Source organism: Geodermatophilus sp. SYSU D01180, assembly GCF_054050415.1.
In genome coordinates this window covers 226,296-283,966 of the sequence record NZ_JBJGZH010000001.1, presented here as the reverse complement: position 1 = coordinate 283,966, position 57,671 = coordinate 226,296, and the positions used below count along the sequence as shown (strand labels likewise).

The following is a 57,671-nucleotide window of genomic DNA, read 5'->3' as shown; positions in this document are numbered from 1 at the left end:
GCGGCCGCGGCTTCCGACACCCGGCTCAGGAATGAGCCGCGCTCCCGCTCAGATCCTGGACTGGACCGTGTAGTTTCGCGCGGCCGACGACCAACGGGGATGACATGAAGCGCGCAACGGTGGGGATCGTGGCTGCGGCGACCTCCGCGACGCTGGTGGGCTGCGGCGCCTCGGACGCCGATCGCACCGAGGAGCTCCGAGAGGCCATGCGCGTCCACTACGAGTTCGACAGTGCCTACGACGGGCTGGGCACAGTGACCGTTCGCGGCGACGAGGCGATCGTCGACACCGAGGCCTGGGCAGACCCCGCCTACGGCGCCTACCTGTACTGCTCCTGGGTCGAGAACTGGGTGCGCCGAGACCTCGACGATCCGGACATGGACGTCGTGGTCATCATGGACGGCCAGGAAGTCCTCCGGGCCCGCGGCCTGTCAGAGACGTGCCTGGACGCCGAGCCGCAGGTGTGACGTCGCCAGAAGATCGAGGCGCCGCCCGATAGGGCCTACAAGGGTCGGGAACCGCCGACGTCGAGCAGCGTCGGGCGCCGTGACAGCGGCCGCCGGCGGCGACCGGGTGCGAGCCGGGCTGGTCAACGCCGACGCGCATGGGTCGGTGCTTGGGAGGGGCCCGCGCCGCACCCGGCACATCACCTCCCCGTACCGCGACGGAGCCCGTCGCCGCACCGACCTCGACCGGCTGCGGCGCCGCACCTCTGCGATCCGTGGGGGCCGCGAGCGGCCGACACAGGCATCCTTGCGGTGGCACGCCGGCCACGAGCGCCCCTCCGGCCGTGCCTGCGCCCACCACCGGTCACGTCACTCGATCGATCAGCGCGGAGACGATGTCCCTGGCCGTTTCGACCGGCAGGAACTCCACAGCTCGCTGGCGCGCGAGGTCCCGCGCCTTGATGGAGGCTGCGTGACTGATCTGGCCGGTGATGCAGACCGCGACGTCCTTGTCGGCCGCCAGGCCTTTCCAGGCACTCAGGTTCGGCTTCTTGTGGCGCTCGCACGGTAGCCACGAGACCTCGCGCGGGCCGATCGCCGCCTCCAGGTCCGCCACGACGCGCTCATTGACCTGCCCGCCGACGATGTTGACGCGCACGTCCGCATAGTGCTGCCGCACCCGGCTGGTCTGCTCGGCCGCCAGTACCGCGTTGGGCTCCAGACAGATCGGAACGTTGTCCGGGGGTGGCGGGGACACCGACGCGTGCGCGCCCGGCGTCTCCCACACGTCCCCCACCGAGGCGACGCCGAGAACGACGTCGGCACCACATCGGCTCAGGTCCTCGGCAAGGGCCGACGAGGCCGCCGAAGATCCTCGATACCCGACGACCGAACAGCCACCCCCGGTGACGGCATGCTGCACGACCCGCGACAGGACCTGACCGAGCAGGCGGTGGAAATCGCGGCGCAGCGCCTCGGGAGCGAGTGCCGGCGGACGCTCCGGCCAGCCGAACTGGGCGAAGTGCTCGTAGGCGAGCCGTCGCGTCGACTCACCCACCCGGGCACGACCATCCCCGGACCACTCGGCCAACCGCAGCCAGAAGGCCGCCATCGACGCTTCGTCCGCGCCCGCCGTCGGCAGGAGGAGCACCGGATCGAGGAGCAGGGCCCTACTCGACATGGCGGTCTCCGCCGGCGAGCCGGGCCTGCACCGCTCGGATCAGCAGCCGTGAGTCATCGTCCTGTGCGTCGAAGAAGCCCCTCGGCCAGTCGCTGAGATCACCCATGTCGTTGAGCTCGAGGTTCCGGAACCGTGTGACGCCCTCCTCGTCCTGTTCCGCGAACAGGATGTCGACGTCTGCCGGCTGTATCCGGGATTCGGCCACACGGCGCCGGACACGCGTGACGAGGTACTCGCTGTGCGTCTCGATGAGGTACTTCACGTCCGGGCGGGCCATGAGGAAGAAGTCGGCCAGCCGGGACTGCACCGCCGGATGCAGGTGGAGTTCCGGTTGCTCGAGCAGGAGCACCGCGCCCGCGGGTGCACTCAGGCCCGCCGCGACGACCGGGAGGAGCTGGCTGGCTCCCACGCCGATCGTCGTGAGGTCCCGATCGACGCCACGGACCCGGACGCGCAGTCCCCGACCGAGCTTGCCCTGGTCGAGGACGTCCACCGCCTCCCCGACCCCTAGGTAGGCGGTCCAGCGCGAGACCGCATCGGGCAGCGCGGACTCCTGCCGCTCGCCGTTCCAGTCGTAGTACACGACGCGGTCCTTGGCACGGCGGGCGAGGACGTCGGCGGTGTACTCGCCACGTGCCCCCACGGGCAGGCCACGGGCACGACCACCGGACGGGGTCGCGAGTACGTGCGGCTCCTCCCGGAGCGGACCGAGGTACTGAACGGAGCTGCTCAGCCGGCGAAGCGCCTCGGTCACTGCGAGACCGGCCTGCAGAGCCACGGAGAACTGCGCACGCATCGCGGTGGGCGCTGGACTGTAGACGCTGCGCGCGAACGCCGTCGCACCGACATATCCACCGGTACGGCCGGCCAGCGGGAGGACCGCCCACTCCCTCCGGGCCGTGAACTGGGCGAGCTCCTTCAGGACAGCGAGGTACTCATCTGGCCCGAGATCCCGAATGAATCGCGTCGCAGACTCCCGCACCGGCGTCCGTTGCATGAACAAGCGTCGAAGGATGCTCGGGACCTCGCCCTCCACACCCCTGTAGGCCTCGAAGATGTTCCGCAGCTCGAAGAGCAACTGCTGGGCGAGCACGGGGTCTTCTCGCATGTCCTGACGCTTGAACAGGCGCTTGTACGCCGCGAACAGCTGCGCCTCGCTCTGCTTGTAGACCAGCGCCTCCGGCAGCGCCGCGCGAAACGCCAGGTAGGTCCTTGCGGGAGCAGACCGGTCCTCCAGCGTCGCCACTCGCAGGAACGTCGCGGCGGTGGGGATCTGTTCGGCGACGACCTTGAGATCGGCGGCCGGGACGCGTTCCCCCGTCGCCTCCAGGATCGTGCGGCCATCCTCGTCGGTCAGGACGAAGTATGTCGGCTGCACTCCGGAACGATTGGCCCGGAAGGACAGCTCCGCCCGCAGCGGGACCGATGAGGCATCAAGGTCACGTCCTCCGGCCGGCGGCTCGACCTGGACGCCGACCGTGAACGCATCGAGCCCCGAACGGATCACGTCCCGAGGTTCACCGAGCCGCACCAACGGGCCGTTCAGCACCGGTTCGTCTTCACCGAGGCTCTGCCCGAGGAACAGCAGCGCCTGCAGCAGCGACGACTTACCGGAGCTGTTGGCCCCGGCCAGCACCGTCAATCGCCTGGGGTCGACCTCCGCCTTCTCGATCGACTTGAAGTCCGCGATGTGCCAGCTCAGGAGCTTGGGCTGGTCCATCCTCCTCCCGGCAGGCGGAATCGGACGGTCGTGCAGAACAGACATGAGCCTCCAGACCTCGCGGGCGACCCTAGGTCGCGCAGGCTGGCCCGCCCATGCCCCGCACGGGTGTTGTGGCTCCTGAGGCATCTGAGATTCATCGAGTGGAGGGGCTCACCTCAGCCAACGTGGACCGCAGAGACCTGTCGGGCGCAGCAGACTCCTCGCGGACCTCCCCTCCGCCACCGACTCTGGCGACCACTCGGCCAGATGCGGGCGCGTACGGGGGCCGACCCCGCTCATCCAGCAGACGACGCCCATCGCCGCGCACACCGGCGTCGGCGTCAGCGCCCGACCGTCAGCGGTGTCAGAGGCCCTTGGTCAGGTTCACCTTCTGCGGGACCGGCATGGCCATGAGGAGGTCGGCCTTCACGTTCACCGGCCGCTTCGGGGCGCGGACGACGCGGCTGCGGGCGGCCAAGTCGTGGACCGCACGCCCCCGGGGACGGTCCACCAGCGCCGCGACGAGGTTGATCACCCACGCGAGCAGAGCGATCGGCGAGTAGTTGGGCACCAGCAGGACGAGCATCCGGATCGCCGCCTGCCCCATCGTCAGGTTCTCCTGCGTGATGTCCGAGACGACGCGCAGCCCCAGCAGCCCCTTGCCCAGCGTCTGCCCCTGCCGCCGGACGAGCAGGACCCACTCGACCATCACGAACGCCAGCAGCAGCGATATGCCGCCCCCGATCGCACCCCAGACCTCGCGGTGGCCGGTCGAGTTGAGCAGCAGCGCCAGCGGCAGCAGCACGATGCTCACCGGGATCACGAAGACGAACGCGAGCACGATCGAGACGGCCAGATCGATGAGCCGGGCCGCGAGCCGCTGCCCGACGCCCGCGGGCTGCACGCCGTCCAGGTCCGACTGGTGGCTGGTCACAATGTGCTGCGGTGAAGTCACCGGGCGATATTGCCAGCCGCCTACGGCAACATCAACAGCGCAGATGCGCTGGTCAGCCGTGCTTCCCCGCCGAGCACCCCGCACGCTGCTGGTCGCCGGGAGCCCGCTCCGTGACTCCGGTAGGGGCCGTCCAGCCACCGGCCGCCGGTGTTTGTCTTACCGGGTCAAGACGACCGCGTAACGAGCCAAGCGCGGCAGACGTCGCAGGGCCGGAACCAGGCGTGTTGCGGTCGCAGACGGGTTCATGTCGTGGCGTCGGCTACGCGTTGGGCTCCGAGAGGCGTCTTCGTTGGGTTCCTCACGTCTGCGGTCCTCGCGCAGCACCTGCATGACGTCGACCTTGGCTGACGCGAGGCAGCGTCAGCCGCTGACCTGCCAGAGTTCATAGGCGTCGCAGGCCACCATGTCAGGCAGGCAGCGCACTACCACTCCGCGGCGGGGCATCCGGCGGCCTGCAGCGCTAACCGCGGCGCGACCCGTTGACCACTTCTCTGTACCGGCCCGTGTCCGCCAACTGCGACCCTCCGAAGACCTTGCTGCGCGCCCCGCCGTGCCGAGCGTCGTCCCTGTAACAACTCCCCCACCTCCGCGTCGGCGCACCCGTGCCGACCTGAAGCGATCAGAATCGCGAGCCGACACAGACCCGTGAATGGGTGAGCTGCAGGCGCGCGTCAGCGCGGGGCGGGCGAAGGCTGCCCCGGAGGGGTTCTGCAGTTGGTCAGGCGACCGGATCGAGGACCACGGTGTGCCCGAGTTTCTCCAGTTGGGCGACCAGCCTACGGGTGTGGGCCTCGTCGTTGCGTCTGGCCAGCCAGTCCGGGCCCAGATCCCGATAGGGCTCGTCGCGCCGGAGCATGAAGTAGGCCGAGACCAGGATCGAGTGCGCGACCGCCACCTGGGCCCGGGCCCGGCCGCGGCGGCTGGTCAGCCGGGCGTGCTGGGCGGCCAGATAATCGCGCCCTTCATCCGCCCGACCGAGCCGGCCGCCTCGACCAGCATCGCGGTCAGCCACTTGTTGCCCGGCCGGGTGCCCACCGGCGTGCGCTTGCCGGCCGACTCGTGCACTCCCGGCGCCAACCCGGCCCAGGCGGCCAGATGCGCCGCGGAGGGAAACCGGGACATGTCCCCGCCGGTCTCGGCCAGGATCACCTGGGCCACCTTCGGCCCGACTCCGGGAATGGTCTGCAGCAGCGCCAACTGGTGCGCTCACGGCCGGCAGGCATCCGCGATGACCGCGTCGAGCTCGGCCAGCGCCGCCTCGATCAGCTCCAGCCGGTGCAGCATGGAGCGGGCCAGCTGCGCGTGGCCGGCGTCGAAGTGCCCGGTCAACGCCTCGGTCAGGGCCGGGATCTTCTGCCGCATCCGGGTCCGGGCCAGCTCGGCGAGCACCGCGGGGTCCCGCTCCCCGGCGATCAGCGCGCCCAGCATCGCCCGTGCCGACACGGTGGTCACGCTGGAGGCCACCGCCGAGAGCTTGATGCTGGCGTCCTCCAGCATCAGCTCCAGCCGGGTCGCCTCCCGGGTGCGGTCCCCCATCAGCTGCACCCGATACCGGGTCAGCATCCGCAACCGACGAATGTCGGCCGGCGGCACGAACAAGGGCCGGAGCAGGCCGTGCTCGAGCAGCTGGGCGATCCACTCCGCATCCCGCACGTCGGTCTTCCGCCCGGGGACGGCCTTGATGTGCGCGGCGTTGAGCAGCCAGACCTCCAGCACCTCCTCCAGGCAGTAAAACGGCGCCTTCCAGTAGGTCGAGGTCGACTCCATCGCCGCGATCGTCACGCCCTGCGCCAGCAACCAGTCGCGCATCACCTCCAGCGACCGGGTGGTGGTGGCGAACGTCCGGGTCTCCGCCCGCCGCCCGCGCGGCCCGGGCGTGCGCACACAGACCGTCAGGCTCGCCTTGCCGATGTCCAGCCCGGCGACCCGCTCGAAGAGCACTTCCACCGTCGATCCCTCCTCCGGTCGACGACCGACAGGCGTCGTCCGGAGGGCCCTCTGCCAGGAAACAGACCCACGCGCTCTACGGCAGCAATCACGGGCGCCCGAGGACCCCGCGCCATACACCTCAGCGGGCTCTCCCGCGCCACTGTGTCACGGCGTCGCCGGGCGACCAGAGCATTCTCATCCGCACGAGCAGCGATCAAGATCGCAATCGGTCACACCTCATGCATTCTCGGTTCAGCAGCCCTGAGGTGAGGCAGGCCAGCGCCGTCGACGCCGTCGGACGGGGGGCTGCCTATCGAAGTGAAGGAGGGGGCGGCTCGGCGGTGAGCCGGGCAGCTCCGACTCCGCGCCGCCGGACCCCGTGCCGGTCGAGGATCTTGCGCACCGCGGAGAACGATCGGTCGGTGAGCTCGGCCAACTCGCGGAGGGAGCGACCCGCGGCGTACTGGTCGACGACGTACCGCTCCACCTGTGCCTGGACGGCGGGATCCGGGCGTGGAGAGGCTGTGCCCGCGAAGGCGGTCACCGCTCGGTGCTCCTTGCGGGGCGGGTAGGGCACGGCGGGACGGTAAGGGTTGGCGGCCGAACGCGTCGTCACTCGACCGGGGTGAGGGCACCCATCGGAGGCCCGACTGCGGCGCTGCGTCAGTGGTCGGTGACGGGTCGGGCGTGGTGGCGCACCGCCGCGGGGTCGGCTGGAGGACTCCGGATCCACGACCGGAGGTCGCGTTCCTAGCGTCCGCGGCCGTGATGTCCCTGCACAAGCTGACAGCGGGTGACGGGTACACCTACCTCACGCGGCAGGTGGCGGCGCTGGACGCCACCGAGCGGGGGCACGCGGGCCTGGGCGACTACTACTCCCAGCGCGGCGAGTCGCCCGGCACGTGGGCCGGGCGCGGCCTGGCCGGGCTGACCGGGGTACTCGCCGGGCAGCCGGTCGGCGAGGAGCAGATGCGAGCCCTGTTCGGCCAGGGACGCCATCCGGACGCTGAGCGCCTGGAGTCGGAGGCGCGGGCGGCGGGACGGTCACCGCCGGAGGCGCGGGCCGCGGGCGCCCTCGGCCAGCCTTTCCGGCTGTACAGCACCGCTCCGGCCGGCTTCCGGGCGCGCTGCTCGCAGCAGTTCGCCGCCGTGAACGCCGCGCGCGGCCGGCCCCGCGACGCACCGCTGCCGGCGGAGGAGCGGGCCCGGATCCGCACCGAGGTGGCGCGGACCCAGTTCGCCGCCGCGCACGGCCGCCCGCCGGGAGACGCCCGCGAGCTGTCCGGGTTCATCGCCCGGGCGTCCCGGCCGGCGACCCGGGCCGTGGCCGGCTGGGACCTGACGTTCTCCCCGGTGAAGTCGGTGTCGGCACTGTGGGCACTGGCCCCGCCGAAGGTCGCCGCACAAGTTGAGGCCGCGCACGCCGCGGCGGTCGCCGACACCCTCGCCTGGCTGGAGGAGCACGCCGCCTTCACGCGGCTGGGCGCCGACGGCGTGCGCCAGGTGGAGACCACCGGCCTGGTCGCCGCGGTGTTCACGCACCGCGACTCCCGTGCCGGCGATCCGGACCTGCACACCCACGTGGCGGTGAGCAACAAGGTGCAGACCCGCGACGGACGGTGGCGGGCGCTGGACGGGCGGGTGCTGCACAAGGCCAACGTTGCGGCCTCCGAGCGGTACAACACCCGGCTGGAGGCCCATCTGGTCGACCGGCTCGGCGTGCGCTTCGCCGAGCGGCCCGGCGGGGAGGCCGACAAGCGGCCGGTGCGGGAGGTCGTCGGCACCGACGCGCGGCTGCTGTCGGCGTGGTCGTCTCGGCGGCGGGCGATCGAGGCCCGGCGGGCAGCGCTGGCCGCGGACTTCCACCTCGAGCAGGGCCGGCCGCCGACGGCGGCCGAGGCCATCGCGCTGGCCCAGCGGGCGACCCTGGAGACGCGGGAGGCCAAGCACGAGCCGCGCTCGCTGGCCGAACAGCGGGCGACCTGGCGGCGCCAGGCGCTCGACGTGCTCGGCGGCCCGGCCGCGGTCGCACGCATGCTCGACGACGTCCTGCGCCCGCGCCCCGCCGCGGCTCCCCGCCTCACCGCGGCCTGGGTGCGCTCGGCGGCCGTTCGGGTGCTCGACACGGTCGCTGGGCAGCGGGCGACCTGGCAGGCCTGGCACGTGCGCGCCGAGGCCGAGCGGGTCGTGCGCACCGCCGGCCTAGCGCCGGCCGACGTGGACACCGCCGTCACCCGGATCACCGAGCACGCCCTCTCCCCCGCCCTCTCGGTCGCGCTGGGCAAGCCGGATCCGGTGGTCGAGCCGGCCGAGCTGCGCCGCGCCGACGGGACCAGCGTCTATACCGTCGCCGGTGCCCGGCTGCACACCTCCCCCGCGGTGCTGCACGTCGAGGCCGCGCTGCTCGCCGCGGCCGGCCGGACCGACGGCCGCCGCACCGACCCGGCTGTCGTCGAGCTCGCGCTGCTGGAGACCGCGGCCAACGGCACCGACCTCAATCCCGGCCAGGCCCAGCTGGTCCGGGAGCTGGCCGACAGCCGCGCGCGGGTGCAGCTGGCCCTCGCCCCGGCCGGCGCGGGCAAGACCACCGCGCTCGCCGCCCTGGCCCGCGCCTGGACCGCCGGCGGCGGCGACGTGCTGGGCCTGGCCCCCTCGGCGGTGGCCACCGCCGGGTTGCGCGAGGCGATCGGTGCCCCGTGCGACACCCTCGCCAAGCTGCTCTGGTCCCTCGATTCCGGGGACCCGCCCGGCTGGGTCGCCGGCATCGGCCCGGGCACGCTGGTGCTCGTCGACGAGGCGGGCATGGCCGGCACGCTCGACCTGGCCCGCGCCGTCGCTCACGTGCTGGGCCGCGGCGGATCGGTGCGGCTGATTGGCGACGACCGACAGCTGTCCTCCGTCGCCGCCGGCGGCGTGCTGGCCGAGATCGCCGCCACCCACGGCGCGGTGACACTCACCCAGCTGGTGCGCTTCACCGACCCGGCCGAGGCCGCGGCCACCGTCGCCCTGCGCGACGGCGATCCCACGGCGCTGGGCTTCTACCTCGACACCGGCCGGGTGCACGTCGGCGACGGAGCCACCTGCGCCGCGCAGGCCCACGCCGCGTGGGCCGCCGACCGCGCCCGCGGCGCCGACGCGCTGCTGCTGGCCGCCACCCGCGCGGCCGTGCAGCAGCTCAACGAGCGGGCCCGCGCCGACCGCCTCGCCGCGCTCGGACACCCGCCTGGGCCGGAGGTGGCGCTGGCCGACGGCACCCGGGCGAGCGCCGGGGACCCGGTGATCACCCGCGCCAACGACCGGCGGCTGCCGATCGGCGCCGCCGACTGGGTGAAGAACGGCGACCGGTGGACCGTCACCGCCGTCGGTGAGGACGGTTCCCTCGCCGTGGCACATTCCGGCACCGGGCGGCGGCTCACCCTGCCGGCGGCCTACGTGCGCGCGCACGTGCAGCTGGGCTACGCGTGCACGGTGCACGGCGCGCAGGGCGTCACCGCCGACACCTGCCACACCGTGCTCACCGGCGCCGAGTCCCGGCAGCTGCTCTACGTGGCGCTCACCCGCGGGCGGACGGCCAACCACCTGTACCTGGCCACCGTCGGCGACGGGGACCCGCACAGCATCGTCATCCCCGCCGCGGTGTGCCCGCCGACCGCCACCGACCTGCTGGTCGGAATGCTCGGCCGCGACGGCGCCCAGACCTCCGCCACCGGCGCCCGCCGGGCGCTGGCCGATCCAGCGGAGAACCTGCACGCCGCGGCCTCCCGGTACGCCGACGCGCTGCGCGTCGCCGCCGAGCACCGCCTCGGCGCCGCAGCCGGAGCAGAACTGGAAGCCACCGCCGCGCAGCTGCATCCCGGACTGACCGCCGCGGCGGCGTGGCCGACGCTGCACGGGCACCTGGCGCTGCTCGCCCTCGGCGGCGCCGACCCGATCGCCGCCCTGCGCACCGCGGCCGCGGCCCGGGAGCTGGACAGCGCCCACGATCCCGCCGCGGTGCTGGACTGGCGGCTGCCCGCGCCCGATGCGACCGGACCGCTGCCGTGGTTGCCCGCCGTGCCCGCGGCGCTGGCCGGCGATCCGCACTGGGGGCCCTACCTCGCCGCCCGCACCGCCCACCTCATCGCCTGTGCGGCCCGGGTCGCCGCCACCGCCACCGCTATGACACCGGCGACCGCCCCCGGCTGGGCCCGACCGCTGCTGGACCCCGACGCCGCCGCGCTGCGCGCCGACCTCGCCGTCTGGCGGGCCGCCTCCGCGGTGCCCGACGCCGACCGGCGCCCCACCGGCCCACCGCGTCCCGCCGTCGCCGACCGCCGCCACCAACGCCGCCTCCAGGCTGCCCTGGCCGCCACCACTCCGGGCCGGGGCGGCGCGGTGTGGGCGGCGCTGGCCGACGGCATCGATCCCCGGCTGCGCCGCGATCCGCACTGGCCGGCGCTCGCCGACCGGCTGGCCGCCGCCGACCGCGCCGGCCTCGACGCCGCTGGCCTGCTCGCCGCGGTGGCCGCGCGGCGGCCGCTGCCCGACGAGCTGCCCGCCGCCGCGCTGGCGTGGCGGCTGGTCCCGCACCTCGCTCCGGCCACCGTCGCCGCCGCGCCGGGCGCCGAGGTACTCCGCCCGGACTGGTGCGCCGCGCTGCTGGCGCTGCTGCCCGACGGCCACGGGCCGTGGGTGCCGGCCGATCCCGCGTGGCCGGCCCTGGTCGCCGCGGTCGCCACCGGGATCCGCGGCGGCTGGTCTCCCGCCGACCTGCTCGCCGCCGCGGTCGCCGGCCTGCCCGCCGCGGACGGCGACCGGGGCGGCAGCGGACTGGTCGAGGCGCTGGTCTTCCGCGTCGCCGCGCTCACCGACCCCGCACCCGTCGAGGTCCCCGAGCCGCTGCCGGCCGACCTGCAGCCGCCCGACGACGCCGACCAGCTCCTCCTCCGCGACGACCGGGCCGCCGCCGTTCCCGCCGGTCCGGCGGACCCGCCCCCGGGTGACCGGGATGCGCCGGTCGATCCCGACGAGGACACCCCGCCGCCGGTCGCGCCGCGGTACGCCACCCCGGACCCGTTCACCGGGCCCGGGCGGCCCGAGGCCGACGAGGCGGACTACCTGCTCGAGCAGCACTTCTGGGCCACCGCCGCCGTCGGCCGCGACCGGCTGATCGAGCTCAACACCCAAGCCGCCGCCTTCTTCACCGACGCCTATCCCGGCTCCTGGGCGCCCGACTATCTGCGCCGGCGGCTGGGCACCGACCTCACCGGCGACCCGCGCTTCGACCCCGGCCACGCGCCGGGCGGCTGGACCGCGCTGGTCCACCACCTGCGCCGCCGGGGCGCCACCGACGACGAGTTGCTCGCCGCCGGCCTCGCTCAGCGGGCCCGGACCGGGACGCTGATCGACCGGTTCCGCGACCGGCTCACCTTCCCCATCCGCGACGCCGACGGCGTCATCCGCGGCTTCGTCGCCCGCCGCCACCCCACCGCGCCCGACGACGGCCGCGCCGGACCCAAGTACCTCAACACCCCCGGCACCGACCTCTACCGCAAGGGCGAACACCTGCTCGGCCTCCACGAGAACCGGGCCGCGCTCGCCGCCGGCGCCACCCCCGCCCTGGTCGAGGGACCGCTGGACGCCGCCGCCCTCACCCTGGCCGGCGACGGGCAGATCGTCGGCGTCGCCGTCCTCGGCACCGCGCTCACCGACCGGCAGGCCGACCTGCTGCGCCGCCACCTCCGCGGCGACGGCGCCGGCGTCCTCGTGGCCACCGACGCCGACGACGCCGGCCGGCGGGCCGCCGAGCGGATGTACTGGCAGCTCACCGCCCGCGGCGACGACCCCCGCCGCCTGGTCCTGGCCGGCGGCCTCGACCCCGCCGACCTCCTGCAGCGGAAGGGCGACGCGGCGCTGCGGACGGCGGCCGAGTCCGCCGGTCACCTCGCCGACCTGCTCCTCGCCGCCCGCCTCACAGCGACCGCCCACGACCCGAGCCCCGCGGCCGCGCAGGACGCGGTCCGCGACGCGGCGGCCATCATCGCCGCCTCGCCGCCGGCCCGGTGGCTGGACCGCATCGACCGGGTGACCGCGGCCCTGCACCTGCCGCCGGGCACCGTCCACCGGGCCGTACTCGACGCCGGGCCGGTGCCCGGGCTCCCGTCGAGCAACGGCGACCCCCGGCGTACGCGACCTGCGAGCGCGCCGACGTCCGCACCGATACCGACACCGTCGCAGCGTTTGGCGTCCGTCCTGCCGATCGCGGCGAGCGCACCCAGCGGCTCAGGGCCACCGGGGCCGTAGACGAGCGCGTCTGCAGCCTTGCTGCCCCAGAGATGCCGATTGACACCGAGGGTCCGTCCGTGCGTGCGCGGAGCGCCCAACGGATCAAGCCCCCCGCCACTCATGTCCCTGAGGGCGGCCTCAGGGACATCTGCTTCCCGAACGTCGCCATGGGACGCGGTGACGGAACGGTGACGGCCCGGTGACGCAGGTGCTGCAACTCTGGCCTTCGAGGGATTTCAACGGCCTTGAGCAGGCCGGGCATGAAGGAGCGCACCAGCGACAACTCGTCGCGTCACCGTGAATCAGGCATTAGACGCTGGATCTGCGTAGCAGACAGTAGGCGACCTTCCAGCTTTCCGTGACGTAAGCAAGGGGGAGCCATGAAGAGCCAGCCCGTGGATCTGACGCTTCAGACGTCTCGTCCCCCGTTGCCTCAGCTGACAGAGTCCCTACCGGCGTTTCAGCAGGCCGGCCCTGACTGCGTCACCATCCTGCCCACATACCAGTGCAATGCGGCATGCGCGGAGTGCTGCTTCGAGTCCAGTCCACGCATCCGACACCGGATGACGCCAGAGGACCTCTTGCAAGCAATCCAACGTGTGGCTGATGAACTGCCCTCGGTCCGCTACATCGTTTTCTCCGGCGGGGAGGTCACCCTGCTCCGTCATGGCCTCTTGGACGCCATCCGGTTGGCCACCCGCCTAGGCCTAGCGACCAGGATCGTCTCCAACGGACACTGGGGGCGATCGGATGAGTCCGCGGCCCGTTGGGCACGTGACCTGCGCGAGGCGGGATTGCAGGAAATGAACTTTAGCACCGGTGATGAGCATCAAATGTTTGTCCCCTTCGACAGTGTAGCCCGCGCTGCCCTGCACTCCGTTCGCAACGGCCTCATTACTTTGATTACCGTAGAAGGAAAGGACGGCGCAAGGTTCACGGATCGCGAACTCAGAGAACATCCCGCGATTGCAACTATACGCGCCGACCCGGAGCTATGCGGAAGATTTCTCATGATGACGAACGTCTGGATGCCCTTTCATGCTGACGCCGATGTGACGAATGACAGTGTCGATGGTTGCACAACGGGGTGCGACAATGTCCTTGAGAATTTCGTAATCAACCCATATGGCGCACTTATGTCTTGCTGTGGACTAACGATGGAATATATTCCCGAGATGAAGGTGGGACACCTGGACTCGGGCGAGTCGCTCCGCGAGACCTATGTCGACCAGTACCGGGATCTCCTGAAGCTTTGGATCTGGCTCGATGGGACCGAGAAGATCTTCAGTGAGGCCGTTGATCGCGGCTCACTGGATAGGTCAAAAATATCGCCTCACATGTGCGCTACATGTGCTCAGATTTACCGGGATCCTGAAGTACGCACGATCGTCGACTCGCTCGTCCGCGAAAACCGGGAGGCGATTCTATTCAGAGCCGTTCTGAAGGCGCGCATGACAGGGCGAATTCCCAGAGAGCTAACGAAAGCAGCTGCAGAGGCAGCGGGGATGTCGTCCGCGGAGCGGAAGGTGGACGGTCACTCATGACTAGTGGGCCAAGCTCAAGGGATCCGAACCGCGCTCAAGCTAGATTGTTCGGAGCGCCAGATCCAATCACCTTTCGCGATACGCCTGTAGGACGTGCACTCGCAGCCTCGGCCGAAATCCACTTCGACACACGCGAGGAGCAGGATCGGCTCATCGCGATTGAGAAGCTGGCCCTCGACATCTTCGAAGATCCAGTTGCCGCGCGCGCATTCGTCGTAAACCCGAGTGAGTACCTACGTCGGTCAGGCTTCGAGAATGTAGAGCTCGATGTGGCAAGTCCAGAGGTCCGTGTTGCCATGGCCCTGGGTGATCCCGAGGTGAAGCGCGCAGCGTTGAATAATGACGTAGACGGCTTTCTGGATGCCTTGCGGGAGCAAGGCATCGTTACCGAACCGGGCCGGCAGATATTTGCGGTGTTCCCGGTAGAGATTGCCGCTGTTCTCTCTGCTGTCGCGTGGACCTGGGCTGCCGCTCTGCATAGCGTGGCCGCGGCAATGATGGTGGAGACCTTTGCTGCCTTGCATTCTAGTATTGCAATAAAGACTACAGTGAAAGGCCCACTCCCTGTAGTGGAGCCCATGTCTCGGGATGAGCATCTCCGGATGATCCAGGGTGTTGCCGCGGCAGCAGGGGACGAGGAGTTCGTGCGGGCCGTCGGCGACCGCATCGTTCGTGAGCTCTACGAACGCTACGCCGACTTGCACGCCTCCGTGGTGGACGTTTTGGAGCCAGTGCTAGACACTGAGGAGGTTGAGGCACTGCGCGAGAGAGGACAGCTGCCCCCTCGTCGGCGTCGTTCGATCGATTAGGCCACGTCGAAGGGGCGAAATTACCATGCCTCCGAAGACGCATCGCCGTACGAGCAGTCAATACGTTCGCCGCGTTGGGTCCTTGCTCTTACTGCTGGCGCCTCCGTTCTATCCGCATCCCTAGCGCTGCTGACCTTGTTGAGAGCAGGGCGGGCCAGTAGGCGACTCGTCGTCATGATTACGGGTATCGAAGTCGCATCCGTGACGCTTATTTCACCGTTCACTCGACCATGGGCCACGGTGGATGTGGAGTCGCTTACGCTTCGCCTGGGACCCGTGCACCGCACCCTCCCGCTGTCAGACGTTGATTCTTGCGAGCCGGTGCGATACCACTGGCAGCAATGGGGTGGATATGGCATTCGGAGGTTGGGTAAGACCGTTCTGTACAGCGTTCCGGGCGACTGCGGGTCTGCTGTGCTTTTCAGACTGCGCAGCGGGGACCGCATCTTGTTCTCGTCGCCGGACCCGCGGGCGATGTGCGCGGCGGTTGCCGAGCGACTTCATTAGCCCTCGGCCTGCCCCTTATAGGTTGCTGCCGCACGCCTTCCCGTCGTGATCGGTAGCTACCTGAGCGACTTCGCCGTCCTTACGGACGACCAGCGCTGGTAGCCGGATGCGACCGAGGTGTCCCATAGTGGGCCGCTTTGGGACATCGTGATGGTCCGCGCTGAGCGTCACGGCGGATGTTGTTCACCTCCTGTCGTGCCGGTCTGACGCTCACCGCGGTCGTGGCGGTTCGCGGTGATTGCTGCTGTTGTGGAGTTGTTGAGGTGCGTGTGGTCGGGCCGGTTGCTGTCGGGCGTCCGAGCCCGCCAGTGGTCAGGGTCCCAGACCGCCGCGGCGTGTCAGGCGGCCCGGCGGGATCCTGCCGGCTAGTGCTCAAGGTCGTCGCTGCGCCGGCCGTTGCGGTCAGTGCGGTGATGAACCGCCGCTCCGCAAGGGGCCGGGTCCGCCAGGACGCCGGGGCCCTGGGCTCGTCCTCAAGACAGCCCAGGGCCCTCCTCTACGTGACCGTCTGTGGCTTGGCCGTCAGCGTGCGCAGTCAGGGCAGCCGTGCTGCGTCGGCACTTCGATCGCCGCCCCGGCAGGACTACGGCTTGGGCTCATCTACCGGGCAGGGCTTGGTGTGCCACAGCGTGTCTCCCCACCGATGAACACTGTCGCCCGGCTGGATGGGCTGACGGCAATGCGGGCACACGGGCAGTTCCCCGGAGCCGTTCCACGGATCGCTGTACTCCCAGCTACTGGGCGTCATCATCCACTCCTCGGTCTGTGGCCAGTGTGGCCAGGACATCACGCCTGCTACCGGTGAGGAGCAGTTCTGTCGGACCGTTCCGGCCGGTCGGGAGGCCTTGGCTCTCCTGGCGGCTCATCGCATGCCGGCGTTTCTCAGGGCCCGGGCGAAGCGAAGGATTCGGATAAGGCCGCCGCTGACGCTCCAGATGAACACGGCTTGGCGCGGTGTGTTGTTCCCAGGGAGAAAGATGCCCACCCGGAGCCGCTCGGCCAGCTCGTACACCGCCGCAATCTGCTCGTTCGTGAGCGGTCCTCGCTGCTGCAGCATCACGTTGACGAGCCTCATGCGCGACCCCTCCTCAAGCGTTTGGCCCCGCGCTGACGATCTTCAACATGGTGTGCCCAGGTCAGGCGGCCAGGCTACTGCCCGCCTCACCGCCCCACCTGAATGCGTTGTCGCCCCGCTGCGCTCGGCGCCCTCCGTCGACGCGGAGGCGCTGGACAGATGCGGGCGACGGGGTGGCCGGCCGTCGCGTACGGGGCAACGCCGACGCCCCTCTGGATGACGGACAGGTCCGATGACCAATCACGGTGATGATGTGCGCCCGGACCTCATTCACCGTCAGGGCGCTACGCCTGCCGCTCGAGCCCGGTACCCGGCCGATCACCACACCGACAACGCCCTGATCGCGAAGACCTCGACGTCGGGGGCAGATGTCCTCAGTGGGCCGCTCTCTATGAAGGCGGGGACTGCTGTCTAGGAGCTCGAGGTTGCTTTTGCGCGGCAGTTGGTCTGTGCCGTCGGGTCCCGCTGCGGGTCCAGGAGGAGCGCCAGCAGCCGCGGAGCGGCGAGGACGAACGACCTGGACGTGCGAGGGCTCGGCGGCAGGATGGCCGGCCGCGAGAGAGCAGCGGATCGTAGAGTCAGCGCGCCGGTGGGGATCGGTGGGCGGCCGGGGACCCGGGCTCATCTCTCTATCGCCTCCTCATCGGGAGGATCAGGTCACGTCGGAGGGGACTTCGCTCCGGTGGCGCATCTCAGGGAAGGGCCGTCTATCCGGCCAGAGCGGTAGTTGTGGCGCCTGCCGGAGCGAAGGGCTGGTTGGTGGTGAGCATGTGCCAGATGGCCTCGGTGAGCTTGCGGGCGATGTCGACGCGGGCGACCGAGGGCCCGCGCTGGCGGCCCAGCCGGGTCCTGGTGCGCTGGTAGCGGGCGGCGTAGACCGGATGCCGTGCGGCGTGGACGGCACTTTCGACCATCGCCCAGCGCAGGTACTTGGGGCCGTTCTTTGCCAGCGAGCCGCGCCAGTCATGACCTCCGGATTGATCCACCGAAGGACAGAGTCCGGTGTAGCCGACCAGCTTCTTCGCCGTCGGGAACCGGGTGATGTCGCCGATCTCGGCGGCGATCGTGTAGCCCAGCACCCAGCCGATGCCCGGTGCGGTCATCAACGTCGGCACGTACCGATGGTCGGCACCGGCTGTGCGCAGCGCCGCCTCGCAGACGTTGATCTCCCCGTCCAGGATCGCGATCAGCCGCAGCGCGGCGGTCACGTCGCCGGCCCACGGCTCAGGCAACTCGAGCCGGTCCAGTTGCCGCCGTCCCTCCGCGCCGAACAGATCCGACACCGGGCACGGATGGCCGAAGGCCATCAGCGTGGCGTGGATTCTGTTCTTCAGCGCGGTGCGGTGGCGCACCAGGTGCAGCCGCCAGCGGGCTCGCTCCCGGTCCCCGCGCACTCCAGGGGTCGGCAGCCAGATGGCCGGCAGCAGATCCCGCCGGGACAGCTCGGCCAGCACCCACGCGTCGATCTTGTCGGTCTTGCAGGCCAGCGGTCCGAAGCCCTTCACCTTGACCGCGTCGGCGATCTCCACCGTCCAACCGTGCAGCTCCAACTGATCGTGCACGAACCGGGCGCCGTTCATCGACTCGATCACCGCCATCACCGGCTGACCGAACTCCCCGAGCCGGTGCACGAGCGAGGCCAGCCCGCCGGCATCCGGCGCCGCGCGGGTCAACAGCACCGATGTTCCCGCCTCGTCCATGGCATGCACATCCAGACGAGCCCTGCTCAGATCCAACCCGACATGCAACATGAGGACCGGGCCTCCTTCCGTCACCCTTGCCGGCTCTCACCGCAAGCGTGATCCGGGGGGAGGCCCCCGCCTTCATGCCATTCAGGGACACGGCCGGGCCCGACCCGCAGGGCAGCTCTAGGGACATCGCCGGATGACTACATAGGACGAGCAACGCCGGTCCGTCTTTCCTTGAGGCAAAACCCGTAACAGGTCTGCCGATGGCCGGGGCACCACATAACCCCTCGGGCACCACGTGTGACCCTTCTCGCCGGAGCCGCCGCTTCTCGAGTCGGATCAGATGTCGTCGACGATCCACGCCTGAATCGAGCGCTGCTCCTCGTCGGTGAGAAGCATCTGCGCATTGGCACACAGGGAACAGACATTCTGGGCCCACGCCTCTGCCAAGGATCTCGCGCCCACTGCCGCAGTCATGGTCTGGCCCGCGTAGACCAGCCCCTTGATCACGAACGCGATGGCATTGCGCGGGACCGGGTCACCCAGCAAGTCCGTCCGGTCCCGAACCCGCTTGGATGTGAGCGTCAGGTGGAACGGATGAGCAGCAAGGTCCGCCGCGAGAGCCGTGAAGAGAGTCCGGTAGGCCTTGGCGGAGAGCGCCGGAGCGCCGGAGACGGTGCACACCTGCTAGAGGAACTGACCGAGATCAACCCTGTCGGGGCGCTGGATGTCGGCCGCCGAATGACGAGCCGGATCAAAGACGTAACCGGGTGGCGCCGCCTCATAGCTCAGGTCATCCAGGTACAGCGCAAGGAAAGCGCGAAACGATCCTGCCCCGTACCAGTCCGAGTCCTTGATGGCCGGGTCGACCTTGAGTGCCGCCTGTGCCGCGGCGGCCGACGTGAGCGGCTTCTCCGCCAGTCGCACCGCGTCTCGGATGGCCTCCTTCACCGCCGCGATGTCGTACGCCGGCTCTGCCTCCGCACGCTCAGTCGCCGTCTCTCGCGCCTGGGACGATGGAGCCACCGCGATCGCAGGTGCGCTCTCGAGCGAGGGATCGTCCGGGTCCACTGCGTCACCCAGAGCCGCGGCGACGAGTTGTTCAGCCGTCACGAATGTGTCACAGGTCGCGCGGTATGCCGCTGCCGTGAGGCCGGCGGTCACAACGGTTGTTCGACGGTCCTGCGACCGGAGGCGATGGAGGACCGGCGTGAAATCTGCGTCCGCAGAGAGTATGACGAACTCGTCATACCGGGTGTCGTTGCTGAGCGCGTCCATGATGTCGAGCACCATGTAGATGTCCGCGCTGTTCTTTCCCTGCCCGGTCAGCGGCGGACAGTCGACGGCGCGGAATCCGCTCCGGGTGAAGACCGCCCGGAAATTGCCGAAGGCGACCGGGTTGAGATAGACGGTCCGCACCAGGAACCGTCGCCTGGGTGAGGCGGGTCGGCCACCGCCGCCTGCCTCCAGCCACTCGATCCACTGGGCAGGACGGCTCGCGAACGCCTCCGCGGCCGCTGGGTCCAGTGTTCGCAGGCCCAAGTAGATGTTGTCGAAGTCCACGTACAGCGCAGTCCGGTGTTCCGGCACGTCCTCGCGCAGAGTTGACACCTCACCCCGGTGATCGCGACTCGCTGGATCCTCAGCCTACGGGCCCGCGCCGACATGATCACCGCACCGCCAGATGCTCACGTGCCACGCGTGGCCGCCCAGCGGTTTACGCGCTTCGGGTCAGCATTCGGGGGCGCCCCGCCTCGCAGGAGTGCGCATACGGGTAGCCCTGAGCCCTGGCGCAGGGTGTCTCATGGTGGGCCGCTGGGACAGCATCAAGGCTTGCCGTGAGGTCGGCGTACGGAACATCGGCGGAGACTGCGCTCATCCCGCGTTGACGAGGTCGTCCCACGGCAGAGCAACGTCCAGGCCCCGAGGGAGATCGACGTCAGCCCGCGCTGTCTCGAGTTCACCGCGACCGGCCACGACGTGGTCGAACAGGTCAGCGGGAGCGGGCAAGTCGACGAACGGCGCTTGGAGCCTGCCCCGTGGTGTCGTGCTGGCATCGGCCGTGGTGGCAGTGGCCAGGACGGAAGGGTCTCGTTTCTAGCGCCGACGCGTGTCACCATCCTCGTGACGCTGTCGTCCACGAGGGGACCGACGCGTTCACGGGGGTTCCATCCGATGCGTTCGCGTCTGTGCGTTCTTGCTGTACTCACCGTCGGGCTGCTGGCCGGCTGCGGTCCCGACTCCGAGGCCACCGCCCCGGCGGCCGCCTCCTCACCGGCGGCCTCGGCATCGGCGGCCGTCGGCTGGGTCGGCCCATCGGGGTTGGAGGTCGAGTCCGAGGACGCAGCCCGTGCCGCACTGGAGGCTGAACGCGTCGAGGCCGAGCGTGTCGCCGCCGAGGCGGCGCAGGAGGCCGCGGCGGCGGCTCAGCAGGCGGCCGCAGCGGCCGCCGCCCAGGAGGCGGCGGACGAGGCGGCCGCAGCACAGCGGGCCGCGGCGGAAGCCGCGGAGCAGCAGGCGGTCATCGAGGCCGAGGGTGGCTGTCCGCCCGGCTGGTACTTCGACGACTACCTGGGTTGCACCCAGGACACCGCGGGCGGCGACTCCTCCGTCGGCGGAGACGACGGGTACGTCTCCTCCGACCTCGAGGTCCGCTGCTCCGACGGCACCGCCACCGTCGAGGAGTGCTTCGGACCGGGTTCCGACCTCAACGGCAACGGCATCGCCGACGTCAACGAGTAGGCGGGGCCCCACGCCGCGCCGGCCGGCGCTGACCCCGGCGCACCCGTAGCTCTCACGCCAGAAGCCAAGCAACGCACGGGCCGGCATCACCGCAGCGGTCGTGCGCCGCTGGCCGTGGCGCAGGCCCGCGCGAGCAACTGCCGGCCGAGCGGGAGCAGGCACGGGCGGCGGCGCCTGTGGTCTGCGGCCGACCGCACACGAACCGACCGCCGGACTGGCGTACGGCAGCCGAGGGCCCGACATGGCCCCCTGTGGCTGCCTCACCTCTGCCGGGGCCCCAGGCCCAGGGGCGCGGTGGCCCTCCGACCTCCTGCAGCCAGTGGGTCCCCCGGTACGGGTGGCTTGCCGGCTCAGGAGGCGCGACCGTCCTGCCGGATCTCGGCCTCGGGGAGTTCGTCCAGGCTGACCGGTGCGGATGCAGCCGGCCCAAAGACCTTCACGGCCGCGGTGATGGTGCCCCGGAGGACGCGCTGCACGTAGTTCGCGGCGGCCATGGGCCCCACGCCGAACGGCAGGAGCCCGGCCAGAAGGGGCGGCCCCACCGTTAGCGCCCAGGCCCGGAGGATCTCCGGCTGCGAGGCGGCGATCTCCTGCCGCTGCTCCGGCGGCAGGTCCACCAGACGGCCATACGCAGCGGCCTGACCCAGCAGGTCCGCACGGGGCCCCAGGACGGCGTCCGGACGGATCCTCCTGGTCTTGTCGAGCTCGACCGCCTGGTCCGTGAGGATCAGCAGCACGGCGATGCGGGTGAGTTCGGGATCGGTCAGGTCCCGCTCGTAGAGCAGTCCGACCTTCACCGCCGCACTCACCGCCTCCTTGAGGACCTCGCGCAGCGCGACGGGCAGCGCGGCGGCCGAGATCGCGGTGCCGTAGCCGGGAACGATGGACGGCAGCGAGTAGGAGACCGCTCGCGCCGCCCGGATCCGGTTGCCGCGCGTCGCCGGGCCGACCAGGTCTGCCGGCGCGACCAGCGGCTTGGCCTCGCGGACCTTGGTGACGGCCTTCTGGGCCTCCTCCAGGGACGGCTCGAGCGTTCGGTTGATTACCGCCATCGCCCGCTCGACCGTCGCCTCGAGGTCGAACTCCGGCTTCGGGAGGTTGAAGACGCTGGTCATGACGCTCTCCTCCGGATCACCTGGGCCGTGGACGCCCCTGGAGGATGCCAGCCGGATGCGGCCGGATCGACGGGTCGGCACGTCGATTCCACGCTCGTCCTGCGGTCACCGGCTCGATACGAACAGTGGGTCGCCGGACGTCGCCGCGATCCCGTCGCCCCTTCCGTCACCTCGATCCGGGAGGCGGATGGAAGCCGCCGACGGGGTCGACTCAGCCGTGCGGCGCGGGGTCGTCGAGTGCCGTGGCGGCGGCCGCCCGCCGCGGCGGGGACTCGAGCGCGTCCAGTGCCGGGTCGGTGAGATCGTGGCCGCCGGCGACCTCGACGCTGGCCCACCACTCGAACCAGACCTGTCCCCGGTGGCGCCCGGGATGAGTGGTCGGACCCGTCACCGCGAACGTCGCCCAGTCCGGTGTCGCGCCCGCCGCGACCGCCTTGAGCCGGAGCTGCCCGCGGAGGCCTGCCGCTGCTCGCTCACGGTTGTCGTAGGGCAGCGCGGCGGCGGCCGTGTACTCCACGGGACAAGCGTCGCCTGAACTGTCGTCGCGGCGCAGCAGTCAACGCAGGCTGTCACCCGTGGGTGTCTGTCGGCTGCCGCGGGGGGCAGGCGCACCCGCTCCGGGCGCACCGACGTCAGATGCCATCGGACGACGCTGGGGTGCATCACCCGCTTCGTTTCCCTTCATCAGCGGCCGCACCCCGCGGGCCGCAGAGATCCACCTCTGCGCCAGCCCCCATCCCGGCAGGATGCTTAGGCTTCGCGGGGTGCAAGTTCGGCAGCAGCAGGTGAACACCAAGTACGGGTTGTTGACCATCCACCTGATCGAGGTGGACCAGGGCTGGGTGGCGAAGGTCGACTCGCGCCACGAGGCCGTGCCGGTGCACCAGGTGACCGACGGTCCCATCGCCGGCAGCGCCGACCAGGCCCTCAACCGGCTCCTGCTGGCGGTCGAGCGGAGTTAGGACGGCACGGTCGCATCACGCGTCGTCGCCAGGGGCGCGTCGCAGCGCGTGCGGCGCGACGACGGCGGCTACATCGAACCTGTGTTCGTTCCACCTCGCCTCATCCACGAGCAGTTGTTCGACCCGCCCCGCGAGGTCCTGGTCCTCAACGACGGCCAGCGGTGGCCCGGGGAGCAGAGCGCGTGGCGGCTGTGCGATGACGGATTCGGCTGGCGTGCCGCGGTCACCTGGCGGCAGTTGCACGACTACGGCTGGGGCCGGCACCTGACCTCGGTGCGACCCGAGCAGGTGCGCCTGCCCTGACCGCCTCGGGTGCGCCCCGAGTCGGCGACGGGCGACCATCGGCGTCCCCTCTTCGGCGCCGCACTCACCGACTGGCATACCGACCTGCTGCGCCCCCGCCTCTGCGGCGACGACTGGCGCCCTCGTGGCCACCGACGCCGACGACGCCGGCCGCGAGCTACCCGCGGTGCCGTTGCCCATGATCTCGACTTCGCAGCTACCCCGCGTGGGCGATTGCTCCAGCAACAGACGGCAGGCAAGGTCCACGTTCCGCGCGCCCGCACACCCATCAACTCTCCTGGGCGCCCAGTCGCCTTGGTCGCGGGCGTCGCCCTGCCATCCAGAACGGACACCATGTTCTACCGCCGCGCCATCGCCACCTTGGCACTAGCCGCCACCGTCACGCTCGCCGCCTGCAGCGAGCAGGACGCCCAGTCCGCCGACCCATCTGGCACGTCGGCGGCACCGACCAGCGCCACCGAGGACGTCGCCAGCGACGACTCGTCAGCCGCTCTGACCGAGTTCTGCGAGCTTGCTGACCAGCTTCGCTCCTCACAGGACTTCCATGCCACGACTGCCATCATCGAGTCGATGGTGGAAGCTGCACCCGCGGACTTTCGTGAGCAGATGGCGGCCTACCTCTCTGCCTGGCAGACCGGCGACAACATGACGCTCGCAGCGGCCGGCGAGCCGGTCGACGCCTACCTGACGGCGAACTGCGGCTGGGAAAGCACGCAGCCCGAGCCGGGATCCGAGCCGCAGCCCGGAGAGCAGGAGGACTCCGCGGCCATCGCGGCGTTCTGCACGGAGTACCGAGCGTTCCTGAACCTGCAGACGCGCTCCGAACGGGTCTACGGAGAGGAGCTGCAGCGGCTTGCTGGACTCGCGCCAGCAGGCATCGCGCCGCAGATGTCCGAGTTGGCCCGCATTTGGGCCGACAAGGGCTACCGCAACAGCGATACCGGCGGCGCTGCGTATGACGCGGTGGAGAGCCAGGTCAACAGTTGGGTCGCCTACAACTGCGTCGGCGACTGACCGAACGCCGACGGCGCGTCGACTCAACCATGCCGATCTGAGCAATCCCGGCGGAGGTGTAGCCAGCGATCGAGGCGTACGGGTACGTCACCACTGGCAGCCACGGCGCAGGGATGTCTACAACCGCGCCCACAATGCGTCGTCCCTACCCCGAGCGGGAGAACACCGACGACGCGATGGACGTTGGTGCGCTGACCCGCGGCTAGGGCGGTCAGTACCCGAGCGTTCTCGTCGCCATCGAGCCCTCGCTAAGGACAACCGGGCCTGACTGGAAGCACCGGGCGGCCTCCTGGCGCGCGGACCACCACCTACTACCCCCTGCCATTGGAGGTTTCGCGTGCGACCGGCTCTCCGCCGCCTCATCCGCGCCGCAGCGCTCGGCGCGGTGCTCGTCGTACTCGCCGGATCGGTGACGCCGACCGCGGCCTGGGCGCACGAAGACCCAGTGCCGCACACCCACAAGGACGGCCTCGGAGTCGACGAGCCGTGCACCGACGTGGAGGCGGTGTGGGCCCGTGGGTCCGGCGAAGACCTCGGCGACGGGCGGCTGGTGTCCTTCGCCGAGGACGCCGCTGACGGCACGATCGAGGATGCCGACGACGATCCCGCCTTCGACGTCTTTACCGACATCCTGAGCAGCCGCCTGGACGCGGCGCCCGAGGGGTTCACCTACCGCACCCTCGAGATCGGTCGGGGTTCTGGCTACGGCGGCTACGACTATCCGGCGGAGAACGTCTCGAACGTCTTCAACGGCAACGCCTTCGGCGCCTGGGTGGAGGAGCACTCGCTGCCTGCCATGTTCGACGCGGCGCCCGTTTTCGACTATCGCGACAGCGTGCGGCAGGGGCGGCTGGAGCTGAGCAGCTACCTGGTCGACCGTGCGGACAACTGTCCGAGGACCAGGTTCGTGCTTGCAGGGTTCTCCCAGGGAGCGCAGGTCGTCGGCGAGGTATACACCCTCGAGGACCTGCCTAACACTGTCCGGGAGCGACTGATTTTCACCGCCTTGTTCGGTGACCCGAAGTTGTTCCTGCCCGAGGGCCTCGGGGACTTTCCGCCGGCGTGCCTCGGCATAGGCCTTTCTCAATACCGGCGGACCATCGGTAACTGCGCCATCAACAACGGCTCGCTGGGGGGTCGCTTCCCGTACGTGCCTGCTCAGTGGGACGACGCGGTCGGGTTGTGGTGCAACGACTGGGATTTCGTCTGCGGCGGCTCCATGAGGCCTTGGTCGACGTCAACCCACGCCTACGCCTGCTGCGGCAATGCGATGGACGAGGCTGCGCGGGAGATCGTCGCCCGGCTCACCGGCGCCTACACAGGTGCCGGCACGGGGACCCAGCGGCACACCTTCGCCCCGGCCGGCACCGCGCCCGGCCAGGACATGGCGTTCGTGATCGACACGACCACGTCGATGGCCGACAACCTTGTCGCCACCCAGGCCAACGCTACCCACCTGGCTCAGACCGTCATCGACGACGGTGGCCGCGTGGCTTTGGTGGAGTACCGGGATAAGGAGAGCGACTTCGTCGCCCGCGCGCTGACGCCGCTGACAAGCGACCCGGCGGCGTTTCGTCGCGCGCTGGACGCGCTCACCACGACCGAGGGCGCCGGTGGTCACAACACCGATGCGCCGGAGGACATGCTGTCCGGTCTGATGCAGGCTTTCGACGCCCTGGAGTGGCAGCCGGGCTTGCCAAAGGCCGCGGTGGTGCTCACCGACGCCGGCTACCACGACCCGGACCGGGCCAGTGGCCACACCTACGACGATGTCAAGCGCCGCGCGCTGGAGATCGACCCGGTGAACGTCTACCCGGTCCTCGTCGCTACCCCGGTCGGCTACGCCTCCGATCCTGGCGCCGCTGCCCAGTTGACAGCGCTGGCGCAGGCGACCGGTGGACAGCTCGTCGACGCCACCGCCGTCGGCGCTGCCAAGGGCCTTGAGCAGGTCACGCAGCTGCTGACAGCCCGCCCGGTGGTCAAGCTGCCGTTGGCAGCCTATTGGGGTCAGCCCGGGGAGGAGTTCAGATTCGACGCGTCGACCTCCTATGCGGTCGGTGCGCCCATCAGCCGGTTTGAGTGGGACTTCGATGCCGACGGCACCATCGACGAGCAGACCACCGACCCTGTCACCTCACACCGCTACCAGGAGGCTTTCGACGGGATGGTGGAAGTCCGGGCAATCGCCGCCGACGGAAACGTCGGCACTGCCTCGGCCACCGTGCTTGTCACCACCGAGTCGCCCCGCGAACGTCTGCCCCACGCCCCCACCGACCTGACCGCAACCGTGCTCGACACCGCCACCGACGGCACCTACACCATCGAGCTGACCTGGACCCGGACGGATGAGCGGGCCGAGGCCTGGGACGTCGCCGTGGACGGGGTACCCGTCGGGCAGGCGCCAGCGACCACGACGTCCGTGACTGTCGCTGACGTCCGCGGCGATGCAGCTGTCGACTTTTCCGTCGCTGGCCGCACCGCTGACGGCGTCGGGGACGCTACCGGAGTGGCCCTGGAGAGCCGTCCGATGGCCGCGTCCACCTCGGGCACCCAAGAGACCTCGGGGACACGGGGTCTGCCGCTGGTCGGCATCGTCGGATCCGTCATCGCCACGGCGTTGCTCATTGGCCTTGGGGCCTTTTGGCTGCATCGCCGTAGGCGCTGAGCGCCACCCGGGCCGGGGGCCGGCGGGCACGCTAGCGCCGGACCTGCTGATGCGTCTTCGGCACCCGCCCATGCCTGACCGGGCGATGGGACCTTGCTGTCACACGCGAACAGGTCAGGTCCTTGGCGGTGTCCCGGATCAACGGGGGCGGGAGGTTGCGGTGCGGTACCGTGCCCCGCACTTTTCAAGATCCGCCGCGACTGCGGCTGCTGCACAAATCGGGGTAAGGGTGACCAGCAACAACGACTACCTGCGTCGCATCGAGCGGCAGAACCGCGAAGCGGCCTCGCAGGCGGCTCAGCGGGCCGAGAGCGCTCGGCGGGCCGATGCTGATGCGGCTCGGCAGGCCGACAGGCACTCCGCCAACATGCAGTACGCGGTTGAAGACGCGGCCGCTGCGCAGATCAAAGCCGCGCAGCGCATCGCCGCCGACGCCGAGGCGGCCGCAACCGCACGGGAGCAGAACCGGCGGGCGCACGAGGAGAACCTGCGGCGGCGCGAGGGGCAGCGGCGGCAGCGGCATCTCGCCTACCACTCGGCCTACGTGGCCGCCCACCCCGGCCAACCAGTCGACGCACTGCAGATTGAGCACATGTGGCGGCAGGCGGAGGCGCATGAGGAGCAGCGGGCGCGGGCGGCCTACGGCCTCTACCTGCAAGCGCAGCGCAACGCACCTCGTCCTGGTGTGCCCACCGTTGTATTGGTGGGACTGGCGCCGCTGACCGTGTTGGCGCTGCTGATGAGTGGCCCGTACGGCGTGGTTCCGGCCGTGCTATGGGTGGGTCTGGCCGTACTACGAATGCGCAAGTCGGGCGACCGCCTGCCACAGGCCGTCCTTCGGCCCGTCGCCCTCGTAGCGCCGGTGGCGGCCATTACGGCTCTGCGGGACAGCGGCACCACCTTCACGCCCGTCCTGACGGCGGTGCTGATGGGGCTGATCTACGTCACCTGGCTTCGTGTCGCTGATGGGGGGCGCGAAGAGCCCCTACCGTTCGAGGCCTTCTTGGAGAACTTCATCGCCGACCGGCAACGACAGGGCGCGTTGTACAGCTGAACCCAGGTCTTCCCTTAGAAGACGTTGCAGAAGTAGGTCCTCGGGCTCTGCCCGTCGATGCGGCGTCGGCGCAGGTTGTGCGTCATGTCGTCGCCGGCGTCTTCCCCGCCGCCGCGGTTGATCAGTGACGAGCTGTGGGCGCTGGTCGAGCCGCTGATCCCACCGCGCAAGCCGGCCGTGCACGGCCGCACCGGCCGGCCGCGGACCTCCGACCGGGACGTGCTCGAGGGCATCGCCTTTGTGCTGTCCACCGGGATCGGCTGGGCCAGGCTGCCCGGTGAGCTCGGTTACGGCTCGGGCTGGACCTGTTGGCGGCGGCTGCACGAGTGGGCCGAGGCCGGCGTGTTCGACCGGCTGCACGTCGCCGTGCTCAACCAGCTGGGCGAACGCGGCGAGCTGGACTGGACGCGGGCGTCCCTGGATTCGGTCAGCGTCCGGGCGAAAAGGGGGGTGAGCTGACCGGTCCGAACCCGACCGACCGGGGCAAGAGCGGCAGCACGTACCACCTGCTCGTCGACGCGCGCGGACTACCGCTCAACGTCGCCGTCTCCGGCGCCAACCGCAACGACAGCATGCTGGTCGAGCCGATCCTGGACGCGATGCCGGCGATCCGCCGGGGCGGCCGCGGGCATCCCCGTCGCCGGCCGCTCAAGCTGCATGCCGACAAGGGCTACGACGTTCCCCGAGTCCGCCGCTACCTGCGCCGCCGCGGGATCACCGCCCGGATCGCCCGCATCGGGCGCGACTCCAGCGCCCGGCTGGGCCGGCATCGTTGGGTCGTCGAACGCACGCTGGGCTGGCTGCTGTCCTACAAACGCCTGGCCCTGCGCTACGACCGCACTGCCACGACCATCACCGCGCTGGCCCGACTCGCCGTCACGCTGATCTGTGCTCGCCGGCTTCCGCGCGACTAATGCAACGTCTTCTTAGAAGTCGTTGCATTAGTGGCTAGGTAGCCGACGGGCGCAGATGAGGGTGAGGGCCAGGCGAGCCAGCGCGGTAGTTGTCACCGGAGTGGAGGCGGCTCTTTGCGCTTGGGCAAGGAGGCGCTCTGATGAGCCAGGGGACTGCGCATGTCGAGGGCTCCTACCGGCCGAGCTCCGCCGGCGTGAGGCGGCTTGGGGACAGCGGAAGCCAGTGCGGTGGTCAGTCCGGTCGACAGGTCCGCGGCCCGGCCGACGACCAGGCGGAGGCGGTCGAAGTCGCCGCCGCGGGCCCGCACTGCGCGTCCGGCGATCACCGCCGTCACCCGGTCCCCCGGCATGTCCTCCATGGCCGGTAGGTCCTGCGGGTGGGCGTACAGCCGGCCAGTGTGGGACCAGCTGTCGACGGCCGCGACGAGCCGGTCGGCGAGGACCGGCAGCTGGCCGACCGCGTGCCCAACCGCCGCGGCTCCGTCCGCCGGCTCGTCCCGGTTGCGCCGCCCGGCGAGGTCGGCGTGCGCGTCGACCTGGTCGCGCAGCGCGCCGACGAGGTCCTGCGCGCACTGCACCACGCCCCGGTCCGCCGGCCGCCCGTCGTGGAAGACCGTGCTGGCGCGGCCGGCCAGCTGCCAGGCAAGGCCGGTGACCACCAGCGGTCCGGCGTCCTCCCCGGCCCGACCAGCGATGACGGATGCGTAGCGGCTGGTGATCTCCGCGGCGGCGACGGCGGCGCGGAAGTCGCGCAACGTCAGGTCGCCGGCCCGCCGGGCCCGGTCGAGTGCCGCGACGAGCGCCGCGGCGGCGTCCAGCGCGGTCCCCTGGGGTCCCCCGGGCGGCGGGAGGGGCAGCGGGATCAGGCGGTCGAGCACCGCGCTGCCGTCGCCGGTCGGCGGATGGGTCTGCGCGTCGCGTTCGACGTCGGCGGCCGACTGGCGGACGAAGGCCAGCTCCGGAGCCGCCGCCCGGGGCAGCATCCGGCGACCGAGCCGGGCGCAGTGGTCGGCCGCCGCGGCCAGCTCCACGGTGACCGCCCACCGGTGCGCGCGACCCATGACGGCCCGGTCCCGGCCGACGAGGTCGGCGGCGGCGCCGGCGAGGTCGGTGAGCGGGCCGCCGGTGCGCGGCCACAACCGGCCTGCTGTGGCACATGCTTGAGCGAGGTCGGTGGCGGTGCGCTGCCGCCGACTCGCCGCCGAGGTGAGCCCGTCGTCGGTCAGCCCGGTCAGCGCCCGGCCGAGATGGGCCAGCGCTCCGGTGACGTCCTCGATCGTCGCCATCGGCGACGGGGCGCTGCTGCGTGCGGTCAGGTCGTCGAGCAGCTGCTGCACCGAGACGGCCACCGCTCACCCCAGGCGTCGCAGGGCGCGGCGGGCGGCGCGGGCGGCGTCGAGGACCGGCGGATGGGCGAAGGTGTCCTCGTCGAGATCGGTGAGGGCGGCCATGGCCACGCGCAGGGTGATGCGGACGTCGCCGTCGATCAGCTCCGCCGGCGTCGGGCGGGCGCCGGCGGCCTCGAGCAGCTCGGCGGCATACAGGCAGTCCAGGGCGACCTCGGCGGGCACCTGCGCGCGGTCGGCGCCGACGGCGTCGAGCAGCTCGGCGGCGTGGCCGAGCGGATCGGCGCTCGGGGGCAGGGTCACGGCGGATCTCCTCCTCGGGTGGGGCGGGCACGGGTCGACGCTGCGCCGGCGGCTCCGGCCGGTGGGGCGTCGCGGCGAAGATGTGGGGAGCCGGTCGGGCTGTGGACGTCCGCCCGGTGGACTGCGGCGGCCCGGGCGCCGGCCACGCCGAGCACCGGCAGGGCGGCCGGGCAGTCGTCGAGCAGCCGCCAGTGCAGCTCGCGTGCCGGATGGCGGTGCGGCAGCGGCGCCGCGGCGGCGAGGACGGGCAGCCGGGCGGCGACGTCGTAGCCGGCGGCCGCGGCGCGGTCGAGCGCGGCGACCAGCGGCGGCCAGTCCGGGCCGGACACCAGGCGCGGGTCGATCCGCCCGGCGAGGACCGCCCAGGACCGGCCGGCCGGCTTCCGGTCACCGTCGTCGTCGGGCTCGCTCTCCCGGTCGCCGGCGATCTGCAGGATGCGGACCGCGACCGCGCGCCGCTCGGCCGGAGTGGTGGCGTCGCACCAGGCGGTCAGCAGACCGGGGGTGTGCCGGGTCATCCAGGCCCGGCTGACCCGGACGCCGGCGATCAGCGTCACCCAGTCCCCGCGACCCGGCCGGCGCCGGTCCCCGCCGCTCACGGGGTCACTCCTCGCAGGGGCCGGGCCGACGGGCTGGCCGGCTGACCGGCCGCCGGCGACCGGTGTCGCCGGCGAACAGGTCCCGGCGCGCCGCGGTGGCCTCCGCGCTGTCGTATGCGGCGGCCCACGAGCGGGCCGGCCAGTCCAGGTGCCGGCCGGGTGGGCAGCCGATGCCCAGCCGGTCGGCCATCCGGGCGTGGAAGGCGGGCAGGGCGTAGCGGTGCCACTCCTCCAGCGCGTGCGGGGTGGGAGCCTCGGCGGCGGTGACCCGCAGGCAGGCCAGCACCGCGAGCTCGGCGACCAGGTGCGGATGGGCCGGCCAGCACGGCGGGACGGCGGAGGTGGTCTGCCAGGCGTAGGTGGCGTTGAGCCAGCCGGCGACGGCGTCGAGCCACGGCCACAGCTGCGCGCGCAGGGACGGTGTGCAGCCGGCCGGGTCCCAGGGGCGGTCCAGCAGCGGCAGGCCGGCCGGCTCGAGGCCGGTGTCCTCGGCCTGGCGGAGATGCTCCAGGGCGGTGCGCACCGCCCGCGGCGGCGCCGGGAACGGGACGACCAGCTCGGTCACGCCGCCTCCTCCCCGCGAGGCGCGAGGTCGACGCGGGCGGCCGCCGCGGGCGCGTGCGGGAGGCGCTCCCCCGTCCCGGACGCGGCGGCGCGGGCGGCGGCGACCCGGGCGCGCGCGGCGGCCTGCACGGCCAGCAGCGCCCGCCCGCCGCGGCCGGTGAGGCAGCGGTCGAGGGCGGCGATCAGCGGCGGGGCGTGCTCGGCGACCACCAGCGCCTCACCGGGCGGCAGCCTGCGGATCTCCTCGGGCCGCAGCACCGGCACGTCCTCGCCGGAGGTGGAGCGGCCCCGTCCGCCGCGGCCGGACGTGTAGGCGGTGCGCCGCACCCGGGTGGTGCCGGTGAGGTCGGACAGCTCCCGGTTGAAGCCGCCGTCCTTGCCGCCGCCGAAGGCGACCACGACGTTGGTCAGCCCGAACAGCGCGCGGGCCTCGTCCTCGCCGTAGACGACCACCAGCTGCCGCCAGGTCTGCGCGGCATACAGGAAGCCGACGCCGAGGGCCCGGTCGTTGGCCATCCGGGTGCGCAGGGTGGGCAGCGGCGCGGTGGAGGGCAGCTCGTCCAGGCAGGCCAGCAGCGGCGGGCACAGCCGCCCGGCGGGCGCGGCGTCGGCCAGCGTCAGGGCGGTGTCGAGGACGTGCTCGGCGAGCGCGGTCAGCAGCGGCGCCGCCGAGGCGTAGGGGTCGTCGCGGCCGAGCAGGTAGACGGTGCCGCCGGCGGCGAGCAGCGCGGCGAGGTCGGTGGCCGGCCGCCCGGGCCCGGGGGTGCAGCGGCGGCGGAGGTCGGCCTGGAAGAACAGGCCCAGCGCCTGCTGCACGGTGGTGGCGGTGTTGCCGGCGGTGCGGTCGTCGCCGTGCAGGGCGCCGTGCAGCAGCCCGTCCCACAGCGGCGCGGCGTCCGGATGGCCACGCAGGATGTCGGCCGGCTGCGGACTGGCCTGCGGATGCGCGGCCCACACCAGGACGTCCTCGACGGTGCCGCCGCTGAGCGCGGCGGCGTGGAACCACGCCTGCAGCACCTTGGCCGCCTCGAAGGCGTAGAAGCGGGCCGCGCTGTCGGCGCGGCCGCCGCCGACCGCGCCGGTCACGGTGCCGCCGGCGAAGGCCTTGGCGCGGCGCTCGGCGACCAGCGGGTCGGCGCAGCCGGCCACCGGGTCCCACACCAGCTCCGGCAGGCCGGGCACGGCACCGAACGGATCGAGCACGGCCACCGGGCGGCCGCCGGCGGCGCGGGCATCGACGGTGAGCAACAGGTCCTCGGCCTTGGTCAGCGTGACCAGGGCCGCGCCGGGGGCGCCGAGCAGCGCGGGGGCGAGCAGGTCGAGGGTCTTGCCGGAACCCTGCGGGCCGTACACGCCGGTGGTCCGGTCGAAGGGCACCCACAGCTCCCCCGCCGCCGGCACCGCGCCGCGGCCCAGCCGCCACCCCACCGCCCGCGGCCCGGGCGCCCGCCGCCGCCCGGCCCGGCCGCGGGAGGCCGGGAACAGGTCGGGCCGGATCACCGCCGCGGCCCGCCGCAACCGGGCGCGGCCGAGCACCTCCGCGGCCTCGGCGCGACTCGCCAGACCCGTGGGGACACCCAGGACGCGTCGGCCCACCTGCACCGCTCCTCCGGAGGCGGCCAGGAACGCCACGGCCGCCGCGGCCACGGCGGCGTGGACGGCGCCGGGCGCGGGTACGGCCGCGGCCTGCGCGGCGGTCAGGCCGGCGGTGGCATCGCCGGTGAGCAGCCCGCCGACCGCGGCGGCCAGGGCGCGCGCCCCGGCCGGCCACACCCAGCCGCCGCCGGCCACCGCGGCGGCCACCCCGCGCGCGGCCGGCAGCAGCAGGGCGCCGGTAGTCAGCCAGGTCAGCGCGGCGGCGGCCGGGATCTCCCAGCCGGCCAGGCCGACGTCGGCGCGCGACCGCAGTCCGGCCGGGGCGGATCGGGATCCGGGGATGCGCACCGTGTCCTCCTCGAGGTGCCGGCGGTGGGTGGGGTGCAGGTCAGCCGGCGGTGGTCGCGGACAGGTCGACGCCGCGCGCGGCCAGCCAGGGCACCGGATCGACCGGGGCCCCGTCGACGCGCACCTCCAGGTGCAGGTGCACGCCGGTGCTGTTGCCGGTGGAGCCCTGGTAGCCGAGCAGCGTCCCGGCGCGCACCGGCTGCCCGGCGCGGACGGTGAAGGCCGACAGGTGGCCGTAGCGGGTGGTCACGCCGTCGCCGTGGTCGACCTCGACGAGGTTGCCGTAGCCGGCCACGTCCAGGCCGCCGTCGCGGTCGCAGTAGGCGCTGGTGCACGCCGCGGTGAGAACGGTGCCGTCGGCGGCGGCGTAGACCGGGGTGCCGCGGGGCGCGGCGAGGTCGACGCCGGCGTGCAGCGCGCCCCAGCGCATGCCGAAGCCGGAGGTGAGCGTCCCGGCGGTGGGCCGGATCCACGACCCCGCGGCCACCGCGAGGCCCGGGCAGATCCCGGCCACCGCGCCCGCGGGATCGGCGGCTCTGGCCTGCGCGGCCGGCCACAGCGCGCCGGTCAGCGCGCGGGCCAACGGCTCCCACCGGGCGTAGGCGCCGCCATAGGCCGACACCTGCACGGCCTGCGCGGCGCGGGTCAGCGGGATCGCCTGCCAGTCGGGCACCGCGACCAGCCGGCGGAAGAAGGCCCCGGCGGCGTAGACCGGGTCCATCAGCTGGGCGACGGTGCCCCAGCCGGCGGTCCAGCGCTGCTGAAAGGGATTGACGCTGTCGTGGTCGGAGCCGACCCCGTCGTGCGCGAAGGCCAGGCTGGTCGCGGTCACCGCCGCCTGCTCGGCGGTCAGCGCCGGGCTGCTGCCGTCGTTGGCCAGCATCCGCAGCCGCGACTCCTGCCAGGCGGTGGCCAGCGCCACGGTCACCGCGTGCGCCGGCAGCCCGCGGGCGGCAGCGACGTCGGCGATGGTCTGCGCGTGCGCCATCTGGACCGCGTCCAAGGCGATCCCGGCCACGGTGGTGCCGGTGCCGCCGATCGAGCAGGCCGCCGACGTCGATGCCTCCGGAGCAGCGATGACCGCTAGGGGGATCAGCAACAGGGTGAGCCCCGCGAGCACCGGGAAGGCAACGGGCGCAGCGGCCTTCCACAGCCAGGCCCGCGCCGCGCGCCGCGCCGCGCCGGTCACGCCGGGCCGCCGGTGAGCGCCTCGTTGGTGTAGGTCAGCCGCAGCTCGGGCGCGGTGAGCACGGTCTGCACCTGGAACGCCCGGTCGCCCACCAGCCACAGCGCCCGGCCCTTGCCGGCCACCGCCCAGCCGGTGACCACCCGCTGCGCGGTCGGGGTCAGCCCGAGCAGGGCGCCGAGCTCGTCGCCGACGGCCCGGTCCTGGCCGTGCAGCACCTTGATGTCGCACAGGTGCAGCAGGTCGCGGGCGATGGCGACCGCCTGCGAGCCGGCGTCGCCGGCGGTGAGCATGTCCGAGGGCTTGTGCGCCAGCAGGACCTGCACGTCGGCGTCGCGGCGGGACAGCCGCAGGTTGGCGTCCAGGCTCTTCATCGCCTCGACACCGAGGCGCATCTGCCGCCAGGTCTCGTCGCGGACGACGATCCGCAGGTCGCCGGGGTCGGCGATCTCCCGCATCGCCTGCCCCCAGGAGTTCAGGCAGGTCAGCGCGATGCCGACGGCGGCGTCGCCGAGTGGCTCGAGCCGGGACAGCGACAGCGACTGGATCGGGGCGCGCCAGTCGACGGCGACGGTGGTGTGGTCGTCGAATAACCCGGCCAGCGAGCCCTTGACCAGGGCGCCGAGCGCGTCGCGCAGCAGCCGGGTGGCGTCGAGGAAGTGCCGCCGGTCGGCGTACCGGCAGGCCTCGACCAGCTCGGGCGCGGGCTCGTCCAGCGCCCGCCACAGCCGCGGGATCGTCGGCTCCGTGAGCCGGGTGGCGGCGGTGCTGTGGCCGGTGAGCAGCCGCAGCGCCTCCCCGACCGCGGTCTCCTCCACCGGGCCGAACGGCACCGCCTGCGAACCCACCAGGCCGCGGAGCAGCACCAGCCAGCGGGCGAACACGACCGCCTCCCGGCGGCGGGCCTCGGCGGCGCCCAGGTGCTCCCAGCCGTGGCCGAGCGGGCCGAAGGCCAGCGGGTTGACCCGGGCCGGCAGGCCGGGCCCGATGGCGAACGGCTCAACGCCCAGCGCCCGGCACAGCGGCTCGTACTCGTCCTTGGTGTCGCCCAGGACCAGCGTGCGGTAGCCGTAGCCGAGCATCCGCAGCGCGAACGCCTTGACCGTGGCCGACTTGCCGCGGCCGGGCTTGCCGAACACGACGACGTTGGGATTGGTCACCGGGATCGCCTCGTCGGTGACCCAGCCGACCGGATCGCAGTAGAACGTCCCGCCCGAGAGCAGGTCGATGCCCATCTGCGCACCGGTCGGCGGCAGCCCGGGCGCGGCGATCAGCGGCCACACCACCGGCGTCTGCTCCGAGGTCATCCGCCACACCGCCAGCGGCGCCGGCGTCGCCGCCCGGCCCCGGCCGCGGCCCCGCGGGCCCCGCCGCGGCACGAGTTCGGCGAACGGCGCGCGGTCGCGCGCCGCCCGCGGCGCGGCGGGGACGGTGGGCAGGCGGTGGCCGAAGTCGTCGAGCAGCACCGCCACGCCCCGGCCCGCCCGGGCCGGACGGCGGATCACCGCCGCCCCCGGCGGTCGGGCAGCCCGATCCCCAGTGGGATCGCCGCGGCGGCGAAGCCGGCGTCCTGCGCCAGGTCCAGCCGCAGCGGCACGTACCCGGCGGCCCGGATGGACGCGTCCAGCCGCCGGCCGTGCTCGGCCACCGGCCAGGTCGCCGGCACGGTGACGCAGGCGGCCAGCGCCGGGCGCACCAGCGCCCGCCCGGCGGCCAGCTTCTCGTCGGCGACGCCGATCCGCGCGGTGTCCCGCCGCTGCCGGGCCCGGGTCCGGAACCCCATCCGGGCGCGCAACTCGTTGCCGGTGGTCGCGCTCATCGCCTCCCGCCCGACCAGCCGGGTGGCCCGCTGCAGCGGCAACGGCGCGAGGAACACCGTCAGGCAGCGCCGCTCCCCCGCCGTCGTGGGCACCAGCACCGGCGCCAGCGCGCCGAGCACCGCCCCGGAGTCGGGCAGCAGGACCGTGTCGGTGACCGACGCCCACGCGTCGTGCACGTAGTGCCGCACCTCCGCCCGCGCGCCGGTCGGGCCGGCCGCGGCCATCGGCACCCCGGTCGCCACCGGCCGGCCGGCGGCGGCGGCCAGGTCGGCGGCGATCAGCGGGCCGCGGTCACCGGGGGCGAAGCCGGTGCGCACCGCCGCGGCCAGCGCGGCGGAGTCCAGCCAGGTCACCGCGGTGCAGCCGACCGGCCCGCGCAGCGCGGCCTCCACCTCGGCCATCACCCCGTGCAGCACCCGGGCGCGGCCGTCGACCCCGCCGCCGGCCTCCCGCGCCGCCCGGCCGATCCGCGCCTCGCCGACGACGACGGTCACGAACGCCTCGGTCCGCACCGCGGCCGGGGTCAGCGCCGCGCCCAGCAGCGCGTTCACCCGCGCGGCCAGCGCCGGCGCGTCGGGGTGGGCGTGCGCGCGTTCCCAGGCGGCCCGCTCGGCGCCGTCGTCGGGCACGGTGCGCACCTGCAGGGCGAGGGTGTCGACCAGCTCGGTGCGGGCGGCCAGCTCGACCAGCTCGGCCAGCCCGGCGCCCATCCGGTCCCGCTGGTCCGGCTCGGCCAGCCCGAGGCCGGGATGGTCGATGCGGGCCACCGCCGCCCAGGTGCGCGCCGCCCGGTCCTGCACGAGTACCGGCCGGTCGACGCCGGGTCCGTACGGCGGCCCGTCGTGGGTGCGGACGGCGGCGAGCACCCCGGGCAGGTCTGCCGCCCCCGGGTCGTCGGCGGTGCCGGCGGCGGCCGTCGAGCCGAACACCGTCCAGCCCAGCGCCCCGCCGACCGCGTGCAGCGCCAGGTCGGTGAGCCAGCGGCCGGCCGCCCGGCCGCGGACGGGCACCAGCAGCACCGCGGCCAGCAGCGCCCACACCGGCAGCCACGCCAGGAACAGCCCCCAGGCCCGCGCGTTCAGCGCCAGCAGCGCCGGGATCCCGGCGCCGGTGACCAGCGCCAGCTGGGCGCCGGTCATGCCGAGGAACCAGCCGGAGACGTCGCGGGCGTAGTCGCCGTAGCGGACGGCGCTCACCGCGGACCGTCCTCATCGAAGCCGTCCTCGCCGGAGCCGTCGACGCCATCGAACCCGTCGACCCGGTCGGGTGCGGTGGAGTCGAGGGACTGAGCGGGCCAGGCGGCGGGCGAGGTCCCGGTCGGGCTCCCCGGCTCCGCCGGTGGCGGCCCGCCGTCGTCGGTACTGCGCCCGCGGCTGCGTGTACCGCCGGTCGTCCCGACGCGGCGGCCGTCGCCTCGCAGCGGTGCGCGGCCGGCCGGCGGCTGCCCGTACCAGGGCGCGGAGTGCCCCACGCCGGCGGCGGACAGCACGTCGGCGGCCGACGCCGCGACGCCGGCCGCCACCCGGCCCGCCTGGGCGCTGCCGGCGGTCAGTGCGCGCAGCGCGCCGGCGAACCGGCCGCTCGTGGCCGCGTTCGCGGTCGACTCGCCCTGCGCCCGGTCCCCGGCCGTGCGGGCCGCCGCCCCCGAGGCGGCCGCCCCACCGGCGGAGCCGGCGGCCGCGGCTGCCGCGGCCCCGCCGCCGACCTTCTGCAGCGCGCCCAGCAACCCGCCGGAGGCGGCCAGCGAGGAGCGCAGCGCCGCGCCGCTGGAGGTGCCGGGGTCGACGAAGGCCAGCAGCCGGAACAGCGCCAGCGGGCAGACCGCGCCGAGCAGGACCAGCAGGCAGCCGACCACCGCCGTGCCGGCCGCGGACGCGGTGCTCGTCTCCTCGGCGCCGGTCACCACGCCCTCGGTGATGGTGACCCCGACGCCGAGGACCAGCACGGCGACCGGGGAGACCAGCAGCGCGGCCAGGAACCAGCGCAGGCTGCGCCAGAACCAGGCACTCGAGGCCTGCGCCAGCAGGCCGCCGGCCGCGATCGCCGACGTCGCCGCCAGCACGAGCAGCGCCGCCTCGCGGACCAGCATCAGCAGCAGGTAGCCCACGCTCGCGGGCACCAGCAGGAATACCGAGCTGATCCCGAGGACGGTGGCGACGGTGCCGTCGACCGCGTCCCGGCCCACGTCGATCGACGGGTCGAACGCGGCCAGGGCGTCGATGTCCAGCAGGCTGCGCAGCAGGCCGGTGGTGAGCCCGGAGACGCCGGTGACCAGCAGCGCCGCCACCCCGACGTAGCCGGTCCAGACCAGGCCGAACTGCACCAGCCCGACCAGCAGCCGACCGAGGGTCTGCCCGTCCCGGCGCAGCGCGGCCGCGCCCAGCTGCACCAGACCGGTTCCCGCGGCGACGGCGGCGCCGATGCCGAAGGTCACCGGATAGATGCCGACCAGCGGGCCGTCCGCGGACAGGTCCGGCGTGGCCAGCGCGTCCACCACGGAGAAGGCCAGGCCCAGCAGCCACAGCCCGGCGTCCCACAGCGCCAACATCGCGGCGGTCCACACGTCGCCGACTACCGCGCCGGCCGCCTGCCCGGCCGCGCAGAACACGTCGGTCGGCAGGCACGGGAGGACCTCCTCCCCCGTGGCCGGGTCCGCGGGGAACGCCAGCGGCGGCGCGGCCGACGCCTGACCGGCGGTCGCCGCCGCGCCGGTCAGCGCGAGCAGCAGGCAGACGAGCACCCGGCGGGCGGGCACGGGGCGCCGTCGCGGCGCCGGCCTAGCCATGGCGCAGCTCCCGGTAACCGGCGGCGATCGCCGCCGCGGTGCCCGGCCAGATCGACGGCGCCGGCGCCGGCTCCGCCCCGGGGCCGATCACCCACCGCCCGCCGGCCCACACCATCCGCTGGCAGTCGGCGATCGCGACGCGCGCGGTCCGCGCCACGGTGACGGTGACCTCCAGGTCCACGCAGACCACCGCGAAGTCCGGGCCCACCGTGCCCTTGACCAGTCCCATCACCGGGCGGACCACGACGGCCAGCTCCGGCGATCCGGCGCCGGACAGGCCCGCCGCCGACAGCAGCCGGGCCATGCCGCGCGCGCCGCTCCACGTCTCCGCCGTGGGGCCGCCCGGCGCCGCCCACGCGGTGATGACGCGCCGCACGCCGTCCATCGAGCCGCTGCCCATGGCGGTCACGTCGAGGGCCGCCAGCTGCGCCAGCGCACCCTCCGGCGTGCGGGGGAAGCCGGTGGGCACGTCGGCCGCGCCGACGCCGGTGGCGCGCGGCAGCTCGAGGACGGCGGCGGCCCGCGTCGACACCGGGCCGGGCAGCGCGTCGTCCGGGTCGGCGCGCGGCATCGGCGCGGCCGCCAGCGCGTCCCGCCGGGACAGCGTCGAGAGAGGCGGGGCCGCTCCCCCGGCCGTCGGCGGGGTGGACGCCTCGTCGGTCAGGGCGGCGACGACTGCGAGGACGACCCCGGCCAGCACCGCCAGCGCGACCAGCGCGCTGAGCACGGCGACCGCCAGCAGCCGGGCCGGGCTCCACTCCGGAGAACGCTCCGGCCCCTGTTCCGGTCGGCGGCGCATCAGGTGCACCCGCTGCCGGTGATCGAGTCGAGGATCACCAGGATGACCGTGTAGGTGATGGCCACCAGCACGACCACCGCGACCCCCATGGCCCCGTACCGGGAGGCGTGCGGGTGGGAGAAGATACGCCCAGCGAGGATCGCGCCCAGCGACACCACCGCGCTGATGACGATCAGCGCCAGCACCCCCCACTTCACCCACGCCGTCACGTCGTCGGCGAACGCCTGCATGCCGGGAGGCGCCTGGGGGCAGACGGTGGCGGGCTCCTCCCCCGGCTCCTCGACGAGCGCCCACCACGCCAGCTCGGCCGTCCCGGGCATCCCGAGCACCACGGCCGAGACCACCCGGACGAGGACGGGCGCGGTGCCCCCGACGCGTGCGACCGCGGACCTCACAGCTGCTCCCCTCGAGGGGCGCCCCGCCGCCGATGCCGGGGAGCCGCGGGCGCGCGAAGCGCGAGCAGCGCCGCCAGCGCCCGCCCCGCGGACGCCACCGGCTTAGGCAGCCGGTCCCCGGTGGGGCCGGTGACCTCCAGCCGCCGGTCGAGCGGGACGCGTACGACCCGACCCCGGGACCGCAGGTCGGTCAGGCGCGGCCCGCAGCCGACCTCAACGATCCGCGGCCACCGGGCCGGCCCCACCGCGGCCACCACGGCCTCGCCGCCGAGCGCGGACACCGCGTGCTCGGCCTGCCGCACCGCCGGCACCGTCACCCGGGTGACGACCACGCACGCGGTGCGCGGCCCGGGCGTCCCGTCGGCGGTCTCGAGCAGCGCGGCGGCGAGGGGCCACCCCACGTCGACCACCGACACCCGCTCGGTGTCGTCCGCCGAGGGGAGCCGCGGCAGCTCCTCCCCGCCGGGGCGCCGAGCCAGACGGAAGACGTCGAGATGACCGCGCCGGCCCCGCCGCCACCCGGCACCGTCAACGCCCAGCTCGATGCTCGACGCCACCGCCAGCCCCGACCGCGTCGGCTCGGCGTACTCGACCACCTGCGCGGGCCGGTCGAGGGCCAGGCCTTCCGCGACCGCCAGCGCGACCGTCGACGCGCCGGCACCGGCATGGGTCGCGAGGACCAGCACAACGGGACCGCCGCTGTCGGCGTTGGCCCAGGGCAGGGGCACGCCATCCGAGCGAGACGTCCGAGGTTCACGCGGGGCACGCAGCGCGCCGTCATCGACGGAGGCGTCAGCTCTGCTCCGGCCGTCGAACGCGCCGGCGCGGATTGCGAGGACGGCCGCCTTCATCGCCTCGACCGTCAGGGGCCGTGGCTCCTGACGGCCGCGGGCACCGGCGGTCGCTGTCGCCGGGGACAGCGGAGAACCTGACGGGCCCGGGGTGGTCGCGTGGCCGAACGACGCTGCGTGGAAGTGCATGCCGCCGACCGTGTCGATGCGGCTCCGGTCATCCTCCAGTCATCTGGGGCCGGCCGATCTGCAGACCCTCGGCCCCTCCGGCGAACCTCGTGCGTCCCTGCCGGGCACGGCACTGACAGGCACCGGTCGATGCCGCTGAAGAACTACCGGAGGATGAGCGCTCCGGCCTCCGGATGGTGATTTAGATGTGCATCGCGGTGGCGTGTTGCAGGTCCAGCGGCGCGCCGGTCGCCAAATCGAGGACGGTGATGCTGGCCGCCACGTATCGCTGCCAGCCGATCGCCGAAGTCTGGGCGGTGAGCCGCTCGTGCTCGCTCCGCGTCACCACGCAGGCCTCCGCGCCCGCCAGGATGCGCGCGACGTCCGCGCCCGGCTCGAGCAGCCGTGCGACCAGGTACTTGCGTGGCTGGACGTGCTCGTGGGCTAGCTGCTTGGCCGCCGCCGCGGCCGGCAGAGTGCGCTGGATGGCCAGCGCCGCCGGCGTGCGATAGCGCAACCGGTACTTGCGGCTGACGCTGCCCCGCTCGGTGACGAACCAGATCGCCTCGTTGAGGAGGCGCTTGCGGTGCTCCGGATGGACGTCGGAACTGGTCAGGGCGAAGGTCGCCAGCGCTACAGCACTGCGGAGCCGAGCCGCCTCCTGTCCGTCGCTGAAGTCCTCTATCCCCTCCGTCGCCATGCGCCCGCCTCCGCTCGTCCAACAAGGAACGGCAGTCCGCCCCGTCACCGGATAGAACGGCACGGGCTCGAATCGGTCATGGGCGGGCACTAGCCTGCAGGCCGCCACGGGCCGCGCAGTGCCGTGGACCGCATCCACCCGCAGGAGGCCGACCATGCCCGACGACGTCACGGCGCGCGCCGTCATCCGCGGTTGGCTGGAGCGCCAGGGCCTGCTCGGCAGTGACCTGGCCGAGGCGGCCGCCGCCAGCCTGGAGCACGAGCTGCGCCTCTGGCTGCGCACCACGCCCTACGTTCCGCTGGCCGAGCGCTGGGCGATGGACGAGGGCCCCTTCGAGGTCGTGCGGCGCGCCGACCGTCGGGACATGACTACGCCGCCAGACGCAGAGGACGACCGCTGAATGGCCGCCGATCGCAGCGGACGCCTGCCGCTCAACATCAGCGACGCAGTGCCGCCGGCGCACTTGGAGCTGCCCGACGCCGACGAACGGGAGCTGTCCGCCATCCGCCTGGCCCAGGCGGTGATGGCCGCCCCCGACGTGCTGCCGGCACAGCGCGACGCCCTGCTGGCGCACGCCGTCGACCTGTTCCTCGCCAGCCGCTCGGGGCCTCTGGGGGTGCGCTTCCGGACGCCGGCGGTGATGGACCGCGCGACGCCGGTCCCCGTCCGGCTGCACCGCGTGCGGCCGCCGGAGGAGGTCATCGCCGAACTCCTCTCCGGCGGTCCCGCGCTCGCTCCCCTCCTCCTGCCGCAGGCCACGGCCTGCCTGGTCACCGACGCTGAGTACCGCCGCCTTGAGGCGGTCAGCCCACCGCCTACGCCCTGGCGGCGGGGCTGGGACCGCTACTCCGCGGCCGACCTGACGGTCGTCGACCTGCAGGACGGCGAGGAGTTCGACCCGGCCCTGCCGCCGGCCGACGGCGGCTGGGAGCGGGAGCAGCTACAGCACCTGGTGCGCGGCGGACCGACGCGCATCTGCCTGCTGCTGGCCTGCCGGCTGACCACCCCCAACACGACGGTCAGCTGGGCCGTGGAGGCGGCCGGCCGCGACGCCGAGGCGCCCACGGGCCGGTGGCTGGAGGCGCGGGCGGCAGCTCCCGAGCACTGGGCCGAGTCCGCGCGCGTCCGGCGGGCCGTGTCGGCGCTGACCTTCGCCGGCCGGGTTTTCCAGAGTCCGGCGCTGCAACGGGCGGGCGCACTGCTGGCAGCGCTGCCAGCGCCGAATCCGTCATCGGCGGAACGGGCCCGGGTGGCTGCCGACCTCGTGCGCTGCGGCGATCTCGAGGACCCCGGCCCGGGGGCCCGCGGTTGCCGGCCGCTGGCCGTCGAGCTGCTGCGGGGCATCGCCGCCGGCGATCCCCAGCAGCACCCCTGGGAGGGGATGCTGGAGCAGGCAGGAGAGGGCCGCTACGCCGCGGTGCTGCACGCCAGTCCGGGAGACATGCGGTCCAGCATGCGCACGGTCGCCCGCCTGTTCGACGACCCCGTCCTGGACGTGACGCTGACGCTGTTCGAAAAGCGCTACCGCCAGGCGCTGCCGGAGCCGCCGCCGGCTGCCGTCCTGCAGTGGCTGCGCGACCGCTGGTGATGAAGGCGGCAGGCGCATCCAGCTCGGCTCCCCGGGCGCCGGCGCCTCGCGGCGGGAGCCGTTGTTCCCACGGCCGTCAATTCGCTGCGTCATGGCTGCGGCGACGCTCGGGAGCATGGCCTCCGTCTGTCGCCATGGTGTCGGCGACGACGCATGATCATGCTCGCGAGCAGGACGAGCACGCGGGCTAGCGTGTTGGAGGGACCATGGTGGAGGCGACCCGGTCGGTGGCGCTGCGCGCCGAGCGCGACGGCGAGGACTCCCGGTACCTGACGGCCTATCTGGATACCAACGGCGACCTGCACATCTACGGGCAGGATTTCGGCCCGAAGACCGCGCCGGTCAGCAACGACGGTGAGTACGAGTGGGACAAGACCGTGGCCTGGGAGCACATCCCGGACCTGTTGGTCCTGCTGGGCGCGCCCGCCAACGCGGACATCCTCGACGAACTGGCCGCCCACTGGACGGCAACCGCGTCCTACGACTTCGAGCGCAAGCTGCGTGGAAGCGAAATCCCCGTCCGCTTCTGGAGCTGGCCCTAAGCGGGCGCCACGACCGGCAGCCGGTCCTCGTCCGATACAGCCGCCGCGGCGCCGGGGCCGCACAGGCGTCGACGTCGACGTCGACGAGCTAACCCATCTGCACTACGTGGCGAACCTCGTCCGGAGGACGGCTGCCCAGGACAGGAGCACGGGCGATTCGCCTCCGCCTGAGCGGGTGCCTGCAACGACCGAACCCGTTGGATCGCTGACGATGACCTCACCCCGGCCGGCCCCCACCGCACCGGGGCGACCTCGGTCCGGTGCCCACGCGCTCCCACAGCCAGCAGCTCGGGCGCCGAGCACTACGCCTCGTCGGGCATATCGGGGCGGCGCGGCCAGAAGACCTTAAGCACGCGGTGCTGGTCGGCGGAGAAGACGATGCGGACGTCGCCGCGGGTGAACTCCACCGTGTCGTCGATACGGACGGCTCCCAGGTTGTCGGGTCCCAGATTCGCGATGAACTGCCGCAGAGCGGCGTCCAACTCCGCTTCCGACAAGTGCCCCAGGTTCATCCTGATGGCGAAGCTCTTGAGGTCCCGGCGGTGGATCATGACCGACGCCGGATGACATGCGAGGGCCTGGTACTCGGCAGGCTCCTTGAGCTGGCGCCCACGACCGCCACTGGAGTTTTGGCGTCCACGTCCGCCACTGGAAGTTCCGCCGGGAAAGCGCGAGGGCACGCCGGCCTGGTGCTGCGCCCACGTCCGCTCACGGTGCACCGTGGCGTAGCCGGTGAGGACGTCCCCGTCGGCATCGAAGATGAGCCTGTAGCCGTTCCTGGCAAGGCCGATGTACTGCCCGAAGGACCGTACCTTCGCCGTTTCCGCGAAGTCCGCAATCATGGCCCGCAGCTCACGCTCGGCGGAGTCGATTTGTCCGCCATGGTGGTAGCGGTAGCTGTCGATGGCAGCCGTGGTGATACGCACCGCCACCGCGTCGAGAGGCATCGGCGCCGCGTCGCCAGCGTTCTGGGGCGGACGGTTCTGTCCGCTGGTGGGCCTGACCAGCGGCGGTGGGGGTGCCGCCGACGTACTCGCCCGGCGGAATCCGTCGCAGCCCGGCTGGCGGCACCAGCGGTCGGCATGGCGCGTGCGATTGGCACAGCGGCGGCCGGCGCGGCTGAAGCGCTCGCACGGCTGCGGCGCATGGACGTGGGCCGCGCTGCCCTCCGCTAGCACCACTTCGCCTCCTTCACCCGCGCCGTCGACCACCGAAAGCGCCCCGTCTGAAGCAGTCGGCACGCCGGCGGCAAAGTTGAGGAGAGCGCCGCATGTCGGCCCCCGCGGGCACGATCGCTGACGTGGGCACTGCTGGCCACACACCCGCACCGCGGGTCGTGAGCCGGAAGCCGGCGGTCCGAGCGCTGCGGCCTGCAGCCGCCGATCGGCGGACGCTGGGTGAACTCCACTCAAGCCGGACAGTGTGGTCGCCGATACGCCAGGCGGTTCGTTTCGCTCGGGGACGACCTCTGCACTTGGGCGGCTGCGTTGATCTGGTGGATCCTGGGAGTCTTGATCGTCTGGCTGGTCCTGCGCGCGGCCATGCGGGGAAGTCGCTCCACGCCGCCCCTGACGTCCTCGCTCGGTCCGTACGACGGCGCCGCTGAGCACCCCGGGCTGACCCTGCCGTCGGACACCTTGACGCTCGCCGTGATGGCGCGGCATCCCGGCGAGCGGATCCTGGCCCGGTATCCGGCGCGGATCGTGGCGCAGGATGGACGGCCGGTTCAGCTCGGCGAGCTCGGGCTGGGATCGAATCGAGTGCACTAGACGGCCTATGACTCATCCGGCTGTGGCATCGCAGGCGGATTCGCCTTCGCCCTGCCGGACACCGTGGCGATCCGCCTGAACGGTCGCTTGATCGACTTCTATGTGAACCAGAACCTCTGGGGAGAAGACGACCTCGGCACTCGCTTCAGCTTCACATTCGAAGCAGGCGCGACCGCGCCGGCGGCGTTCCTGGGGCTGTTCAGCCGCCAGTATCAGGCCACGACTCGGCGGACGTTTGTCAATCCCGACGACTCTGAATTCGCAACCCTGCCCGTCCTTGATTGGTCCGAGCAGATCAGCTTCGAGCGGTAGCTGAACCAGCCGCTCCGGCGCATCACTCGTCGCGCGCCTGTTGGTCAGGTCTCCTTGGCCGACAGGTGAGGGCAGCGCCTCACTCCCCACGTCGGGCAAGCCGTCGACGGCTGGCGGGGCCTCCAAGGCATTCGTGGTAAGGGTTCCGGCGGTCCGGACGCATGGTCGACCGCCGGCTTCCGTGGGCGGCCCATCGGCAGCTGTCACGCCGGTGCTGCGCCCGATCAGCCCGGCAGGCGCACCTGGCCAGGCTGTACCGACGTAACGTGCCGGCCGCAGCCCTCGGGGCGAGTGACACACAACCGAGCGGAGACCCCCCAGGCACCGCGAGCGAGTCGGTCACCCGATCGTGTCCATCGGCGCCCCGCGGGAGGAAGACCCTGGCCCTCCTCCCCCCATGCGCTTACTCTCCGTATCCGCCGACGCGGACCAGGCCCTCCATGAGCGCCCGGTCCGACCGTCGGCATGACACCGAGTCACCGCCACTGCTCGGTCACGGGGGAACGCGGGAACCGCGCGGCTGCCCCGTGGACGGGGGAACGCGCAGAGGAGCGCCTTGACCGAGATCGTGCTCGCCGACCACAACCGGGCCGTCCATCCCGACGACCGACCCGTCGTGCTGCCCTTCTACCTGCTCTGCGACGTCTCCTACTCCATGGAGCCGGACATCGCCGCACTCAACAGTGCGCTGTTCCGCATCCGCGACGCCCTGGTCATGGAGCCGGTGCTGTCGGACAAGGTCCGCTTCGGGGTCATCGACTTCTCCGACGACGCACGCGTCGTCGTCCCGCTGTCGGACTTCGCCGAGGTCAACCTGCCGACGGTTCCGCTGCAAGTCCGGGGCGGCACCAGCTACGGCGAGGCCTTCCGGGTCCTCAAGCAGACCATCGACGCCGACATCGCCGGCGCCGACTCCCGCTTCCGCTTCTTCCGGCCGGCGGTGTTCTTCCTGACCGACGGCTACCCGACCGACCCCGGCGTGTGGGAGCAGGCGTTCACCGAGCTCACCGCCTTCGACCCGGCCACCGGCCACGGCAACCAGCGGTACCCGCTGTTCGTCCCGTTCGGGTTCGGGCAGGCCGACCCCGCCGTGCTGTCGCGCCTGGTGCACCCGCAGAACCGCAGCACCATGTTCCTCGCCGGCGCCGGGGTGTCCCCCGAGGCGGCGATCGAACGGATGACCCGCGGCATGCTCACCTCGATGCTGCAGTCCGGCCGGTCGGCCACCCGGGCCAAGCCCACCCACGTCCTGCCGACCGCCGCCGACCTCGGCCCCGGCATCGACGTCTACCCGGGCGGGGACTACCTCACGTGACCGGCGCCCTCCGGTACACCATCGGTGACCCCGGACGGGCAGCGGAGCGGATCGGTGACGGCAAGCCCTCGCCGTACCCGGAGTGGCCGGACCAGCACACGACCGCGGTCGACGCGGGCGGCCTGACGGTGCGCGCCGCCAGCGTCCGCGGCCTCGCGCACCGCGCCTACGGCCAGCCCCGACAGGACGCCTGCACCGTCCACGCCCCCGCCGACGCCCCCGGTGGGCCGGTGGTGGCGGTCGTCTGCGACGGGGTCGGCTCTCTGGAGCACTCGCACGCGGCGGCCCACCTGGTCGTCGAGGAGCTGCCGGCGCTGCTCGTGACCGCGCTCACCGACCGCAGCGAGCTCGCGGCCGCCGACCCGCCGGACTGGTCGGCGGTGTTCGCCACCGTGTCCGCGCGCCTGGACGACCTCGCCGCGGGCGGGGCCGCCGACCGCGCCCCACGGCCGATGGCGACCACCGTCCTGGCCGCTGTGCTCACCCGCACCGACGACGGCGCCCACCGCGCCGAGCTGGGCTGGGTCGGCGACTCCACCGCCTACTTGCTCCGCGACCGCACCTGGCAACCGCTCACCGCCGACAACGGCGCCGACGGCGAACTGATCACCGGTGCCACCGCCGCCCTGCCCGCGCCCGCACCGGGCGCGCACACCGCCGCCGTCGACCTGCAGCCCGGGGACGCGCTGTTCCTGCTCACCGACGGGGTCGCCACCCCGCTGGGCAGCGGCCACGGCGAGGTCGGCGTCGCGCTGGCCGAGTGGTGGGTCACGCCCCCGGAGCCGGAGGAGTTCGCCGCCCAGGTCGCCTTCGCCCGCCGCAGCTTCGACGACGACCGCACCGCGATCGGCATCTGGAACCCCGCGCCGCCCGGTGGCGACCCGGCGGCGTGCCCGGCCGGAACCGTTACGCCGGCGATGGCACCCGACCCGGCCGACGGTCCGGAGCCGGGACGGTGAGCGCGCCCCTGTCCGTCGACGACCTCGGCCCGCGCACCGAGCTCGGCGACGGCGCCTACGGCGTCGTCTACCAGCTTCACCGCCGCATCCCCGGGCAGGGCCGCGTCGCGTACAAGCAGTTCAAAAGCCCGCCCCCACCGGACCGGATCGCCAACCTCGCCGCGCTCGTAGACGCCCGGGCCGCCATGACCGCCCGCGACCGCGGCCTGCTGGACGCGGCCACGACCTGGCCGGTGCAGCTGGTCACCGACGGCCACAGCATCTGCGGGTTCCTCATGCCGCTGCTGGGCAGGGCCTACATGGCCACCGTCGCGCTCCGCCCCGGCGTGAGCTTGGCGCGGCCGCGCAGCGCGCAGTGGCTCGTCGTCGACGACGCCAAGACCACCGCCGCCGGCGTCGACGCCCCGCCCACTGGCGACCTCCCCACCCGGCTGCTGCTGTGTGCCCGCATCGCGCACACCCTGGGTGTGCTGCACCGGCACGGGCTGACCTTCGGCGACCTGTCCTACAACAACGTGGTCTACGCCCTCAAGTCCGGTCGGCCGCGCACCGTGCTCGTGGACTGCGACGGCGTCCGCGCGCCCGGCGCGGCGATCGAACAGGAGCACAGCCCCGACTGGTGGCCGCCGGAGAACAGCGACGGCACGCTGCCGCCAAACACCCAGGACGCCGCCACCGACCGGTACAAGCTCGCGCTGCTCATCCTGCGGGTGCTCACCGCCGGGGAACTGGCCTCCGTGGCCACCGACCCCGCGCGCGCCGCCGGAATCCTCGACGCCACCGGCCAGGCGATGCTCGCCGCCGGCTTGGGCGCCGACCGTGACGCCCGCCCGACGGCCAAGCAGTGGTTCACCCACCTGGTCGACCACGCGGCCGCGCTGACCAGCCCGCCGCCGCTCACCGACCTGCGCATGGACCGGAACGCGGTTTTCGCTGGCGGTGAGGTCCGCCTCACCTGGCAGACCCGGGCCGCCGACCGTGTCGACGTCCACACCCCCGACGGCCGCACCCACACCGCCGCCGGGCACGCCGCCGGCGTCACGGTGCCGGTGTTCGTGCCCGGCCCGGTCGACATCACCGCCAGCAACCGCCACGGCGGCACGACCGCCCGCGCCGGGCACGTGTTCGTCCTCGAGCCGCCGGCGGTCGTCCACGTCCGGTTGCCCGAACCGCCGCTGCCCACCGTCGAGGCGGCCACCGGCGCGCTGGCCCGCCGACTGTCCGCCGCCCTGGCCATGGCCCGGTTCGACCCGCCGGCGCCGCTGCCGCAGGTCGCCGTCCCGATGCCCGACGTGCCGCTGGTCGCCGACACCGGCTGGGACGCGCTGACCGGCGCCGACGTCGCGCAGTGGCTGCGCACCTCGGCGCCCACCGCCGCCGACGTGCTCGCCGCCCTCACCCCCCACCTGCCCGGCGATCTGGGCGCCACGACCAACACCGGAAAGGTGGTCACACCGTGAAGGCCCGCAGCCGCGCCGTCGGCGACTTCTTCGCCGCCCTCGGCGGCACCCGTCTTGATCTACTCGCCCGCGATCCGGGCTCCCGAACTCGGCAGGTCACGATGGGCGGCGTCGTCGCCTCCACCGGCCTCCTGGCCGCGATCTCCATGGCGTTCGCGCTGAACTTCGCCGTGCACGCGCCCTGGCCGGTTGCCGTGCCGCTCGGCGTGCTGTGGGGCCTGATCATCGTCAACCTCGACCGGCTGCTCATCGCGGGCATGCGCCACGGCACATCCGGGCCGCGCACCCTCCTGCTCGCGGTGCCCCGCGTCCTGCTCGCCGTCATCCTCGGCCTTGTCATCGCGACCCCGCTGACGCTGCAGATCTTCCGCTCCGAGGTCGACACCGAGATTACCGAGATCCACTTGGAGCAGGCTGCCGCCACCCGCGAGCAGCTCGACAACGACCCCCGGTTCGCCGAACTCGACGACCTCGAGCAGCGCATCGAGGCCAACGAGCAGATCGTCGCCACCGCCGGTCGTGCCGACCCCGCCCTCGCACCGGTGTACGCCGACGTGCAGGCCAAGCAGGCGGCGTACGACCGCGAAGAGGAGCTCTACCGCCAGCTGCAGGCCGAGGCGATCGCCGAGGGCGACGGCCGTGGCGGCACCCGCACCCCCGGCCACGGTGAGCAGTGGGAGGAGAAGGTCGCTGCAGCCGCGGAGCAGCGGCAGAAGGCCGATCAGGCGCTGGCCGCCCTGACGGCCGCGCAGCAGGCCGCCGCCGACGCCGAGGCCGCGGCGGTCATCCAGGCGCAGAGCGCCATCGCCCGCGACCGGCCACTGTTCGACCAGCTCACCGCCGACCGGAACGCCCTGCAGGCACTGCACGACGCGGAGAACTCCGACAACACCGGACTGCTCATCCGCCTGGAGGCGCTGTCGCGCATCACCGCGGACAACTCCACCCTCGGCCTGGCCCGGCTCGCGCTGGACCTGCTGTTCATCGCCATCGAGCTGCTCCCCGTGCTGAACAAGGTGCTGCTCAACCTCGGCAAGCCGTCGGCCTACGACGAACTCCTCGAGCTGGAGAACCAGGCGGCGATCGACAAGGCCACCTTCGACCGGCAGACCACGCGGACGCTGGCCAGGGAAGAGGCCGACTCCGCCCTCGCCATCGGTCGCGACCGCATCGCCCGGCAGCAGAAGACCGCACTGAAGGTCAACGCCGACGTGGTTCGCCAGCAGCAGCGCATCGTCACCCAGGCGCTTGCCGTGTGGGGCGAGCACACCGAGCAGGTCGCCGGCGACCAGCTCGCCGCCTACCAGGCCGACCTGCAGGCCCGCCGCGCTGTCGAGGACCCGGCACCGTTCGTGGCCGGCACCCCCGACTGGACGATGAGCGGCGCCCCCTCGCGGCCCAGGGAGCCGGTGGCGCCGTGGTCGAACCCCCCGGGTCCGCGCACCCCGGACGCCGCACCCGACATCGACGCCGAGCCCACCACCGCCAACTTCACCGTCGACCCGGCGACCGGCACGTACCGGCCCGTCACCCCTCTGGGCAGCCGGCAGAGCGGGCGTCCCAACGGCAGCCCGTTCATCGCCACCGCGGACCTGCCCAGCGCTGACGACCTCTGATGGGCCTCGGCTGGTCGGCCGTATCGCACTCGGCCTGCGCGTCCACGACTCTCTACGCAGGCTGCGTGCGAGCGTCGGCCCCGGCGCCGCCCGCCTACACGCCGGCGCCGGTCGACCCAGGGTTCCACGGGGGAAGCCGCCGATGTCTACGAGGTGCTCGTCGCCATCGCCCGCACCCTCGATGCTGGGCATGTCGACCATCGCGGCCACCGCCGACGCCAAGCGGGCCGAGCGCGGTGGGTTCGAGCGTCACCTGTAGCTGGAGGCTTGACCCTAGCCAGCGGCATATGCCCGGGCCGGTGACGACGGCCGCCAGCGATGACCGGCCGTGCGCAAGCCGTAGGGAAATTCGTGCCACCTAATGTCCTGGGAGTGAGCGCCGACATCCTCGATGACGTCACTCGATTCCTCGCGCCTGAGCGGGTGTGGCGTCGCGAGGAGGTACTCGCCAGACCATCCCCCGTTGCCGCCGCTCCCGGCGTCTATGGGTGGTGGTTAGACCGCCTGCCGGCCCCAATGAACGTGACCGGATGCCGCAGCTGGCGTGGCCTCACGCTGCTTTACACCGGGATCAGCCCTAAGCAGCCGCCGCGGAACGGACGGCCACCGAGCAAGAGCCACCTCCGTGAGCGCATCGAGACCCACTACGCCGGCAACGCCGAGGGCTCGACGCTGCGCAAGACCCTGGGATGCCTTCTGGCCGAGGAACTCGGCATTCAGCTGCGCAGGGTCGGATCAGGCCGAAGGCGCACCTTCATTGAAGGCGAGCAGGCACTGTCTACATGGATGGCCGATCACGCGAGCGTCAGTTTCGTCGAGCACGAGCGCCCGTGGGAGCTGGAGGACCAGCTGATCACCACACTGGATCTGCCACTCAACCTCGACGGCAACAGCCGAAATGCGTTCCATGTCGAACTCACGCGCGTCCGGAAGCAGTGCGTCGCCGCAGCCGACGCCCTGCCCGTCCTACCAAACCCTGGAGTCGGTGGACGCTAGGCCAGGCAGTAGCTGAGCCACATCTGGTTACTGCGACATGGGTTGGCGTGGTCCCTTCGGTGGGGAGATCGGGACGTGACCCGGAGGGTCGCGCACAGCCCCGAGCAGGATGTTCAGCATCGGGCCCAGTCGGGGTGATTCGAAGCCCCCTACCGGACTGGCTATGAACTCGTTAGTGTCACGGTCCCATTCCGCTCCACCACGTTCAGTAGGGCCTCCTATGTCGATCTCTACGGCGAATCATCGTCTCGCGCTGATCCAGGCCGCAGCCGTCCTCTGTCTCGGCGCCTTCTCTTCCACCGCGGCAGCTGCCCCCACCCGCGACGTCTCGCCGTGCAAGAACAACGGTTTCTCTCAGTACCTCGATCCGACGACCGGCCACCGCTTCGCGGACCAGGGCACGTGCGTCTCGTTCGTGAGAAACGGCGGCGCGCTGAAGCCGTACGTGGAGCGTGTTCCGTTGGAGTATCAGGGCTTACAGCCGTACAGCGTCGGCCCCGACACCTGCGGTGCCTACCTGTACGTGAAGGGAACTCCGAACGTGGCCTACCCGTACGAGATTACGGTGGGTGGTGAGGTTGTACAGTCGGGCGAGGTTGTCCTCGGTGACGGGACGCCCTACGGCTACCCGGCGGGTACGGGCTACGGCTACGTGCAGGTGAACTCCGTTCCCGACGACTCGGTGGTGACGCTCTCGAGCGACGGCACCGTCGTGACGACGGTCACACCTGACTGCGAGGCCGAGGCTCCGCCTGCCACCATCGAGTCGTCCTTCTTCCCGTACAGCGGCGGCCAGTGCACGTGGAACGTCCGCCTCAGCGGCTACCCGGCCAACAGCGAGGTTACGGTCGACCTCCGGTACACCAACGCCTCGGGGTTCCCGACGACCCAGCAGCGCGTGACGACCACGGACGCCAACGGCGGCTCGTACTTCACCGCTGAGTTCCCGCTCTACGGCGGCACGGCGACCGCCAGCACCACCAGTCCAGCGGCGAGCGACGACGACACCGTTCGATGCTGACGAACGCCTGGGTCCCCGCGAAGCTGACAACCTCGGCTGTGTCGGCGTCACAGAGGCTGATTCGGCGGCGTTCCGCGAACAGCCGTTAGTGGCCGGCTGCCGGTGCGGCCACGGCTACGCACAGCCTGATCCACCGGTTGGCGCCGTCTAAGGGTTTGGACGCCCCCCGGGTCGACGAGGCCAGTCAGACTGACAGCAACATCTGTGCGGATAGACATGGGTGAACCGCGGTCACCTCTGGCCGTCGCCATCCGGCCGTCGCAACCAGCCGCCTCAGATTTTCGACACAACTTGAAATGGCAGGGCGTTGACCCGACGATCGACGCTGAGGCGACTGCGTGCAACTGGCGCGAGCGGGGCTGACCATCCGACGTCTACCGGGTGCACCACTTGCCTAGCGGCTAGAATCGCGCGATGCCGCTTAACCGCCTCGTCGACAGCATCCGCGACTCCTTCGAGGAAGTCGTCTTAGAAAGAGTTACGCGGCCGAAGTACGAGGACGCGGAGCGTATCGCTCTGAATGTTCTGGATAAGCGCATCGACACACTGGAGGCTAAGCCGAAGGCAACACAGAAGGACATCGAGCAGATGAACCTACTCAAGGGAATCAAAGCGGAGATTCAACGGGACCTGGACGAGCGCTGGCAGAATCGAGAGGTCGGAGCTTGGGCCAATCGACGGAAGTAGGCGTCTCTTAGGGTGCAGGAGGCGTCTCAGAGGGGAGTGCGCCTCTTAGGGGCAGGCAGCGACACGCCCTGGGTGCTAGGTATTCTGACCACCGAGATTGGTCATGCGGGTGACAGATGACCATTCAGCGGTTAACAGGTCGTGCGTAGCAAGGTGAAGACAAAATGATCGGCCGTCACGCGGCGTTGCCATCCGGCGGTCGCGAGGCCTTCTCCGGTGGGTGGGCCATCGCTAGCCTCCGGAGCAGGAGCGTGGCGGGGTGCAAGATCGACGATTGTGGCGTGTGGCCTCACCCCCACGTCGCTCATGAGCACCGGCAGATGCGCAAGACGCTGGGGCGAACACCACAGGAGGGGCACAGCGCCGCGACCTGAGAGGTCCGGTCTGTTCGAGCCGCTTCGGACAGATCACTGGCTGGGACCGACTTCACTGACCTCGCGCTCGGGCGGCTCCCTTGAGTCGCTGAGCGCAGCTGTGTAAGCACGGCGTCGACGTGGTCCTGAGTCGCGGTGATGCCGCGAGAGCGGAGCAGTGAAAACGGACCGACATACCCTCGGCCAACCGTAGGTCGACCCAAGGTCGACCCAAGCAGGGCTGTCGTTATGGACGACCAGCGACTACACGCTCAAGGAGGCGCTGCAGGACCCGGACAACCTGGCGGCGGCGGACCGCGTGTTCACCCACGCGAGCACTGTCCGTGGACTGGTCTCCCCAGCGGAGTCGAGTCCACGGACAGTGCGATCACGGCCTCCATCGCCGCAGGTCAGTGCGCGCACCGTCCCGATCAGGCCGTGCCGGACGGTACGTCAGGCAGCAGGCTCCGTTAGCGTCTCGTCGGTCACTCGTAGACGCCGCGCCCGGTAGAGGTATCCACCGATTAGTCGAATGAGCTCGTCGGCGCGTTCGTTCTCGCCGACGAGCGCGCCAGTGAGTTTGCCGAACGCCCCCTCGTTGAGCACGGCGGCGTCGGTCAGTGTTTCGCGGAGATCTGGGGATGCCAGGAACTGGTCTACGGCATTGTGGTCGATCTGATCTGCGATGCGGGGGTCCTCCTCGGCCATGCCGGCGGCGGCGACCACGAACCCCTCGATCTGCGGGTCGGCGAACTCGGACCCGAACAGGGCGTTGATCCGCGCGACCACGTCCGATAGGAGAGCTTGCTGCGGGTCCTGGCGCGACACACCTGACCCGACCCCTGTGGTGCCCCTCAACGGGGGGGTGGGCTGATCGCCGGACAAGCCAATATCGGCGTTTCCTTGGTCAATCTGGCGGACCCGACGTAATTGGAGTCCGGATACGTCGACGTCCGTCCCCGGTTCGTCCACCGCAAGCAGCCGCGTCAGCTGACGCAGGAACTCGGCCAGCTTTTCGAGGTTGCTGGTGCCGTAGTCGACGACCTGCGACATGAAGTCGTAGAGGCGGACATAGGAGCCGCAGTCTTTCCGGAACGTTCGAAGCTCTTCGAGGGTCTGCCGATCCTGACCGTCGGTGGCCTCAGCCCACCGGTACGCGAATCTGTCGCGCGCCGGCGTCACCGCCGCCGCCAGCGCGGCATGCGACTGCACAGGAGCCCACCAGGCCTCCGCGTAACGCTCCACGTCTGCGGGCGTATAGATCCTCGCCTGGGCAAGCTTGGTCGCGAGCCGGTGGACCAGGTTCGGGTCCGTAGCCGTCTCCACGTGGGCCTCGAGGTAGTAGGTCAGGAATGCCTCGCGGATATCGGCCGGGTCGTTGACGAAGTCGAGCACGAACGTGCGGTCCTTCGCTTCCCCCGATGGGGCCCGGTAGGTTCGGTTCAGCCGGGAGAGGGTCTGGACGGCGTGCACGTCCGGGAGCCTCTTGTCCACGTACATGGCGCACAGCAACGGCTGGTCGAACCCCGTCTGGAACTTGTCGGCGACCAGCATCAGCCGGTACTCAGGCCGGCGGAACTCGCGGGCCAGGTCCGAGCCGAGCCCGGGGTTCATCGAGGCCTCGGTGGCGTCAACCAGGCCGTACTCGTCGTCGCTGATTTGGCCGGAGAACGCCACGATCGTCTGGTACCCGTAGCGCCTCTGCTTCAGGTACTTGTCGGTCTCGATCTTGTAGCGGACCGCGGCCTGCCTCGAGTCGGTAACGACCATTGCCTTGGCGTGCCCGTCGAGGAGGTGGGCAACGTTGGCGCGAAAGTGCTCGACGATGATTTCGACCTTCTGGCCCACGTTGGAAGGATGCAGGTTCGCGAACCGCATGATCTTCCGGGTCGCGACCTTTGGGTCCACGAGACGATCCGGGTCGTCGATGGCTCCGGTGCCGGTGATGGTTGTGACCACGCCATGCTCGCCGCGTTGCTCGATCTCGAAGGCCGTCTTGTAGGTCTGGTAGCCGCGCAGCACGTCCAGGATGAACCCCTCCTCGATCGCCTGCCGCATCGGATAAACGTCGAAAGAGACTGGTTTCCCCTCGTTGTCGGGACGACCGAATAGCATCTTCGTCTTGGTCTTGGGTGTGGCCGTGAACGCCAGCAGCGACACGTTCGCAGCGCCGGCGCGTGCGGCCGTCTCAGCGGCGATCCGCTTCTCTCGAGCCAGGTCCGTCTCCACCAGCTCGTTGACGACGTCCTGGGCGTCGATCTCCTCTTCGGTGGTGACCTGGCCGCCGTCGGTGAGGACCCTTTTCAGGTCAGCGGCGGTCTTCCCGGACTGGGAGGTGTGCGCCTCGTCCACGATCACGGCGAAGTTTCTGTCGCCCAGCGTGGTCTCGAGCAGGCCCTTGACGTACGGGAACGTCTGAATAGTAACGACGACGATGAGCGCCGACCCGGTCAGCGCATCAAGGAGAGCTCTCGACTTCGAGCCGCCGGAGCGGCGCACGGCGGCGGAGTCGATGACGGCGACGGTGCCGACCGTATCGTCGACCTGCTCGACCGCCTGCTGTAGTTGCGCGTCGAGAACCCGCCGGTCGGAGACGATCAGGACCTTGTCGAAGACCTTCTCGTTCGCATCATCGTGGAGCCGGGCGAGCCGGTGCGCCGTCCAGGCGATCGTGTTCGTCTTCCCCGACCCGGCCGAGTGCTCGATCAGATACCGCTGACCGGAGCCCTCTTCGGTAATTGCCTCAACGAGCTTCTTCACCGCGCGCCACTGGTGGTAGCGCGGG

Annotated in this window: 51 protein-coding genes (1 of these 51 only partly in view); 23 read left to right on the top strand and 28 right to left on the bottom strand. The window is 72.1% G+C overall.

All coding sequences use genetic code 11. The features are described from left to right. Nucleotides 1-128 precede the first annotated feature (128 nt). Nucleotides 129-467, top strand: coding sequence for a hypothetical protein (locus ACI8AA_RS01360; RefSeq protein WP_457042716.1), 339 nt, complete (start codon nucleotides 129-131; stop codon nucleotides 465-467). 343 nt (nucleotides 468-810) lie between these two features. On the opposite strand, the gene ACI8AA_RS01355 is transcribed toward ACI8AA_RS01360, so the two are convergent. The 7 genes from ACI8AA_RS01355 to ACI8AA_RS01325 form a co-directional block, all read right to left on the bottom strand. Further along, nucleotides 811-1,626, bottom strand: a complete 816-nt coding sequence (locus ACI8AA_RS01355) for a hypothetical protein (RefSeq protein ID WP_457042715.1) — start codon at nucleotides 1,624-1,626, stop codon at nucleotides 811-813. Further along, nucleotides 1,616-3,346, bottom strand: coding sequence for a DUF3696 domain-containing protein (locus ACI8AA_RS01350; RefSeq protein WP_457042714.1), 1,731 nt, complete (start codon nucleotides 3,344-3,346; stop codon nucleotides 1,616-1,618). Before ACI8AA_RS01350 ends, ACI8AA_RS01355 begins: the two co-directional genes overlap by 11 nt. 346 nt (nucleotides 3,347-3,692) lie before the next feature. Continuing rightward, nucleotides 3,693-4,283, bottom strand: coding sequence for an RDD family protein (locus tag ACI8AA_RS01345; protein WP_457042713.1), 591 nt, complete (start codon nucleotides 4,281-4,283; stop codon nucleotides 3,693-3,695). A 718-nt stretch (nucleotides 4,284-5,001) separates the two neighbouring features. Continuing rightward, complete coding sequence (locus ACI8AA_RS01340) at nucleotides 5,002-5,178, bottom strand: hypothetical protein (protein WP_457042712.1); 177 nt, start codon at nucleotides 5,176-5,178, stop codon at nucleotides 5,002-5,004. 29 nt (nucleotides 5,179-5,207) lie between these two features. Continuing rightward, entirely contained in the window at nucleotides 5,208-5,480 is a 273-nt protein-coding gene (locus ACI8AA_RS01335) for a transposase (RefSeq protein ID WP_457042711.1), read from the bottom strand. Between the two features lie 9 nt (nucleotides 5,481-5,489). Further along, a complete protein-coding gene (locus tag ACI8AA_RS01330) occupies nucleotides 5,490-6,230 on the bottom strand; it encodes an IS110 family RNA-guided transposase (protein ID WP_457042710.1) in 741 nt (246 codons plus the stop codon). A 292-nt stretch (nucleotides 6,231-6,522) separates the two neighbouring features. Further along, the gene (locus ACI8AA_RS01325) at nucleotides 6,523-6,699 is read right to left on the bottom strand and encodes a helix-turn-helix domain-containing protein (protein WP_457042985.1); all 177 of its coding nucleotides are present in this window, start codon (nucleotides 6,697-6,699) and stop codon (nucleotides 6,523-6,525) included. 281 nt (nucleotides 6,700-6,980) lie between these two features. Between ACI8AA_RS01325 and mobF the strand changes: the two genes are divergently transcribed. The 3 genes from mobF to ACI8AA_RS01310 all read left to right on the top strand — a co-directional run bounded on the left by mobF (nucleotide 6,981) and on the right by ACI8AA_RS01310 (nucleotide 14,829). Continuing rightward, on the top strand, nucleotides 6,981-12,494 hold the full coding sequence (gene mobF / locus ACI8AA_RS01320) for a MobF family relaxase (protein WP_457042984.1): 5,514 nt from the start codon (nucleotides 6,981-6,983) through the stop codon (nucleotides 12,492-12,494). Nucleotides 12,495-12,856: 362 nt separating this feature from the next. Continuing rightward, nucleotides 12,857-14,020 carry a radical SAM protein gene (locus ACI8AA_RS01315; RefSeq protein WP_457042709.1) on the top strand — a complete coding sequence of 388 codons (1,164 nt, stop codon included), beginning with the start codon at nucleotides 12,857-12,859 and terminating at the stop codon, nucleotides 14,018-14,020. After that, entirely contained in the window at nucleotides 14,017-14,829 is an 813-nt protein-coding gene (locus tag ACI8AA_RS01310) for a hypothetical protein (RefSeq protein ID WP_457042708.1), read from the top strand. Before ACI8AA_RS01315 ends, ACI8AA_RS01310 begins: the two co-directional genes overlap by 4 nt. Before the next feature lie 1,369 nt (nucleotides 14,830-16,198). On the opposite strand, the gene ACI8AA_RS01305 is transcribed toward ACI8AA_RS01310, so the two are convergent. The 4 genes from ACI8AA_RS01305 to ACI8AA_RS01290 all read right to left on the bottom strand — a co-directional run bounded on the left by ACI8AA_RS01305 (nucleotide 16,199) and on the right by ACI8AA_RS01290 (nucleotide 19,689). Beyond that, nucleotides 16,199-16,411 carry a hypothetical protein gene (locus ACI8AA_RS01305; RefSeq protein ID WP_457042707.1) on the bottom strand — a complete coding sequence of 71 codons (213 nt, stop codon included), beginning with the start codon at nucleotides 16,409-16,411 and terminating at the stop codon, nucleotides 16,199-16,201. A 707-nt stretch (nucleotides 16,412-17,118) separates the two neighbouring features. Then, nucleotides 17,119-18,162 (bottom strand): IS110 family RNA-guided transposase, encoded by a 1,044-nt coding sequence (locus ACI8AA_RS01300; protein WP_457042706.1) that lies wholly within the window; start codon nucleotides 18,160-18,162, stop codon nucleotides 17,119-17,121. Nucleotides 18,163-18,438: 276 nt separating this feature from the next. Beyond that, complete coding sequence (locus tag ACI8AA_RS01295) at nucleotides 18,439-18,783, bottom strand: hypothetical protein (RefSeq protein ID WP_457042705.1); 345 nt, start codon at nucleotides 18,781-18,783, stop codon at nucleotides 18,439-18,441. 3 nt (nucleotides 18,784-18,786) lie between these two features. Further along, entirely contained in the window at nucleotides 18,787-19,689 is a 903-nt protein-coding gene (locus ACI8AA_RS01290) for an NYN domain-containing protein (RefSeq protein WP_457042983.1), read from the bottom strand. Between the two features lie 585 nt (nucleotides 19,690-20,274). On the opposite strand from ACI8AA_RS01290, the gene ACI8AA_RS01285 reads away from it, so the two are divergent. Next, the gene (locus ACI8AA_RS01285; RefSeq protein WP_457042704.1) at nucleotides 20,275-20,841 is read left to right on the top strand and encodes a hypothetical protein; all 567 of its coding nucleotides are present in this window, start codon (nucleotides 20,275-20,277) and stop codon (nucleotides 20,839-20,841) included. Between the two features lie 350 nt (nucleotides 20,842-21,191). Here ACI8AA_RS01285 and ACI8AA_RS01280 read toward each other — a convergent pair whose 3' ends face one another. Together ACI8AA_RS01280 and ACI8AA_RS01275 are read right to left on the bottom strand one after the other, a co-directional pair. Further along, nucleotides 21,192-21,956 carry a hypothetical protein gene (locus tag ACI8AA_RS01280; RefSeq protein ID WP_457042703.1) on the bottom strand — a complete coding sequence of 255 codons (765 nt, stop codon included), beginning with the start codon at nucleotides 21,954-21,956 and terminating at the stop codon, nucleotides 21,192-21,194. 211 nt (nucleotides 21,957-22,167) lie between these two features. Continuing rightward, the gene (locus ACI8AA_RS01275) at nucleotides 22,168-22,473 is read right to left on the bottom strand and encodes a hypothetical protein (RefSeq protein ID WP_457042702.1); all 306 of its coding nucleotides are present in this window, start codon (nucleotides 22,471-22,473) and stop codon (nucleotides 22,168-22,170) included. A 247-nt stretch (nucleotides 22,474-22,720) separates the two neighbouring features. Between ACI8AA_RS01275 and ACI8AA_RS01270 the strand changes: the two genes are divergently transcribed. The 6 genes from ACI8AA_RS01270 to ACI8AA_RS01245 all read left to right on the top strand — a co-directional run bounded on the left by ACI8AA_RS01270 (nucleotide 22,721) and on the right by ACI8AA_RS01245 (nucleotide 28,868). Beyond that, nucleotides 22,721-22,918 carry a hypothetical protein gene (locus ACI8AA_RS01270; RefSeq protein ID WP_457042701.1) on the top strand — a complete coding sequence of 66 codons (198 nt, stop codon included), beginning with the start codon at nucleotides 22,721-22,723 and terminating at the stop codon, nucleotides 22,916-22,918. Between the two features lie 48 nt (nucleotides 22,919-22,966). Further along, complete coding sequence (locus ACI8AA_RS01265; RefSeq protein WP_457042700.1) at nucleotides 22,967-23,221, top strand: hypothetical protein; 255 nt, start codon at nucleotides 22,967-22,969, stop codon at nucleotides 23,219-23,221. A 333-nt stretch (nucleotides 23,222-23,554) separates the two neighbouring features. Beyond that, on the top strand, nucleotides 23,555-24,235 hold the full coding sequence (locus ACI8AA_RS01260; RefSeq protein WP_457042699.1) for a hypothetical protein: 681 nt from the start codon (nucleotides 23,555-23,557) through the stop codon (nucleotides 24,233-24,235). Between the two features lie 337 nt (nucleotides 24,236-24,572). After that, a complete protein-coding gene (locus ACI8AA_RS01255; protein WP_457042698.1) occupies nucleotides 24,573-26,900 on the top strand; it encodes a cutinase family protein in 2,328 nt (775 codons plus the stop codon). A gap of 229 nt (nucleotides 26,901-27,129) precedes the next feature. Then, nucleotides 27,130-27,954 (top strand): hypothetical protein, encoded by an 825-nt coding sequence (locus ACI8AA_RS01250; RefSeq protein ID WP_457042697.1) that lies wholly within the window; start codon nucleotides 27,130-27,132, stop codon nucleotides 27,952-27,954. An 84-nt stretch (nucleotides 27,955-28,038) separates the two neighbouring features. Further along, nucleotides 28,039-28,868 (top strand): IS5 family transposase gene (locus ACI8AA_RS01245; protein WP_457042696.1). Its coding sequence is split into 2 segments (ribosomal slippage): nucleotides 28,039-28,395 and nucleotides 28,398-28,868, totalling 828 coding nucleotides; the frame shifts between segments, so codons are not numbered across the junction. 92 nt (nucleotides 28,869-28,960) lie between these two features. On the opposite strand, the gene ACI8AA_RS01240 is transcribed toward ACI8AA_RS01245, so the two are convergent. The 13 genes from ACI8AA_RS01240 to ACI8AA_RS01180 form a co-directional block, all read right to left on the bottom strand. Then, nucleotides 28,961-30,217 (bottom strand): hypothetical protein, encoded by a 1,257-nt coding sequence (locus ACI8AA_RS01240; RefSeq protein WP_457042695.1) that lies wholly within the window; start codon nucleotides 30,215-30,217, stop codon nucleotides 28,961-28,963. Nucleotides 30,218-30,220: 3 nt separating this feature from the next. Beyond that, on the bottom strand, nucleotides 30,221-30,517 hold the full coding sequence (locus tag ACI8AA_RS01235) for a hypothetical protein (RefSeq protein WP_457042694.1): 297 nt from the start codon (nucleotides 30,515-30,517) through the stop codon (nucleotides 30,221-30,223). Further along, the gene (locus ACI8AA_RS01230) at nucleotides 30,514-31,116 is read right to left on the bottom strand and encodes a hypothetical protein (RefSeq protein ID WP_457042693.1); all 603 of its coding nucleotides are present in this window, start codon (nucleotides 31,114-31,116) and stop codon (nucleotides 30,514-30,516) included. The genes ACI8AA_RS01235 and ACI8AA_RS01230 overlap by 4 nt, the downstream gene beginning before the upstream one ends. A 4-nt stretch (nucleotides 31,117-31,120) precedes the next feature. After that, nucleotides 31,121-31,681 (bottom strand): hypothetical protein, encoded by a 561-nt coding sequence (locus ACI8AA_RS01225; protein ID WP_457042692.1) that lies wholly within the window; start codon nucleotides 31,679-31,681, stop codon nucleotides 31,121-31,123. Continuing rightward, nucleotides 31,678-33,624 carry a type IV secretory system conjugative DNA transfer family protein gene (locus ACI8AA_RS01220; protein WP_457042691.1) on the bottom strand — a complete coding sequence of 649 codons (1,947 nt, stop codon included), beginning with the start codon at nucleotides 33,622-33,624 and terminating at the stop codon, nucleotides 31,678-31,680. Before ACI8AA_RS01220 ends, ACI8AA_RS01225 begins: the two co-directional genes overlap by 4 nt. A gap of 40 nt (nucleotides 33,625-33,664) precedes the next feature. Further along, nucleotides 33,665-34,813, bottom strand: a complete 1,149-nt coding sequence (locus tag ACI8AA_RS01215; protein WP_457042690.1) for a M23 family metallopeptidase — start codon at nucleotides 34,811-34,813, stop codon at nucleotides 33,665-33,667. Further along, on the bottom strand, nucleotides 34,810-36,315 hold the full coding sequence (locus tag ACI8AA_RS01210; protein WP_457042689.1) for an ATP-binding protein: 1,506 nt from the start codon (nucleotides 36,313-36,315) through the stop codon (nucleotides 34,810-34,812). Before ACI8AA_RS01210 ends, ACI8AA_RS01215 begins: the two co-directional genes overlap by 4 nt. Next, nucleotides 36,312-37,826, bottom strand: a complete 1,515-nt coding sequence (locus ACI8AA_RS01205; RefSeq protein WP_457042688.1) for an SCO6880 family protein — start codon at nucleotides 37,824-37,826, stop codon at nucleotides 36,312-36,314. Before ACI8AA_RS01205 ends, ACI8AA_RS01210 begins: the two co-directional genes overlap by 4 nt. Beyond that, entirely contained in the window at nucleotides 37,823-39,415 is a 1,593-nt protein-coding gene (locus tag ACI8AA_RS01200) for a hypothetical protein (protein ID WP_457042687.1), read from the bottom strand. The genes ACI8AA_RS01205 and ACI8AA_RS01200 overlap by 4 nt, the downstream gene beginning before the upstream one ends. After that, nucleotides 39,408-40,214, bottom strand: a complete 807-nt coding sequence (locus tag ACI8AA_RS01195; protein ID WP_457042686.1) for a hypothetical protein — start codon at nucleotides 40,212-40,214, stop codon at nucleotides 39,408-39,410. The genes ACI8AA_RS01200 and ACI8AA_RS01195 overlap by 8 nt, the downstream gene beginning before the upstream one ends. Beyond that, nucleotides 40,214-40,609: a hypothetical protein gene (locus ACI8AA_RS01190; RefSeq protein ID WP_457042685.1), complete on the bottom strand. Its 396-nt coding sequence runs from the start codon at nucleotides 40,607-40,609 to the stop codon at nucleotides 40,214-40,216. The genes ACI8AA_RS01195 and ACI8AA_RS01190 overlap by 1 nt, the downstream gene beginning before the upstream one ends. Next, entirely contained in the window at nucleotides 40,606-41,337 is a 732-nt protein-coding gene (locus ACI8AA_RS01185; protein WP_457042684.1) for a hypothetical protein, read from the bottom strand. Before ACI8AA_RS01185 ends, ACI8AA_RS01190 begins: the two co-directional genes overlap by 4 nt. 433 nt (nucleotides 41,338-41,770) lie before the next feature. Beyond that, nucleotides 41,771-42,268, bottom strand: coding sequence for a hypothetical protein (locus ACI8AA_RS01180; protein ID WP_457042683.1), 498 nt, complete (start codon nucleotides 42,266-42,268; stop codon nucleotides 41,771-41,773). 154 nt (nucleotides 42,269-42,422) lie between these two features. Between ACI8AA_RS01180 and ACI8AA_RS01175 the strand changes: the two genes are divergently transcribed. The 3 genes from ACI8AA_RS01175 (at nucleotide 42,423) to ACI8AA_RS01165 (ending at nucleotide 44,398) form a co-directional block, all read left to right on the top strand. Beyond that, nucleotides 42,423-42,668, top strand: a complete 246-nt coding sequence (locus tag ACI8AA_RS01175; RefSeq protein ID WP_457042682.1) for a hypothetical protein — start codon at nucleotides 42,423-42,425, stop codon at nucleotides 42,666-42,668. Further along, nucleotides 42,669-43,856 carry a hypothetical protein gene (locus ACI8AA_RS01170; RefSeq protein WP_457042681.1) on the top strand — a complete coding sequence of 396 codons (1,188 nt, stop codon included), beginning with the start codon at nucleotides 42,669-42,671 and terminating at the stop codon, nucleotides 43,854-43,856. 206 nt (nucleotides 43,857-44,062) lie between these two features. Next, nucleotides 44,063-44,398, top strand: coding sequence for a hypothetical protein (locus ACI8AA_RS01165; protein WP_457042680.1), 336 nt, complete (start codon nucleotides 44,063-44,065; stop codon nucleotides 44,396-44,398). A gap of 302 nt (nucleotides 44,399-44,700) precedes the next feature. Here the strand turns inward: ACI8AA_RS01165 and ACI8AA_RS01160 are convergent, their stop codons facing one another. Further along, nucleotides 44,701-45,609, bottom strand: coding sequence for a hypothetical protein (locus ACI8AA_RS01160; protein WP_457042679.1), 909 nt, complete (start codon nucleotides 45,607-45,609; stop codon nucleotides 44,701-44,703). A 300-nt stretch (nucleotides 45,610-45,909) separates the two neighbouring features. Here ACI8AA_RS01160 and ACI8AA_RS01155 point away from each other — a divergent pair, with 300 nt between their 5' ends. The 9 genes from ACI8AA_RS01155 to ACI8AA_RS01115 all read left to right on the top strand — a co-directional run bounded on the left by ACI8AA_RS01155 (nucleotide 45,910) and on the right by ACI8AA_RS01115 (nucleotide 54,533). After that, nucleotides 45,910-46,167 carry a hypothetical protein gene (locus tag ACI8AA_RS01155; RefSeq protein ID WP_457042678.1) on the top strand — a complete coding sequence of 86 codons (258 nt, stop codon included), beginning with the start codon at nucleotides 45,910-45,912 and terminating at the stop codon, nucleotides 46,165-46,167. A 63-nt stretch (nucleotides 46,168-46,230) separates the two neighbouring features. Then, nucleotides 46,231-46,479 carry a hypothetical protein gene (locus ACI8AA_RS01150; protein WP_457042677.1) on the top strand — a complete coding sequence of 83 codons (249 nt, stop codon included), beginning with the start codon at nucleotides 46,231-46,233 and terminating at the stop codon, nucleotides 46,477-46,479. A 556-nt stretch (nucleotides 46,480-47,035) separates the two neighbouring features. Continuing rightward, nucleotides 47,036-47,794, top strand: a complete 759-nt coding sequence (locus ACI8AA_RS01145; protein WP_457042676.1) for a vWA domain-containing protein — start codon at nucleotides 47,036-47,038, stop codon at nucleotides 47,792-47,794. Next, nucleotides 47,791-48,753, top strand: coding sequence for a PP2C family protein-serine/threonine phosphatase (locus ACI8AA_RS01140; protein ID WP_457042675.1), 963 nt, complete (start codon nucleotides 47,791-47,793; stop codon nucleotides 48,751-48,753). Before ACI8AA_RS01145 ends, ACI8AA_RS01140 begins: the two co-directional genes overlap by 4 nt. Next, on the top strand, nucleotides 48,750-50,213 hold the full coding sequence (locus tag ACI8AA_RS01135; RefSeq protein WP_457042674.1) for a hypothetical protein: 1,464 nt from the start codon (nucleotides 48,750-48,752) through the stop codon (nucleotides 50,211-50,213). Before ACI8AA_RS01140 ends, ACI8AA_RS01135 begins: the two co-directional genes overlap by 4 nt. Next, nucleotides 50,210-51,829, top strand: a complete 1,620-nt coding sequence (locus ACI8AA_RS01130) for a DUF4407 domain-containing protein (protein WP_457042673.1) — start codon at nucleotides 50,210-50,212, stop codon at nucleotides 51,827-51,829. Before ACI8AA_RS01135 ends, ACI8AA_RS01130 begins: the two co-directional genes overlap by 4 nt. A gap of 372 nt (nucleotides 51,830-52,201) precedes the next feature. Further along, on the top strand, nucleotides 52,202-52,825 hold the full coding sequence (locus tag ACI8AA_RS01125) for a GIY-YIG nuclease family protein (RefSeq protein ID WP_457042672.1): 624 nt from the start codon (nucleotides 52,202-52,204) through the stop codon (nucleotides 52,823-52,825). Between the two features lie 220 nt (nucleotides 52,826-53,045). After that, on the top strand, nucleotides 53,046-53,846 hold the full coding sequence (locus ACI8AA_RS01120) for a hypothetical protein (RefSeq protein ID WP_457042671.1): 801 nt from the start codon (nucleotides 53,046-53,048) through the stop codon (nucleotides 53,844-53,846). Nucleotides 53,847-54,260: 414 nt separating this feature from the next. Then, nucleotides 54,261-54,533 carry a hypothetical protein gene (locus ACI8AA_RS01115; protein ID WP_457042670.1) on the top strand — a complete coding sequence of 91 codons (273 nt, stop codon included), beginning with the start codon at nucleotides 54,261-54,263 and terminating at the stop codon, nucleotides 54,531-54,533. Between the two features lie 806 nt (nucleotides 54,534-55,339). On the opposite strand, the gene ACI8AA_RS01110 is transcribed toward ACI8AA_RS01115, so the two are convergent. Then, on the bottom strand, nucleotides 55,340-57,671 hold the 3' portion of the coding sequence (locus tag ACI8AA_RS01110; RefSeq protein WP_457042669.1) for a type I restriction endonuclease subunit R. The gene runs 881 nt beyond the window's last position; only the last 2,332 of its 3,213 coding nucleotides appear in the window; its start codon lies off the right edge, out of view — the gene reads right to left on this strand; it ends in the stop codon at nucleotides 55,340-55,342.

Coding starts and splice junctions, on each gene's coding strand:
- ACI8AA_RS01165 (WP_457042680.1), top strand. CDS start 44,063: ATGGTGGAGGCGACCCGGTCGGTGGCGCTGCGCGCCGAGCGCGACGGC.
- ACI8AA_RS01280 (WP_457042703.1), bottom strand. CDS start 21,956: ATGACCAGCGTCTTCAACCTCCCGAAGCCGGAGTTCGACCTCGAGGCG.
- ACI8AA_RS01120 (WP_457042671.1), top strand. CDS start 53,046: ATGTCGATCTCTACGGCGAATCATCGTCTCGCGCTGATCCAGGCCGCA.
- ACI8AA_RS01300 (WP_457042706.1), bottom strand. CDS start 18,162: ATGTTGCATGTCGGGTTGGATCTGAGCAGGGCTCGTCTGGATGTGCAT.
- ACI8AA_RS01305 (WP_457042707.1), bottom strand. CDS start 16,411: ATGAGGCTCGTCAACGTGATGCTGCAGCAGCGAGGACCGCTCACGAAC.
- mobF (WP_457042984.1), top strand. CDS start 6,981: ATGTCCCTGCACAAGCTGACAGCGGGTGACGGGTACACCTACCTCACG.
- ACI8AA_RS01355 (WP_457042715.1), bottom strand. CDS start 1,626: ATGTCGAGTAGGGCCCTGCTCCTCGATCCGGTGCTCCTCCTGCCGACG.
- ACI8AA_RS01260 (WP_457042699.1), top strand. CDS start 23,555: ATGTTCTACCGCCGCGCCATCGCCACCTTGGCACTAGCCGCCACCGTC.
- ACI8AA_RS01195 (WP_457042686.1), bottom strand. CDS start 40,214: ATGCGCCGCCGACCGGAACAGGGGCCGGAGCGTTCTCCGGAGTGGAGC.
- ACI8AA_RS01350 (WP_457042714.1), bottom strand. CDS start 3,346: ATGGACCAGCCCAAGCTCCTGAGCTGGCACATCGCGGACTTCAAGTCG.
- ACI8AA_RS01200 (WP_457042687.1), bottom strand. CDS start 39,415: ATGGCTAGGCCGGCGCCGCGACGGCGCCCCGTGCCCGCCCGCCGGGTG.
- ACI8AA_RS01310 (WP_457042708.1), top strand. CDS start 14,017: ATGACTAGTGGGCCAAGCTCAAGGGATCCGAACCGCGCTCAAGCTAGA.
- ACI8AA_RS01315 (WP_457042709.1), top strand. CDS start 12,857: ATGAAGAGCCAGCCCGTGGATCTGACGCTTCAGACGTCTCGTCCCCCG.
- ACI8AA_RS01115 (WP_457042670.1), top strand. CDS start 54,261: ATGCCGCTTAACCGCCTCGTCGACAGCATCCGCGACTCCTTCGAGGAA.
- ACI8AA_RS01175 (WP_457042682.1), top strand. CDS start 42,423: ATGCCCGACGACGTCACGGCGCGCGCCGTCATCCGCGGTTGGCTGGAG.
- ACI8AA_RS01285 (WP_457042704.1), top strand. CDS start 20,275: ATGCGTTCGCGTCTGTGCGTTCTTGCTGTACTCACCGTCGGGCTGCTG.
- ACI8AA_RS01170 (WP_457042681.1), top strand. CDS start 42,669: ATGGCCGCCGATCGCAGCGGACGCCTGCCGCTCAACATCAGCGACGCA.
- ACI8AA_RS01180 (WP_457042683.1), bottom strand. CDS start 42,268: ATGGCGACGGAGGGGATAGAGGACTTCAGCGACGGACAGGAGGCGGCT.